The following is a 54,465-nucleotide window of genomic DNA, read 5'->3' as shown; positions in this document are numbered from 1 at the left end:
TGAGATTCATTTCGTAGGCGACCATGCCGAGATTGGCCGATTCGTTGGCTTGCAGTGCCAGACAAGCGTTGTCACCGGCCGAGGTCACGAAGAGCACGGCCCGATCGAGCTCGATCACCGCTTGGCGCACGCCGCCGCCGTCGAACCGGCTGCCCGCGCTGCGGGCGAGACCGTAGAGGGTCGAGGACATGGCGGCGAAGTGTTCGGCGTCTTCACGCTTCATCTGCGAGGAGCGTCCGAGCAGCAGTCCGTCGGTGGACAGCACGACCGCGTAGCGGACCCCTGCCAGCCGGTCGACGAGATCGTCGAGTAGCCAGTTGAGATCACCGGGGGAAGAGTTCACCTCAGCCTTCCTGTTCGTCCTGGTTCGATGTGGTCTGTTGTTTGCGACCCTGGCGGGTGCCGTTCTCGATCGCGGACATGATGTCGCGCGCCTGTTCTGCGGAGCGGGGGCGCTCGGGTGCGCGCGGCGCCTCGGCGGCGGGCTCGGCGAGCTCGGGCGCCAGATTGGTCTGTCTGCTGCGACGCGGCAGCGCGGGTCGTTCGTCGGAGCCGGTGTCGTAGCGCGGGGTCTGCGCGGGGGGCGCCTCGGGGGCCGGTGCCATCGGGCGCGGGGTCGGCGGGTCGGCGACCAGGGTCGCGACCGGCGCGGGCGCGGATTCGAGAGCGGCGATCGGTCCCGAATCCTGCGGTGCGGGCAGCCCACGACGCAGCGGGCCGGTCATCGTGGGCGGCGTGCCCGCGAGGTCGGCCTCACCTGCCAGCAACTGCTGGGGGATCAGCACGATGGCGCGGATGCCGCCGTAATCGGATTCGCTCAGCCGCACCGACACACCGTGCGCGAGGGCCAGCCGGGCGACCACGAACAGGCCCAGGCGCGAGTCCGAGGACAGCGTGCCGACACCGAAATCCGGCGGATCGGCCAGCATGGTGTTGTAGCGGACCAGGTCGTCGGCGCTCATGCCCATGCCCTGATCGGTGATCTCGACGACCACGCCCTTGCCGACGACATTGCCGCTCGCCTCGACCCGCGACTGCGGCGGGGAGAACGCGGTGGCGTTGTCGACGAGCTCGGCGAGCAGGTGCACGAGGTCGGCCACGACGGTGCCGACGACGCTGACCTCGGGCAGCTTGGTGACCCGCACGCGCGCGTAGTCGAGCGTTTCGCCGATGGCGCTGCGCACCACGTCCATCACCGGCACGGGCTGACGCCACTGCCGTCCCGGGCGGCCGCCGCCGAGAATGATCAGGTTCTCGGCGTTGCGACGTTCACGGGTGGCCAGGTGATCGAGCCGGAACAGCGTCTCGAGCAGTGCCGGATCCTCTTGGCGGCGTTCGGCTTCGTCGAGGATCTCGAGCTGGCGGTGCACCACGATCTGGCTGCGGTGGGCGATGTTGAGGAACACCGCGCGCACGCCCTCGCGAGTACGGGCCTCGTCGACCGCGGCACCGATCGCCGCGGCGGCGGCGTGTTCGAAGGCCTTGGCGACCTGACCGATCTCGTCGTGCCCGAAGTCCAGGGTGGGCGCGGTGTCGGCCGGGTCGACCTCGCCACCGTCGCGCAGGGTACGCATGGTGGCGGGCAGCTGCTCGTCGGCGAGTTGCAGTGTCGCGGTACGCAGCCGGCGCAGCCGGCGAATGATCCGGTTCGCCAGGACGATCGCGATGAGGAAGACGAGCGCACTGAGCGCGAGCACGCCGCCGCCCGCCAGCGCGGCATTGGTCTCGGCCTTGCGCGAGGAATCCTCGGCAAGCTTCTGCACATGGTCGTTGTAGCTGGTGTAGGAGTCGAGCAGGCTCCGGTTGACCTCGGCCGCGGCGTTCTGCCATTCGGGAATCGGCATCGGCAGTGCGACGGGGGTGGGAGCCTTGCTGGTCGAGGTACTCGCCTGGGCGGCCGCCGACACCGCGAAACGCTGCACGAGAGCGGATTCCATCGCGCTCAGCCGCTGCCAGTGCCCGGTGGCCGTCAACGCGACGACGGCGCCGCGCTCGGGTTCGTCGAGTCCGGCGGCCAGGTTGGCGATTTCGCCGTGGTAGAGGCCGCTCTGGTTGGTGAACTCGTCGAGCGGGATGGTCGAGGCACCGTCCGAGGCCACCATCGCGGCGGCGACCGCGTTGCTGCGCGACATCGCCTCGGCGGCACCGAGCAAGCGAAGCCCCTCGGACACACCGGTCGCGACGACCGCGTCGGGTGCCGCGCGCTCGGCGACCTTGGTGCCCTGGATGATCACGTTGAGCAGCGAGTTGTAGAACAGGTAGGCGTCCGCGATCGGCAGCATCCGGGCGTCGGCGCCCTTGCGCACGCCGTCCAGATGCGTGCCTAGAGTGGCGAAGCCGGCCTTGTCGTTGCCGATGTTGGAGTCATCGATCGCGCGCAGGTTCTCACCGGCGGCGATCAGGCCGCGAAAGGCGCCGTCCATGCGCGTGCGCGCGGCGGCCAGGCCGAGTGCGGCGGTCTCGTCGCCCGCGATGTGGGCCAGGGTCAGGTGGCGCTCGGATTGGACCGCCTCGATCAGCTCACGGGCCGGTACGGCGGCATCCTGCAACTGCACGGCCCACGACTTGGCCTTGTTGCTCTGCTCGACCAGGTAGCCCGCCGTACCGACGCCGACCACCACCAGAGTCAAACTCGGGATGAGAGCAATCGCCAGAATCCGGGTGCGCACACCGAGTCTCGCTAAGAACATCGCCATAACGTAACGGAATCGTTGCACTGTTGTCGCCTGTGTCTCGCTGAGCGAGACGCGATTTGGTTTGCGCGGGAACACATTTGCTATATGGGGGTGAAAATGAAAAAACGGCGAGCTCACCCCGCCGGCTGAGCCGCGATGGCCCAGTCGGCGGGGGCTCGCCGCGACCTGGCAGCGCCGGGAAAGATGCTGCCAGGTCAGGTTTTCGGCGGGCGCCGCTACAGTGTGCGGTCGGCGCCCGTGCGTGGTGGCGGCCCGGCCGCCAGTGCCGCGTGCTCCGCCTCGGTCAGCAGCCTGGCGCGCAACACGAATCGCATGCCCTGGCCTGCCTCGAGCGAATCCTCGGCAGCCTCACCGCGCGTCACATCGACGGTGAGGTGGGTATCTTTCCAGCATTCGAATTGTGCCGCGCTGATCCAGAATTCGGTGTGCCAGCTGAGCCGGCCGAGCAGGATGTCGGCCTTCTCGATCGGGAACTGCTTGGCCGACAGGCACACCGGTGCGGCGTCGTCGTCGCAGCCCTCGCCGGCCTGGCGGAACAGCACCGGGCCGTTGTCCTCGATGAGGCGGCGGAGCAGGGTCTGAGCGCGCTCGGTGATCTCCACACGGTGGATTCGATTCTGCATCAGAACATCCCGAGTTTCGTCGTCGAATAACTGACCAGCAGGTTCTTGGTCTGCTGGTAGTGCCCGAGCATCATCGCGTGGTTCTCCCTGCCGAACCCCGACTTCTTGTAGCCGCCGAACGCGGCATGGGCGGGGTAGGCGTGGTAGCAGTTGGTCCAGACCCGGCCTGCCTTGATGCCGCGGCCGAGTCGGTGGGCGGTGTTCATGTCGCGGGTCCACACGCCCGCACCGAGACCGTAGAGGGTGTCGTTGGCGATGCGGATCGCTTCGTCGACGGTATCGAAGCGGGTGACCGCGACGACCGGGCCGAAGATCTCCTCCTGGAAGATCCGCATCGTATTGTCACCGGAGAAGACCGTGGGTTCGATGTAGTACCCACCCGGTAGACCGTCGACCTTGCGTGCTTCCCCTCCAGTGAGCACACGGGCGCCTTCGGCTCTGCCGATGTCGAAATAGGACAGAATCTTCTCGTACTGGTCGTTGCCGGCCTGTGCGCCGATCATCGTCTCGGTGTCGAGCGGATGACCGGACACGATGGCCTCGGTGCGGGCGATGGCGCGGGCGAGGAACTCGTCGTAGATCGACGAGTGGATCAGCGCCCGCGACGGGCACGTGCACACCTCGCCCTGGTTCAGGGCGAACATGACGAACCCCTCGACGGCCTTGTCGAGGTAATCGTCGTCGTCGGCCAGCACATCGGGCAGGAAGATGTTGGGGCTCTTGCCGCCGAGTTCGAGAGTGACCGGAATGATGTTCTCGCTGGCGTACTGCATGATCAACCGCCCGGTGGTGGTCTCGCCGGTGAAGGCGAGCTTGGCCACCCGTGGGCTCTGTGCCAGCGGTTTGCCCGCCTCGACACCGAAACCGTTGACCACGTTGAGAACTCCGTCGGGTAACAGATCCGCGATGAGTTCGACGACGAGCAGCAGCGACGCCGGTGTCTGTTCGGCCGGTTTGATGACCACGCAGTTGCCCGCCGCCAGCGCGGGTGCGAGTTTCCAGGCGGCCATCAGGATCGGGAAGTTCCACGGAATGATCTGGCCGACCACGCCGAGCGGTTCGTGGAAGTGATAGGCGACCGTGTCGGCGTCGATCTGGGACAGCGAGCCCTCTTGGGCGCGAAGCACACCCGCGAAGTACCGGAAGTGATCGATGGCCAGCGGGAGGTCCGCCGCCAGGGTTTCGCGCACCGGTTTGCCGTTGTCCCAGGTCTCGGCCACGGCCAGCGGTTCGAGACTGTTCTCGATCCGGTCGGCGATCTTGAGCAGGATGTCGGCCCGCTCGGTGACCGAGGTCGCGGCCCATCGCTCGGTGGCGCGGTGTGCCGCCTCGAGCGCCATGTCGATGTCGGCGGCGCTGGAACGGGCCACCGCGCAGAAGATCTCACCGTCGACCGGTGAGGTGTTGTCGAAATAACGGCCTTCGACAGGGGGCGACCAGTCACCTCCGATGAAGTTGTCGTATCGGGCGGCATAGCTGACTATGCCGGTATCCGATCCGGGTTTGCCGTAGATCATTCGCCTCGCTCCTCGCGACCTCTGCGTGGTGCCCCACACTATGGTCGGCGAAGGTTGGTACGAGGTTGGTGACGGCGTCTGCGCAGGTCAGCCCTGGCGTGCGGTGAAAAGCCGGGCCGTCACGACGGCGCGGCGGACATCATCGCGAGGCAGTAGCCGCAGGGCGTGCTCGTGCACGGCGACATCGCCGGGGCAGCGCTGCCCGAACGCGACCGCGTGCTCGGGCCGGTCGCTGCCCAGCACGGCGTTGCGAATGCCGACATCGAGGTGGGCGCGCCACTGTTCGACGCCGGGCAGATCCGATCCGGGCAGCAGTGGTCCGCGATACAGCCACAGCGCCGAGGTGAGGTCGCCGCCCTCGATGGCGGCCAGTAGGTCCACCGCGTCGCAGGACACCTGGCCGGTGAGCATGTAGCGCCGGTTGGTGATCTCGCCGCGGGTGGCGCGGCGCAGGTGCGACACATCGGCTTTGAGCGTGTTCAGCGACACCGGCCGCTCACCGTAGACCGCGGCGTGCAATTGCTCGGGGGTGTAGCCGTCGGGCTCGAGCGCCAGCAGCGCGAGGATCTCGAGTTGGCGCGGCGGCAGCGGCACCGGCCTGCCGTCGCGCAAAAGCCGTGCGGCGCCGAGGCATTCGAGCCGAACACCCGGTGCCGGGGTGGGCGCCTCGGCGCGCAGCATGGTCTCCACGGCGGTGACCAATGCGCGGACCGAGGTCATCACCATCGGATGCGAACGTTCCCACGTCGAGGACAGATCGAGCACGCCCACCGTGCGGCCGTCGGGGCCGTGGATCGGCGCGGAGTAGCAGACCCAGCCGTGCAGCGCGGCGACGAGATGCTCGGCGGAGAACACGGTGACGGCCCTGTCGTCGTGCAGGGCCAGAGATAACCCGTTGGTGCCCATGTGGCTTTCGTCCCAGACCCCGCCCGGCGCGAAGTTCACCGCTTCCCCTTGGCGGCGCAGCGTGCGATCGCCCGCGGTCCACAAGATGGTGCCCGATTCGTCACTGACGACGGCGAGATAGCCCGACTCCTCGGCCATTCCGCGCAGCTGGCCCGCGAGTTCGGTGACCGGTCTGCGCAGCGGGGATTCCGACCAGCGGTCACTGATGTCGTTGAATCCGGGAGCGACTTCGGTGGCGGGGTCGACGGTGTGCAGGGAGCGCTGCCAGGATTTGGCGACATCGTTGCGCACGGCCCCGGTGTCGCGGGGCAGGGTCAGCGGGCGCGAGGGTGCGGCCAGGCGGTTCCACTGCTTCTCGAGTTCGACCCGGTAGTCCGAGAGTCGTTCGGGCCGGTGCGGTCCGGCGATCGGGTCGTCGTGGGCGCCTGGTGCCCTGCCCAGTTCCTCGCCCACGTTCACTCCCTGCTCGTCGGTGACGCACCGTTCCAGCGACGAGAACGGGTGTGGCGCTTACTGTCTATCAGCTGTGCCACCGCCGTGGGAACGTTTGTGCCCAGGACGACCGGTCACCGGTCGCCGGGCTGTCGCGTTGCCTTGACGCCGGTGACTATTTGTTCAGGAAGATCCCGGCGATATCGGCGTTCTTGATCGGGGTGTCGACATTGCGCTGAGTCGCGCACAGCAGATCGACCTGCACGATCATCGAGTCGACCACGGTGCCCGCCGGTTCGTTGTCGTTGCCGGTCTGCTGCTTGATCGCCTTGGTGATGGTGATCCGCTTGGTGTTCGCGTCCTGGTTGACGTAGTCGCGACAGCTCGTGTCACCGCCCTGGTTGAGCACTCGCTCGACCTCGGTGCATCCGGTGGCCAGTGCCGCCAGCACCGCGACGCCCACCGCGACGGCGCCGGTTCGGGTGTTGGCGTGCATGATTCCTCCTGGAATGGTTCGCTGCGCGCGGTCGCGCGTCGACGCCAGCTTATGCGGTGGTGCTCAGGCGCGGTGGATTCGCAGGGGAACCCGCAGCTCGGCGGCGGTGAGCGAGCCGTGGTGGCCGATCATCATCGATTGCAGCGGTTCGGCGCCCGACCGTACGACACCGCCGTCGCCGCTCGCGATCACGACGAGATCGCCGATGCGCGCGGCGGCGTCGCGGGTGACGACCGGGCCGAACCAGCCTGCCTCGATCGCCTCGTCTCGGGTGCGCACCAGGAATCCGCTCCCGAGAACGCCGCGCCAGGTGTCGGCGACCGCGGCGGGGTTGTCGGTGTAGACGTGGCGGGCGCGTGGTTCACCGCCGAGTGCCGCGACATCGTCCGACAGGTGCGGGTGGGTGTCGAAGTCGACGCGCTCGCGCAGTTCGATCATGCCGTGATCGGCGGTGACGATCAGCGCCGAGCGAGCGGGCAGGCGCGCGGCGATCTCGGCGGCGATCCGGTCGACATTGGCGAGTTCGAACCGCCATGCGCGGCTGGCGGGCCCGCGAGCGTGGCCGGTGGTGTCGAGTTCCGAATGATAGGTGTAGACCAGGGTTTTCGGTGCCGAGGTGAGGGCGTTGAGTACTCCGTCGACGAGATCGCCGACCGAGTAGGCGGTGCGGAATTCGCCGCCGCGCCAGCCGGCCGAGGTCAGGCCGGAACCGTCCTGGTAGCTCGGTGCGACCTGTACCGCCGCGATGCCCGCCTCGGTGGCGCGCTCGAAGACGGTGCGATGCGGCTGGATCCGGTCTGGTGGGAGCGTGGCGCGTGCGTCGGCCTTCGGTCCGTCGCCCATGAGTTGCCACCTGAGCGAGTTGAACAGGCGTTCCTCGCCGGGCAGGCGCATGCAGTAGCCGACGATGCCGTGCTCGCCGGCGGGCAGGCCGGTGCCGAGGGTGGTCAGACTCGTCGCCGTGGTGCTCGGGAACCCGGCGTCGATGCTCGCCTCGGGCAGGCTCGTCAGGAACGGCGCCGCAGCGGATTCGGCCGCCAGGGCTTGTGCGCCGAGTCCGTCCACGAGTAATACGCAGACCCGGTCGACATCGAGATCGAGGCCGAGTCGGTCGGTGTCGCCGGGGACACCGAGGCAGCTCAGTACCGACGGGAGGAGATCGGCGAGTGTGGCTGTGCCGTAACGTGGGGTGAGAAGAAGATCGTCGGTCACGCCTGTCCTGTTTCGAATCGGCTGATCAGCCCGTCGCGCAGGACGAACTGCCAGGTGGTGCGCATCGAACCCCACCGGCTGTTGGTGTAGTCGGCGGTGAGGGCGAGGCCGTCGTCGGAGTCGACCGTGTCCACGACCAGATGTCCGTTGCTGCTGAAGATCTCGGCCTCGGTCCACTGGGCGAGATTGCGTTCGACACCGTCATCGGACATCGTCGCGTCCTCGGTGAGCACACCGTAGAACTGGTCGGTGTCCTGCGCGTTGAGCGCGTCGACGAACGCTTCGACCACGGGATCGAGTTTCGCGGTGCCGGACATCGGGCCTCCTGCTCGAAGCGGGTACGCACGGACAAAGACGGTGTTACTCACTCTAGGTGAGTGCACGTGCCGGGTCGGAGGAATTTGGGCGGCGCGTCAGGCGGTCGCCGATCCCGGCGCGATCAGCGCGGTGAAGGTGCGCATGATCGTGTCGACGAGTTCGGGGGCGTGCGTGCCCATCTGTTCACTGCGCTTCTCGAGATGTCCGTCGAGCCACAGCGATGCCAGCCCGTGTGCCAGTCCCCACCAGGCCACGGCCAGGGTCTCGGCGCGATCGGCGGGCAGCGCCCCGACGGCGACACAGTCGGCGACCGTCCGGACCAGGACGTCGAAGGCGGCGTCGCCGGCGGCGTGGGCGTCGGGGTGCTTTTCCGGCTGGGACAGTTCGGGCCGGAACATGAGCCGGAACTGGGCCGGGTGTTCGCGGGAGAACCGCACGTAGGCATCGCCGAGTTCGGTGAGGGCAGCCAGCGGGTCGGTGGTCGTGGCCCTGGCGGCGGTCAGATAGGCCGCCAACTGCTGGAAGCCGTCGATCGACAGGGCGGAGAGCAGCGCGGCGCGGTCGGCGAAATGGTGATAGGGCGCGCCGCTGCTGACCCCGGCCTCCCTGGCGACCCGGCGCAGGCTCACCGCGGCCAGGCCCTCGCTCTCGATCAGGCGCAGGCAGGCGTCCATCAGCGTGGCGCGCAGGTCGCCGTGGTGGTAACTGGTGCGCTTCACCCTCCGAGCGTATGCGAGACCCCTGTCGGAATTGGCACTGGACAGGAAATCTATGCAGTGTTTAGATTAATTGAGCATCGCTTAGATGCGCGCTCCACCGAATCGACGGAATGGATGACCACCATGACCACCCGGGTACTCGTCACCGGCGCGACAGGTTTCGTCGCCGGCCACTGCATCGCCGAACTCCTCGACCACGGCTATGCCGTCCGCGCCACCGTGCGCGACCTCGCCGCGCACGCCACCCGCGCCCACCTGACCGAACTCGCCCGCCGCACCGGGGGCGAGCTGGAATTCGTCGCCGCCTCCCTCGACGACGACGCGGGCTGGGCCGCGGCGGTCACCGGCTGCGACACCGTGCTGCACGTCGCCTCGCCGTTCCCCGCGGCACCGCCGGAGGACGAGCAGGACCTCATCGAGCCCGCGGTGCAGGGCACCCTGCGCGTGTTGCGCGCCGCAGCGGCCGCCGGTGTCCGCCGCGTCGTGCTGACCTCCTCGGTCGCCGCCGTCGCCTACGGCCACGACACCGACGAGGTACGAACCGAGGACGACTGGTCGGTGGTCGAGCGCATCCCCGCGTATCAGAAGAGCAAGACCCTCGCCGAGCGCGCGGCCTGGGACTTCGTCGAATCCCTGCCCGCCGCCTCGGATCTGGAACTGGTGGTGGTCAATCCCGGCATTATCCTGGGCCCGCTGCTCGAAGCCAGGACCAGTACCTCCCACGAGCCGGTCCGCCGACTGCTGGCCCGCGCCGTCCCCGGTTCGGTGAAAACCGGCTGGACCCCCGTCGACGTGCGCGACCTCGCCGTGGCGCACCGGCTGGCGATGGAAGTTCCCGAGGCCGCGGGCAATCGGTACATCTGCGCGGCCGATCCGCTCTGGATGGGGGAGCTGGCCGGCCTGCTGGCCCGCGACTACGCCGCCGAGGGCTTCCGTGTCCCCACCCGGGTCCTGCCGAACTGGGTGATCCGCGTGGTCGCCGTCTTCGACAAAGGTGTGCGCCTGACCGTGCCGGTGCTGGGCCGCACCGAACACGTCAGCGCCGACAAGGCCCGCCGCGAACTGGGCTGGACCATGCGCCCGATCGAGGACACCGTGCGCGACACCGCCGACAGCCTGATCGCGTTCGGCATCGTCACCGCTCCCGGACGGCCCGCGAAGTCATCGCGTGCTGTTGTCGGAACCCGTTGAGCGGGAAGGAAAGACGATGTTGATCACCGCGCTCGTCCTCACTCTGCTCGGCGTCGTCCGCCGCAAGTTCCGCGGGCGCGCGGACGGCGAGCCCACCGGGCGTCCGGCCCTCGGGAGCCGGCTGGAGCGGGCAGGTGTCGCTGTGCGGCGCGGCGCGTCCCGGTTGGTGCGAGAACCGGCCCCGGCGTTGTCGGCGGTGGTCGCCGTCCTCGGGCTCGTTGTCGTCGGTACGCACCTGGCCTGTTCGGGTCAGGTCTGACGTCAACGCCATTCTTGGCGTTGCAGATCCAGGATCACCGGACGCATCAATGTCGAGACCTCGGGGTCGACCGCTCGGCGGTCCGGTGGGAAGACGGTGGCCGCGGTGAGGGTGGTCTCGTCCAGGGAACGCAGGGGCCCGGGGCTGCGCAGGGACGGCGTCGGCGCCGCGCCCGCCGACGCCAGCACGAAGCCCCAGTCGCCGAAGCTCGGGACGTCCACGTGATACGGGGTGGTGTGCAGACCCGCCGAGCGCACGGTGGCGTCGATGGTCCAGAAGGAGCGCGGGGCGAAGAAGGGCGAGCCCGATTGGACGACCATGCGGGCGCCGGGGGCCAGCACGTTGGCGGTCATCGCGTAGAACTCCTGCGAGTACAGCTTGGCCACCGAGGTCTGGTCGGGGTCCGGCAGATCGACGATCACCGCGTCGAAAAGCCCTGGGGCACTGCGTAACCAGGTGAACGCGTCGGCCTCGACCACGGTGACGCGTCGATCGTCGAACGCGCGGCGGTTGAGATCGGTGAGCCGGTCGTCGGTGCGGGCCAGCTCGATCATCGCCGGATCGAGTTCGACCAGGGTCACCTCGGCGATGTCGCGATAGCGCAGGATCTCGCGCAGCGCGAGGCCGTCGCCGCCGCCCAGCACCAGCACCGAACGGTGCGGGCCCGCCAGCACCGGGTGCACCAGCGCCTCGTGATAGCGGTATTCGTCGACCGAGGAGAACTGGAGTCCGCCGTTGAGATAGAGCCGGGTATCGGTGGTGGCGAACGGGGAGAACGATTCGGTGAGCACGATCTGCTGATAGGGCGTGCGTGTCTGCCACACGATCGGGTGGGCGAACAGCGCCTGCTGCGCGGTCGCCTCGAAACGGTCGGCGTAGAGGTAACTACCGGTCAGCCCGCAGGCCACCACGACGGTCGCGGCGATCAGGGTGTGGCGGGCGCCGCGCGTCATCTTGTCGCGAAAGAAGAAGAACGCCAACGCGAGTCCGGCGATCGCGTTCACTACCCCGACCACCAGGCTGCCGCGGATCTGCCCGAACACCGGCAGCAGCAGGAACGGAAACGCCAGGCCACCCAGCAGCGCACCCACGTAGTCGGCCGCGAACAGGTCGGCGACCGCGCTGCTGGCCTCCTGCTCGCGGATGTCCTGGAGCAACTCCATCAGCAACGGAATCTCCGCACCGACGAGCATCCCGATCACCGCCGCCGCCAGCACCAGCGTGCCGGTGTAGATATTGAGCCACGCGTAACTGGCGTACAGGGCAGCCACGGAGAGCCCGCCGACGACGGCCAATGCCAGTTCCACGGCCACGAAAGCCGCGGCGGCACGCGACCGGAGCGGTTTCGCCAGCAGCGCGCCGACACCCATCGAGCAGACCATCACGCTCAACGTGATCGACGCCTGCGCGGCGGTGTCACCGATCAGATAGCTGCCCAGGGTGACCAGCGACAGCTCGTACACCAAACCACATGCCGCGCAGACGAACACGGTCGCCAGCAGTGCCGCCCTGGCCAGGCGGTGCCGGGGCATCAGGTCAGGCCCGCGGCCACCACCAGCGCCACCGCGACATGCGCCGACGCCGTGACCCACACCGCCGGATGCGGTTCGGCGTCGGCGACGACGGCCCGGAAGTCGCCGGGGGTGAGCGCGTCGAGCAGCACGAACGCCACCGCCATCGCGGCCAGCCCGATCACTCCGTAGATCGCGCTGGACAGCAGCGCCTCGGCGATCTTGCCTTCCGAGGTCCAGATGGCCACGGCCACGATGATCCCGACCCCGAACAGGTTCGAGGCGAGCAGGATCGCGGCATTGCGGTTGCGTTCGATCCAGATCTGGGCGCGCAGGTCGCCCGGGGTGAGCAGGTCGACGACGCCGAAACCGACGGCCATCAACACGATTCCCACCGCGGAATAGGCGAGCGCGGCGCCCGCGTCCGCCGCCAGGTCGGCGAGCATGAGTGTCCTCCTGTGCTGTGCGGGCGAGATGCCCGAATGAACTACTTGCCGCCGTTGTCGCTGCCGCCGCCGCGGTAGTCGCCCGCCGCGGAGCCGCTGGTCCAGCCGTAACCGCTGGTGTGGGCGTGATGGCGGCGCGTGCCGTTGGCGTAGCTGTCGACGAGGATCAGGGAGCCACCGGCATGCGGTGACACCGCGAGGAGGTCGTGGTCAAAGCGTAGGTAGTGGTTGTCGCCGGTATTGCGCCGGCCGCGCGGGTCGGTGGCTTTCGCGATCGTGGCGGCCACCACGGCCGGTGCGGCGGTGGCGAGGAACGCGAGGCCGTTGTTCGCCTGATCGAGTTGCTGCGCTCGCCGATACTTCTCCGCGACGAATTCACGCGGATCCTCGTCGCGGGTGACCACCACGACGACGACCACCGCCACGACGACCGCGACCACCGCCACCAGGCTCGCGATGATCCACCTGGTGCGATTCATCGAGCCGACCCCCCGAACCCGGTGCGCCACCCAACTGTCCGTGCTGCGTTGATGACTGACCCTCCCCATCGAAAAATCCTGCCGGACTGTATCACCGGGTGAGCGGACCTCCCGCATCGATTCGGACAATACGGACCGACAGAGTCGCTGTGCCCGTGATCAGGCGAGGGTGGGTTCCTGCGTCGGTAACCAGTCGCGGGCCGGGTCGTACTCCAGCCACCGATTCTCGCCTGCCGTCCGGACCAGGGCGGTCACCAGCGCTTCGAGCAGTGGCGGTTCGGCGCCGGTACGCCAGATCAACGACCAGGCGTAGAGGGGAGTCGGGTCCACCAGCGGTATCGCGGTGACCCCTGGCACCTCGGGGAACTCGACGTCGGCGGGCAGGAGGGCGAAGCCACGCGGATCGGCGGCCAGCGTCGAAAGCATCGGTGCGAGACCGAGATTCGGCGTGGTGAGGTGCTCGCTGATACCGAAACGTTCGGCGAAACGGGCAAGAAAGTCCAGGCGGCCGAGATCGGCCGGTGCGTGCAGGACGCTGTCGCGCAGCTGGTCGGGGCGCAGTGAGGTGGCCCCGGCGAGCCGATGATCGGTGCTCACGACCACATCGACCGGCTCGAGGCGGACGAGACGATGGGTCAACCCGTCCGGTAAGGGCGGGTGGACCCGGCCGAATCCGGCATCGATCTCACCGTGGACGACGGCCGCGGCGACGGTGGGCAGGTCGCGTCCGTGGCCCGGTCGTAGTGGCGGTGCTCCCGGTGCGGTCGCGACCTGGGCGACCGTGCGCAGCGGAGCGAACAGGTGCCCCCACACGTCGATGTGCAGGGGACCGTGCGCGCCGACGAGGGCGGCCACCGCCCGATCACCCGCGCGCAGGGTCTCCTCGGCGCCCGGCAGAAACCGCGCGCCGGCCTCGGTGAGTCGTACCCCGAGCTGGTCGCGGTCGAGTAGGCGGACACCGAGGCTGGATTCCAGTCGGGCCACTCGCTTGGACAGCGCCTGCTGAGTGATCCCGAGGTTCGCGGCGGCACGGCCGAAATGCCGTTCGTGCGCCGTGCGCACGAACGCGCGTACGGTTGCCAGGTCCAGGTCCACGTTCGCACCATAGCGCTCCTCTCGGCCGCCCTGACACGGAGTTCCACCGACTGCGGCGAAACCGTCGGCGGTCGGCGTCGAGGTATGACACGCAGCGGCGACAACCGTGCGTTGTCACCATCGCGGCCCAGTTGTTGGCCCGGGCCGACGGCACGGCGGTTACATCACGGCATGCGACGTTTGATTCCGACCGGCGACCCGAAGCGGCCGGTCACCATGACCGAAGCGGCCGAACCCGTGCCCCGCGCCGACGAGGCACTCGTCCGCGTCGAGGCTTTCGCGCCCAACCGTGGCGAGACCTTCCTGTTGGCGGATCCGCGCCCGGATCTGTTGCCGGGCAAAGACATCGCCGGACTGGTCGTGCAGGCCGCGGCCGACGGATCCGGCCCATCGGTCGGGACCCGGGTCGTCGGTCATCCGCCGCTGGGTGGCTGGGCGGAATACGCGGCGGTGCCGACAAACGCACTGGTTCCCCTGCCCGACGGGGTGGACGCGGTCCGTGCGGCCGCCCTTCCGCTGGCCGGCATCACCGCCCTGCGATTGATGCGGGTGGCGGGGCCGGTAGCGGGGACTCGGATCCTGCTCACCGGGGCATCGGGCGGCGTCGGGCACTACGTGACCGAACTCGCGGCGGCAGCCGGCGCCTCGGTCACCGCCGTCACGGCGTCGCCCGAACGCGGACAGCGGCTCTCGGCCCTGGGCGCCACCCAGGTGGTGCACGACCTCGACGCGGCCTCCGGGCCCTTCGACCTCGTCCTCGAGTCGACCGGCGGCCCCGCACTGGCACTGTGCCTGGCAAAGCTCGTTCCCGGTGGCACGGCGGTCTGGTTCGGGCAGGCGAGCCGAACACCGGCGACGCTCGATTTCTTCGACTTCTTCACCGGCCCGGAGAACGCGACGCTCCGGCACTTCCACTACGCGGGCGCGCCCTACGATCGCGACCTCGCCACGCTCGTGCGGCTCGTCGCCGAGAACAGGCTGCATCCGGAGATCGGCCGGGTCGCCGACTGGTCCGAGACCGCTGAAGTGCTGGTAGATCTGCGGGATCGGCGCATTCGAGGCAAGGCCGTCCTGACCACGGGTGCGGCGCGATGAACGCCGAACTGGTCGAGTCGATGTTCAGTCGCGCCACGGGCGCGGGAATCGACCCACACGCCTATCGCCGGGCCTGTGCCGCTGTCGCGACTCCCGCCGACTGGGCGCCCGCGTGCGCGGCCGCGGCCCTGCGGTTCCGGGTCGCGGCCGAGCAGCACCGGGGGGTTACGCAACCGCACCCCGGGCCTGACCGGGCGGACCGTGGGTCGGCGGCCGCGCGATATCCAACAGCGCCGCCGTCGTCGGTCACCCGAGGCGAGAATCTCCTGATGGCGGCGCGATGGGCGCACTTGGCCACGCTCATCCCCGACAGCGATCACCACGTGCACGCGGCGGCGGCCGACTCCGCCGCCGAAGCGGGCTTCTCGCTCCTGGAACCGGATTCGCGGCGGATCACCGGTCGCGATTTCACCGGCATCCGGCGCGGCCCCGCTGACGCGGCACGCACTGTGATCGTGGTGCCGGGACTGGACTCGAGCAAGGACGAGTTCCATGTGCTCGCCGACGCACTCGTCCGTCGAGGCGCGGCCGTGTTCGCCATGGACGGACCCGGGCAGGGCGCGCTCGCCGCGACCTCGACCGTGACCACCGCCTATCCCGTCGTGATCGGCGGGGTGATCGACGCGCTCGGTGTCGCGGAGGTGGGCATCGTCGGGCTCAGCCTCGGCGGGTACTACGCGGCAGCCGCCGCGGCACTCGACCCGCGAATCACCGTGGCCGCCACGGTGAGTGGACCGTTCCGACTCGACTGGCCGGCACTGCCCGACCCCGTCGGTGACCTCATCACCCGCCGAGCAGGGTCCCGCGAAGCCGCCGAAGCCTTCGCCTCCACAGTCGATCTGACACCCCTCGCCCCGGCCCTGCACTGCCCACTGCTGGTGGTCGACGGCGCGGACGACGCCATCCCCGGGGTCACCGACGGTGCACTGCTGGCGCGCACCGCACCGCGTGCCCACTACCTGCGCATCCCCGGCGGCGACCACCTCGTCGGGAACAACCGGCCGGCCTGGCTGCCCACCGTCGCCGACCACCTCACCGAAGGAATCTCATGAACCGTTACACCGACAAGATCGCGCTCGTCACCGGCGGCACCAGCGGAATGGGCCTGGCCACCGCACAGCGGTTGATCGACGAAGGCGCCCACGTCGTCATCACCGGGCGCACCGGCGAACGCGTCCGGGCCGCCGCCGCGCAGCTCGGCCCGCGCGCCACCGGTCTCGCCGCCGACACCGCCGACCTGAACGCCATCGACACGATGGTCGCCGCCGTCACCGCGCGATTCGGCCGCCTCGATCTGGTCTTCGCCAACGCGGGCACCGGCGCCTTCGCCGCGTTCTCCGACATCACCGAGGCCGACTTCGACCACACCGTCGACGTCAACCTCAAGGGCGTGTTCTTCACCGTCCAGAAGACGTTGCCGCTGCTCACCCCCGGCGCGGCCGTGGTCCTCAACGCGTCGTGGACCCTGCACCGCGCCGACAGCGCCCTGACCCTCTACGCCGCCACCAAGGCCGCGGTCCACAATCTCGCCCGCACCCTCGCCACCGAACTCGGCCCCCGCGGCATCCGGGTCAACTCCATCAGCCCCGGCTATATCGATACCCCCATGTCCGCCGGGGCGATGACCGAGGAGTTCGCCACCATGGCCGCGTCCCGCGTCGTGAGCGGACGATTCGGCAACACCGACGAGATCGCCGCCCTCGTCGCCTTTCTCGGCTCCGCCGAGGCGTCCTACATCAACGGTCAGGACATCATCGTCGACGGCGGACTGGTCGCCGCGTACCCGCGGTGACAACTCAGCGTGGGCGCTGCCAGCGCAGCGTGTAGCGCCACATCAGGCGGCGGTGGATCTCGGCACCGGGCAGGTGTTCGGCGGCGGCGGAACGGATTTCGGCGAGGGTTTCGCGTGGGTCGGCCAGCGTGACATCGGGGCCGCCGTGCGACCGGCGCCGCCACCGATCCAGGCCCCAGATCGCGGGGAGGAGGGGGAGGTAGTGGAAGTCGCTGACCGGGTGCATCTTCCAGAGGCCGACCACCGCGAGGGTGCCGCCGGGGGCGACGAGATGGCGCAGGGCGGTGACGCCCTCACGTACCGGGACATGGTGCAAGGTGGCGACGGCGGTGACCACGTCGAAGGTTTGGTCGAGGTCGCGGAAGTCGGCGTGTTCGAGGTGGACGTTGGGGGCGGCGGGCGCGTTGGCGATGACCCGGTCATCGATGTCCACGCCGAGCACCGCGTCACAGCGGGTCGCTAATTTGCGGGCGAGTAACCCGTCACCGCAGCCGATGTCCAATGCCGTGCGGGCAGTGTCGGGCACCTGATCGAGTACCCAGGGGTGGTAGTGCGTGTTGTGGTTCCAGTAGGGGTCGGTCGGCATGACCGGTGAACGCGCCGGGCCGCGGATGGGTTCCGGAACTGGTGTGCGTCACAAGCTGTTTCGAGGACTATCGCCCGGATGTGTGCTCGGACAGCCATTCGCCGAACCGGGTGAGATCGTCCAGGACCACATCGGCGCCCGCGGTCCACAATCCGTCGGCGTCGTAGGGTCCGGTCGTGACGCCGACGGCCACCACGCCCGCCGCCTTGGCGCCGCGCATGTCGCCCGCGTGGTCGCCGACGAAGACGTGGGCCGACTCCTCGCGCAACACGTCGGCCTTTCCGGTCGCCCACAGGTCACCGGCGAGGCGATCGACCCGCCAGCCGAGATGGTCGACGTGCAGGCGCGCGTGCGGCTCGAATTTGCCGGTGACGACCAACGTCCGCCCACCGCCGGCCCGCACGGCGGCCAGCGCGTCGTCGGCGCCGGGGAGGGCGCCGATGTGGCCGATGACGTCCGGGTACAGCTCGCGGTAGCGGGTGACCAGATGGGGGATCAGATCGTCGGGCGCGCCCGCGTCGCCGAGCAGCGTGGCCAGTGGCGGGCCGAGGTGCTCGGCGAAGTGTGAGCCGTCCATCGGGAGATCGAACTCGCGCGCGAGGGTGTCGATCGCCAGGGCGACGCCCGGACGTGAATCGATGAGCGTCATGTCCAGGTCGAAGCCGACGGTGAGAGTCACGTTGTCGAGCCTATCGCCGAGGGGCCACCGGCCCTGTGGGTCGCTGCCCGGACCTGTCTCGAACTGCACTGATTCACGTGGAACCCCCGCTGCACTCGATGCCGAAATCGGTTGGGGGAGTGCGGTGCAGCCAAGCACGCTGTGCGTCATGGCATTTGAGTCCTACCGCTGGGTAACCGGATAACCCGCAGGTCACACGCCCATCGAAAGATGTTGGGACAGCGTGCCACCCGGCAAACGGCAGTAAGGGCAATGGTGCAGTGACTGCCGTTCCAGGGTTTCGAACCCCGGGGCGCGACCCTGAACCGGGGGCGCGCCCGGAGTCGTCAGCTACTGGCGGCCGCGGTGAACGGTGCGACGGTGGGCACCGACACCGGCCGTGAGGGATGGGTCCACACGCCTTTGCGCTCCAGGATCGGCAGCACGCCCTCGCCGAACCAGTACGCCTCCTCCAGATGCGGATACCCGGACAGGATGAAGTGGTCGATCCCGATGGCGGCGTATTCGAGCAGTCGATCGGCCACCTCGGCGTGCGACCCGACCAGCGCCGTGCCCGCGCCACCGCGCACCAGGCCGACGCCCGCCCACAGATTCGGGGCGATCTCGAGCCCGTCGGTGCGCCCGTTGTGCAGACGCGCCATCCGGCGCTGCCCCTCGGAGTCGCTCTTGGCCAGGTTCGCCTGCACCCGTTCGATCTCACCGGGTGAGATGCCGTCGAGGAGCCGTTCGGCCTCGGTCCACGCCTCGGCGGCGGTGTCGCGGCTGATCACGTGGATGCGCAGGCCGAAGTCGACGGTGCGGCCCTCGATCGCGGCCAGTCCGCGGATCCAGTCCAGTTTCTTCGCGACCGCGTCCACCGGTTCGCCCCAGGTGAGGTAGGTGTCGGCGTAGCGGGCGGCGATCGGCCCGGCAGGCCCTGACGAACCGCCGAAGAACACCGGCGGAACCGGATCGGGACGGGCGCTGAGGATCGCGTCCTTCACCCGCAGGTGCTCGCCGGTGAAGCTGAACGGCTCGGTCGACGACCACAGCTCGCGCACGATGTGCAAGAACTCGCCGGTGCGCGCGTAGCGCTCGGCCTTGTCCAGGAAGTCGCCGTAGGCCTCCTGCTCGCGCTGCTCGCCACCGGTGACGACATTGAGCAGCAGACGCCCGGCGGAATGGCGCTGGAAGGTCGCCGCCATCTGGGCGGCCAAGGTGGGGCTGGTCAGACCGGGACGCAGCGCGACCAGGAACTTCAGCGTCTCGCTGGTCTGCACGAGCATGGCGGTGGTCAGCCACGCGTCCTCGCACCAGGCGCCGGTCGGGGTCAGGACACCCTCGAAGCCGTTGTCCTCGGCCGCGGCGGTGAGCTGGTTGAGATAGCGCAGCGTCGCGGGGCGATCACCGGACATGAAGCTCCCGTGTCCGCCCGCCATCAGGCCGCGTGAGTCGCCGTAGGTGGGCAGGAACCAGTGAAACGACAGTCGGTGATCGGTCATCCCTCGATGCTGACCGGTGCGCTCGCCCCCGTCACGGATTCCGATCACCGTGCGCGCAACCCCCGACACGCCGCAGCGCGGGCATGCCGAACTAGACGTAACTAAGCGAAACACGTAACCTCGTGAAAAGCTCGGGCGACGGTGCTCGGGCCGGCGACCCTACGAAACGAGTTTCCTCAATGACGCGGCATGTCGACGTACTGATCATCGGCGCTGGCCTCTCCGGAATCGGTACGGCCTGTCACCTGACTCGCGAGCAGACCGGACGCACCTACGCGATCCTCGAGCGCCGCGAGAACATCGGTGGTACCTGGGACCTGTTCAAGTACCCCGGCATCCGCTCGGACTCGGACATGCTCACCTTCGGTTTCGGCTTCCGCCCCTGGATCGGCACCAAGGTGCTCGCCGACGGCGCCAGCATCCGGCAGTACGTCGAGGACACCGCCAAGGAATACGGCGTCACCGACCACATCACGTTCGGCCGCAAGGTCGTCACCGCCGATTTCGATCGTGGCACCGCGCTGTGGACCGTGCAGGCCGTGATCGAGGCGACCGGCGAGACCGAGACCTGGACCGCGAACTTCGTCGTCGGCGCCAGCGGCTACTACAACTACGACAAGGGCTACCAGCCCGAATTCCCCGGTCAGGACGACTTCAAGGGTCAGATCGTGCACCCGCAGCACTGGCCGGAGGATCTGGATTACGCAGGCAAGAAGGTCGTCGTCATCGGTTCCGGCGCCACCGCGATCACGCTGATCCCGTCGATGGCCGACACCGCCGCGCACGTCACCATGCTGCAGCGCTCGCCCACCTGGATCCAGGCGCTGCCGTCGGACGACCCGGTCGCGATCGGTTTCAAGAAGTCGCGCGTGCCCGACGCCGTCGCCTACAAGATCGGTCGCGCCCGCAACATCGCCCTGCAGCGCGCCAGCTTCCAGCTCTCGCGCACCAACCCCGAGCTGGCCAAGAAGCTCATGCTGGCGCAGGTGCGCCTGCAGCTCGGCAAGAAGGTCGACCTGCGCCACTTCACCCCCAGCTACAACCCGTGGGATCAGCGCCTGTGCGTGGTGCCCAACGGTGACCTGTTCAAGGTGCTCAAGAGCGGTAAGGCCGACATCGTCACCGACCGCATCGCGAAGTTCACCGAGAAGGGCATCTTGACCGAGTCGGGCCAGGAGCTCGAGGCCGACATCATCGTCACCGCCACCGGCCTGAACGTGCAGATGCTCGGCGGCATCACGCTCACCATCGACGGCGCTCCGGTGAAGTTCAACGAGACGGTCGCCTACAAGAGCGTCCTGTACTCCGACATCCCGAACTTCCTGATGATCATCGGCTACACCAACGCCTCCTGGACCCTGAAGGCCGACCTCGCCGCCGCGTACCTGTGCCGCGTGCTCAACATCATGCGCGACCGCGGCTACACCACCTTCGAGGTGCACGCCAACCCCGACGACATCGCCGACGAGTCGCTCATGGGTGGCGCCCTCACCTCGGGCTACATCCAGCGGGGCAACGACGCCATGCCCCGCCAGGGCGCGCGCGGTGCCTGGAAACTGGTCAACAACTACTACCGGGACCGCACCCTGATGCACAAGGCGCCGATCGAGGACGGCGTGCTCCAGTTCAGCAAGACCGGCACCAGCGTGGAGCCGGGCGCGGAGAGCATCGGCGCCTAGGCGCGCTACTGACGATCGCCGGTGGCAGCGCTAGCTCTCCTCGGAGCTAGCGCCCGTCCTTCGCGGCTTGGCGCCGTGCCCCCGCGGCGATGCTGGAGGCCTCGAACTTCTTTCGACCGGAGGACTCGCGGGTGGCGTCGGTGCGCGCTTTCCCCGCGGAGCGCACCTTCCCGTCACTGTCGCCGATATCGCTGAACGACGGCGCGTCCTTGCGGGCGCGGGCGAGCCTCTCGGCCTTCAACTTGCGGGCATTGCGTTTCGAGGCCGTGGCCAGCTGGCGGCTCACCCGGCTGAGCGCACTTTCGAAGACTTCCGCTTTGCCGGCGTTGTGGGTGTTCGCCGATTTTCCGGCGGCGCGCGCTCCCTTGGCTTCTACCTTGGCCGCGCCGGATCGGCGATACACCTTGACGAATTTGTTGCGCGCCCGCCGCACGCGGGTATGCAGCCGGATCAGCGCCTCTTCGTCGAGGTCGGCCATCTGCGCTTTCTTTGTGCCGCGGATCAGGACGTACTCGTCTTCGGACAAGGAGTTCATCAACTTCGACATGTCGACTCCGATCTACCCGAGGGTCACCGTAGGAAAAGAGTGTAGTCCTACCCGTTGAGGGTCACTGTCGACGATCTTGTGCCACGAATTCGGGGGCTGTCGCGGTCAGGAATCGGCCGCAGTGGATTCTTGCGTGTCCGCACCGGGTCGCTGGGCCGTGTGGCGGGCCTGCTCGCTGTCGCGTTTCGGCCGATTTCCTTCACCCGGGCGAACTTTCAGCGGCTCCCGTACTATCGCGATCGAAGACACCGCCCGGGGAGATGAAGGAGGACGGTGTGGGATCTCGCCTACCGGCGACCATCCGTGACGCGGGGACGTGGCTGCGGCGATTCGCCGCGACGACACCAGGTGCGATCGGGGTGGTCCTCGTCGTGACCACGGTGGCCTGCCTGGTTGCCGGATCGACCGCGGGACGACAGCTCGACGCCAAGATCGTGCGCACCGAACAGGTGCTGGATCGGACCGAGCCGCTGGCCTTCGCCGCGCAGAGTCTGTATGTATCGCTCTCGGCCGCCGACGCGGGCGCCGCGACGGCCTTCCTGTCCGGCGGCATCGAATCGCCACAGGTGCGAGACACCTACGAGCAGGCGCTCGCCGAGGCCGCCGCCGCCCTGGCGGAGGCGACCGCCGGTGCCACCGACGCGCAGACCAGGGCGATCGTCGCCCGCATCGCCGCCGACCTGCCGACCTACACGGGCTTGGTGGAGACCGCGCGCGCCAACAATCGTCAGGGCTTCCCGGTGGGTTCGGCGTATCTGCGCCAGGCCTCGGATCTGATGCAGACATCGCTGCTGCCCAATGCCGAACAACTCAGTAAGGCCCGCTTCGCCGCGGTGCGGGAGGACCAGCAGCGCATCGGCGCGCTGCCGTGGACGAGCATCGTGCTCCTGCTGCTGGTCCTCGCGGTGTGCCTGGTCGGGTCGATCGTGTTGCTGCGCCGGACGAACCGCCTGGTGAACACCGGCCTGGCGCTGGCCGCGCTGGCCGCGCTGGTGGCGCTGCTGTGGACCGCGGGTGCCACCTCGACCGCCGCGCAATTGCTCGAGGACGGAAGTTCCGGCGCCGGAGCGCGCGTGGAGAACCTGGCAGGGGCCCGCATCCTGGCCCAGCAGGCCCGCACCGACGAAACCCTGGCCCTGATCACCCGCGGCGACATCACCGCCACGGAGAAGGCCTTCCAAACCCACAGCGGCGACCTGCGCGGGCGCCTCACCGCGGCCGGTGGCGGCGACTCCGATGCCGAACGCGCGCTGACGAATTGGAACGCGGGGCACAATGCCCAGCGCACCGCCTACGAGAAGGCCGACTATCCCGGCGCGGTCACCCAGGCGATCGGCACCGGCCCCGACAGCTCGGCCACCAGCTTCGCCCGCCTCGACCAGGAACTGCGCGACGACCTCGCCCAGGCCCGCGACGACCTGCGCGACGGTGTCGCCGCCGCCGCAACATCGTTGACCCTCAGCCCCTTCGGCACCCTGCTCCTGCTGCTGGCCGCGGCCGGCGCGGTGATCTCCGGACTCTGGCCACGACTCAAGGAGTTCTTGTGAGGCGTCCACTGCTGGTCGCGCTCGCCGCGGCCGTCGCGCTGGTCGCGGGCTGTGCCGACGCCCCCGAACCGTCGACCATCGCCGCCACCGCCGTCGCCCCACCGCTGCCCGGCGCCGAGGCGATCACCTCGGCGCCGACCGCCGAGGGCACCGGAACCTGCGATACCGAAGCGACATTGGCGCCGACGACCCAACCGCGACCGGGTGCGATGCCCGCGGGGTCGGCGATGGCCGCCATCATCGCCAACGGCAGGCTGCGGGTCGGCGTCGATCAGAACACCTACATGTTCGGCTTCCGCAACCCGTCGACCGGCAAGCTCGAGGGTTTCGACATCGACCTGGCCAGGGAGATCGCGCGCGATCTGTTCGGTGACCCGGACAAGATCGAACTGCGTTCCGTCACCGCGGCCGACCGGATCCCGCTGTTGCAGGAGAAGAAGGTCGACATGATCGTGCGCACCTTCTCGGCGACCTGCGAACGCCGCCGTGAGGTCGATTTCTCGAGCGTGTACTACCGTGCGGCGCAGCGCATCGCGGCCCCGCACGGCGCGGGCATCACCAACGGCGCCGGGCTCGCGGGCAAGCGGGTCTGCGTCGCGAAGGGCACCACCGCCGCCGCGCCGCTGTTCACGCTGCCGACCCCACCCACCGTGCTCGGCGTGACCAACTGGACCGACTGCCTGGTGGCCCTGCAGCAGGGCACCGTCGACGCGATCAGCGGGGACGAGCCGATCCTGGCGGGGCTGGTCGCCCAGGACCACAATCTCGAGGTCGTCGGCGACCCGATCGGCGCGGGCGCTTACGCCGTCGGGGTGCCGCGCGGCAGCGACGAGCTGGTGCGTTTCGTCAACGGCGTACTCGACCGCGCCCGTACCGACGGCACCTGGCAGCGGATCTACGCCCAGCACCTGTCGACTCTGGGCCCCTCGCAGGGGCCGCCGGTACCCCGGTACGTCGGATGAGCTGGCCGATGCTCGGCGTGCTCGAGATCGATCGTGAACTGGCGGGGCGCACAGCGGAATTGGCGACGGTGACCACGACCCTGCTGGAACTGGACCGCCACCCCGGCCTGGCCCTGGTCCGCCGCTATCCGCCGACGGGGGAGACCGCGCGTCGGTGGGCGCCGGTGGAGAAGGCACTGGGCGAACTCTGGGAGGACCTGGGGCGGGTGCGCGCCATCCTCGGCGAGGCGCAGGCGGTGCGGGCCGGTCGCGGCAGGGTCGACGACCGATCGCGGGGGCGGCTCACCGAGCTGCTGCGCGGTCGCCCACACGAGGTGGCGCGGATCCCGATCCCCTTGGCACAGCGCGGCCTGACCGGTCCCAGTGAGACCGTCGTGACAGTCGGCATCGCCGATTGCCTGGACCGGATGCGCGCCGCGTTCGCCTTCGTCGCCCCGTTCGCCGACGAGGTCGCGGCGGTCGATGAACAGGTGCTCGGCGCACTCGCCCCGCTGCAACAGCGCGTCGAGCAAGCGCGTGGCGCACTGGACGCGGCCACCGAACCACTGTCCACGCTCTTGGGTCGCGCGGGCACCGATCCGCTCGGTTTCGGGCCGGGTGAGATCGCCACCGCCCTCGCCTCGCTCACGGCGCTGATCGATACCGAATCCGCCCGCCACAGCGACCATCTCGCCGTTGCCGCCGATCTGCCCGGCGCTGTCGCCGCCCTGCGCGCACAGTTGGCCGATCTCGGCGAACGGCAAGATCGCGCCGACGGCACCGTCACCCAGGCTCAGCACAAGGTCGCGACCGGCGAGCTACCCGACGGCGGCGAACCGGCCACGAGATTGCGCGCCGAACTCGACACTCTCGGCGGTACACCCGATCGGCCGACAGTGGAACATCTGCTCGCGCTGCGCGTGCGGGCCGGCGACGCTGCCGAAAAGGCCACACGGCGTGAGGAATTGGCGCGTGGTCTGCTCGATCGGCGCGCCGAACTGCGCGGCAGACTCACCGCCTACCGTGCGAAGGCCTCGCGGCTCGGAGTGAGCGAGGACCGGGATGTGCTCGCCGCCGACCGGATCGCGGCCGGTCTGCTCACCCGCACACCGTGCGATCTGGCCGCGGTCACCCGGGCCGTCGCGGACTATCGTTCGATCATCGGGGAGAAAGCGGGGCGGACAGCATGAGGTGTAGTGAACCGGGGTGCGGCGGCACGATCGAGGACGGCTACTGCGCACTGTGCGGTACCGCGCCCGTCGCGAGCGCGCCACCGGTACCGCAGGCCGGCCTCGTGGGCAACGGCCGATCGGGGCGCACGACAGCGCAGCCGCGCAGGGCGAACCCGCAGCCGCCACCGATACCCGTGCCGGTTCCCGGCGCCTGTGGCGAACCCGAGTGCGACGGCACGATCGTCGACGGGTACTGCGACACCTGCGGTACCGCACCGGCTACGGTGACGGGTCCGATGCACAGCCCGTCCGCGTCGACGGTCAGCGCGAGCGGGCGCACCTCGAGTCGCTCGGTGCGAACCCGGTCGGGCTCGGCGCGTTCGGCCGCGCGCGGCAGGCTCGGCGCCGGGCTCGTCGAAGTGCCGCCGGTCCCGCGCGTCGACCCGGCCACGGCGGTGCTCACCGACCCCCAGGTGCCCGAATCCGACCGCTTCTGCGGCAAGTGTGACAAGCCTGTCGGGCGCGGCCAGGCCGGTGTTCCCGGCCGCACCGCCGGGTTCTGCCCGCACTGTGGCACCCGCTACTCCTTCGTGCCCCGGCTGCGGGCAGGCGATCTCGTCGGCGGCCAGTACGAAGTGGCGGGGGCGCTGGCCCACGGTGGTCTCGGCTGGATCTATCTGGCCACCGACCGCGCCGTCAACAAACGCTGGGTGGTCCTCAAAGGGCTCATCGACACCGGCGACGCCGACGCCCTGGCCGCGGCCCTGGCCGAACGGCGTTTCCTCGCCGAGGTCGACCACCCCAACATCGTCAAGATCCACAACTTCACCGAACACGCCGACGCCGACGGCGAACCCGTCGGCTACATCGTCATGGCCTATGTCGGCGGCACCTCGCTCAAGCAGATCCTGCGCGCCCACCGCGCCGAAACCCAGCGCTATCTGCCGCCCGCGCAGGCGATCGCCTATGTGCTGGAAATGCTGCCCGCCCTCGGCTATCTGCACGCTCGCGGCTGGGCCTACTGCGATTTCAAGCCCGACAATGTGATGCAGACCGAGGAACGCCTCGAGCTGATCGACCTCGGTGCGGTCATCGCGATGGACGACCGCACCAGCCCCATCTACGGCACCCTCGGCTACCAGGCACCCGAGATCGCCGAAACCGGGCCGACGGTGGCCACCGAGATCTACACCGCGGGCCGCACACTGGCCGTGCTGATGATGCGAGTGCCCTCCGTCGACGGCAAGCTCGGCCCGATCCCCGGTCCCGAGACCGAACCGGTACTGGCCGAACATGATTCGCTGTACCGATTCCTGCGGCGGGCCACCGACCCCGACCCACTGGCGCGTTTCGCCTCGACGAGCGAAATGGCCGACCAGCTCACCGGTGTGCTGCGCGAGGTGCTGGCGACCGGCGACGGGATCCCACGGCCCGGCATGTCGAGCCAGTTCGGTCCCGCCCGTGCCGTCTTCGGCATCGACAGCGTCACACCCGAACCGGGCGCCCTCATCGCCGGCCTGCCCGCCCCGCTGGTCGACCCCGGCGACAGTGGCGCCGCCCTGCTGGCGACCACCGATGCCGCGACCCCGGCCGAACTCGAGCGGGCACTCACCGCCGGACTGCGCGCGGTGGTGACCGGATCGGGCGAGTCGGTCGAGATCCCGCTGCGACTGGTGCGCGCCGAGCTCGAAGCGGGTGACGCGGCAGCGGCGCTGACCCGGCTGGCCGCCTTGGACGCCGAGCTCGAATTCGACTGGCGCCCCGTCTGGTATCGAGCCAAGGCTGCCCTGCTCACCGGCGACTATGCCGATGCGGCCGCCGATTTCGAGTCCGTCTACGCGGCACTGCCCGGTGAATCCGCTCCCAAACTCGCGCTGGCGGCCGCCCTGGAGCTCGGTGCAGGCGCCCGCGGCGAGCAGCCCGACACCGGAGCCTTCGAGCTCGGCCGCGCGCTGGCGCTCTACGAAACGGTCTGGCGCACCGACCACACCTATCTGTCGGCCGCCTTCGGCGCCGCGCGACTGCGCCGCGCCGACGGTGACCGCACGGGCGCGGTGGCGGTCCTCGATCAGGTCGACCGCACCTCCTCGATGTTCACCGAGGCCCGGCTCTCCGCCGTCGAAACGCTACTGACGCACCGGGATCCGGCCGACCTCGACGAGGACCTGCTCCGCCGGACCGGCGAGCGCGTCGACCACTTGCGCCTCGACTCGCGCAAACGCACCGCGCAGGTGCGGATGGTCGTCCTCGAGGCGGCCCTGAACTGGATCCGGTCGGGACAGCAACCGAGGACACCAGGCAAGCTGTTGGACGTGGAATTCACCGAGCAGGGCGTGCGGACGGGATTGGAACGATGCTTGCGGACACTGGCGCGCGAGGCCGACGACATGTGGACCCGATTCGTCCTGGTGGACCAGGCGAACTCGGTGCGCCCCAGGACCACCCTGTGACGGCGCCGGGCTGTGCCGACTGCGCGGGCTCGGCGCGGGCGGGACACCGCTTCTGTGAAGGCTGCGGTCGCGAACTCGGCGTGCGCAAAGTCGCACTGCCCGTGCATGATCCGGTCGCGGTGCCGCAGTGCTCGACCTGCGGTGAACGCCGCTACGAGGGCGGCTACTGCGTCAAATGCGGCAGCCCCAAGCCTGTCCCTGATCGTTTCGAGGAAGACCTCGGCGCGGTGTATGTCCTCACCGACCGCGGAATCAGCCACTCCCGCAACGAAGACGCGGTCGCGGCCGCGGTGCGCGAGGGCGACGGCATCCGGGTGATCGTGGTCAGCGACGGCGTCTCCACTTCCCAGGATCCGCAGGCGGCCTCCGGCAATGCCGCCCGCACCGGTGTCGACGCCGCGCTGGCCGCCCTGGCCGAGGGCAGGGCCGACTCCGATGCCGCGATGGCGGGCCTGGCGGCGGCGACCGCCGCGGTGCGCGGCATGTCACGCACCCCCGAGTACGCGCCGTCGTGCACCTATGTCTCCGCGATCGTGCGCGAGACGAGCGTGGGTACCGACATCACCGTCGCCAATGTCGGTGACAGCAGGGCATTCTGGCTGGCGGCGGGCGATCCGACCGCGTCACGCCGGCTCAGCGTCGACGATTCCTGGGCCCAGGCTCTCGTCGACGCGGGCGCCCTCGACGAGACCGCGGCGATGAACGACCCGCGCGCCCACACCCTGCTGCGCTGGCTCGGCGCCGACGGTGGCGAAGCACCGTGGTCGGCGAACTGCCTGCAACGCATGCTCGCCACCGAGCCGGGCACGCTGCTGCTGTGCAGCGACGGCCTGTGGAACTACCTGCCCGAGGCGGTCGCGCTCGCCGGCTTCACCGTCGAGACGTCGCCGCAGGCCGCCGCTCGCGCGCTCGCCGACTTCGCCCTCAACAGCGGGGGCAGTGACAACATCACCGTCGCCCTGGCTCCGGTGCCCGTTGCCGTATCGCCCGAACCAGGAGTGTCATGAGTTCCCCTGAGACAGCCGGTATCTCGATCGCCGTCGACCAGAACGAATTCCTCGCCGAAGGCGCGAGCGTGGTGGACGCGGTGCTGACGGTGACCACCGGTCCCGAACTCGCCGCCGTCGCGACACCGCCGCCGCGGCTCGAGATCCTGATCATCGACTGCTCCGGATCGATGGGTAACAAGCGCAAATTCGAGAACGCGCGCAACGCCACCCGCACCGCGCTCGACGAGATCCCCGACGGCACCGCGTTCGCCATCATCGAGGGCACCGAGTCGGCCCGGATGATCTACCCGAGCGACAACACCCTGTCCGCCCCCGCCGACCGCACACATCGCGCCTCGGCCCGGCGAGCCCTGGATCGGTTGCGGCCCGACGGCGGCACCGCGATGGGTTCATGGCTGGCGCTGGCCCGCGAGGTCGCCGCCGCGCACCCCGGCGCGCAGGCGCACGCGATTCTGCTCACCGACGGCAAGAACGAGCACGAGACCCCGCAGGAGCTCGCGACCGAACTCGACCGTGCCGAAGGGCTTTTCGTCTGCGACTGCCGCGGTGTCGGCGACGACTGGGTCGCCGAGGAAGTGCGCAAGATCGCCTCGAAACTGTCCGGGGACGCGAACATCGTCGCCGATCCGAAGGACCTGGCCCGAGATTTCGCCGCGATGATGCGTTCCTCGGCCGCGCGCGTGATCCCGGAACTGACGCTGAAGGTGTGGACTCCGGCCGGTGCGCGGGTGCGGATGGTCAAACAGGTCTCGCCGGTGCTCGAGGATCTGACCGGGCGCCGGATCGACGTGGGTGCGCAGGTGGGGGACTACCCGCTGTCGTCGTGGGCCGCCGAGGAGCGCGAATACCACGTGCAGATCGAACTGGAACCGGCCGCGCCGGGCCGGGAGAAGCTGGCCGCGCGGCTGAGTGTGCTGGCCGGCGACGAGGTACTGGGCCAGGGCCTGGTGCGCGCGGTCTGGACCACCGATTCGACGCTGTCGACCCGCATCAGTACCCGCGTCGCCCACTACACCGGCCAGGTCGAACTGGCCCAGGCCGTGCAGGAAGGTCTGGCGGCGCGCCGCACCGGCGATGTCACCACCGCGACCGCGAAGCTGCGTCGCGCGGTGGAACTCGCCGCCGCCTCCGGCCACGAGTCCACCGCCAAACTGCTGCGCGGTGTGGTCGAGGTCGAGCACGACGGCACCGTGAAGCTGCGCGGCCAGGTCGCCGCGGCCGACGAACTCGCCCTCGACATCCGCTCCACCAAGACCGCCCGGGTGCGGCCGGAGGGCGGCTGACATGCCGATGTGCGCGGACGGACACCAGTCGCGGTCGACGGACTACTGCGATGTGTGCGGATCGGCTCTGGGCACGGCGCCCGCGCCGGACCCGGCGGCTCTGCGCCTGTGCCCGAACTGCCACGCGCCGACCAGCGGACGCTTCTGCGAAGGATGCGGCCACGATTCCGCCCTGCCACCGGCGACAGCGACGTCCTCGCGTCCCGGTGATCGCGCGGAATCGGCCGACCCCGGATTCGACCCCACCATGATCGCTGCCGGCGCGCCCCCCGACAGTGGCCGATCCGGGGAGTGGGTCGCGCGGATCTTCGCCGACCGCGAGTTCTACGCGCGCGTCCGAGCCCGCAAGGGACCCGATGCCGAGCGTGTCGAATTCCCGGACTTCTACCCCGAACGTCGAATCATCTTGCGTGGCAACCAGTTCCTGATCGGAAAACGATCGGCCTCGCAAGGGATCGTGCCCGAGATCGACCTCGGCATCGCCCCGGCGGATATCGGCGTCTCCCGCGCACATGCGATGATCCAGGTCGATCAGAGGGGCGCGCTCACCATCACCGACCTCGGTTCCACCAACGGAACCAGCCTGGACGGCGCCGAATCACCGATCACACCGCAGCAGGCGGTCGCACTGCGCGAAGGCAGCCGGATCCATGTCGGCGGCTGGACCACCATCGCGATCACCGCGGAACCGTAGACGCATCTGTTCACCAAACGTAGGGTCGGGACCATGACGAAGTTCGACGGGAAGACCTGCCTGATCACCGGTGCCGCCAGCGGCCTCGGCCGCGCCACGGCGTTCGCGGCCGCCGCGAAGGGGGCCTCGCTCGTCCTCACCGACATCACGGCCGACACGCTCGCCACCACCGCCGAGGAACTGCGCGCGGCCGGGGCGACGGTGCATCTCGCGCACGCGGCCGACGTCAGCGACCATTCCGCGGTCGTCGGTCTCGCCGCCCATACTTTCGAGGCCGTGAGCCATGTCGACATCGTCATGAACGTGGCGGGCATCGCCACCTGGGGCACCGTCGACAAGCTCACGCCCCAGCAGTGGCGCCGCACCGTCGACATCAACCTGATGGGCCCCATCCACATCATCGAGGAGTTCGTGCGCCCGATGATCACCGCCGGTCGCGGCGGTCACCTGGTGAACGTGTCCTCGGCGGCGGGCATCTTCGGTCTACCGTGGCACGCGCCCTACAGCGCCACCAAGTTCGGCCTGCGCGGTGTCTCGGAGGTGCTGCGGTTCGACCTGCGCCGCCACAAGATCGGCGTCAGCCTGGTCTGCCCCGGCGCGATGGCCACCCCGATGGTCGACAGCGTCGACATCGCGGGCGTCGACCGCGACAACGCGGCGCTGAACAAGGCGATCAGGCTGTTCATGCGCCACGCCGTCACCCCGGAGCAGGCGGCCACGTCGGTGATCAAGGGTGTCGAGCGCAACCGCTACTGGGTCTACACCTCCCGCGACATCCAGTTGGCCCACTGGGGTCAGCGGTACTTCCCTTACGGCTACACCTTGGCCATGCGCGGTTTGAACTCCGCGATGACCAACTATGTCGACAAGAACGCCCTGGTCCGCTAGACGAGGTCGCTGGGGTCGGTATTGGCCCCACACAGGATCACGCACACCCGTTCGCCGGGCTCGGGCCGATAGGCCGGGCCCGAACCGGTGTCGAGCAGTGCCGCCATCGCGGTGGCCGCGCCGTTCTCCACGGCGATGCGATGCGAGGTCCACAGCTGCTGCCTGGCCGCGCGGATCGCCTCGTCGGGCACCAGCAACGACCGCACACTCGGATGCTGGGCGGCGGCCAAGGCCATCGCCGACACATTCGGGGCGCCGAGGGAATCCGCGGCGATCGAGTCGACGGTGACGTCCACCGGGTGACCGGCTTCGAGCGCGGCGTTCAGCGATCGACAGCCCTCGGGTTCGACGGCCACCGTGCGAATCCCGAAATGCTGTGCGGCGACCGCCGTTCCGGTGAACAACCCACCGCCGCCGACGGCGACGAGCACCGTGTCCAGGTCGGGGATGCGCGCCTGGATCTCGCGCATCAGCGTGCCGGCGCCCGCGGCCACGAGCGTATCGTCATAGGCATGGGCGGCCAGCGCACCACTGGTCTCGGCGAATTCCCGGCAAGCGGCCAACGCCTGCTTGTATTCCGGACCGATCAGTCGCACCCGCGCGCCGTAGTCACGAAGTCGACCGATTTTGACCGCAGGCGCGGTCTCGGGCAGAAACACCGTCGCGGGCACCCCCGCCTCCCGTGCCGCCCATGCGCACGCCAACCCGGCATTGCCGCCCGAGGCGATCGTCACACCCGCGTCCGGCAACGTTTCCGCTGCCGCGTGCGCGCGCACGAAATTCTGCGCACCACGCGCCTTGAACGTGCCGGTGAACTGCAAGAACTCCAGTGCGAACCAGAGCGGGTCCGGCCCTGGTCCGGCCGGTGCGACAGTGATCGGGCGAACCAGTCCGTCGATGCGCGCTGCGGCGGCTTCGATATCAGCGAAAGTCGGGGTCACCCCTCCGACTATGCCACCGGCCACGTCCCCTCGAACCGCCCGTTGAGCGGGCGAATTGTTACGACGGGTTTACGTCCGCACCAGTCTGGGTACATAACAGATCGGTAACAAGCTCGAAGGCGGGTAGTCGTGTCGGTCTGGGGACGCGAAACCCCCCAGTGCACCGGCGCACGCCCGGCGTGTCAGCAAAGGATGTGCACACACATGAGCGCGAACCTGATGATCGTGGACGACGATGTCCAGATGCGCGGCGACCTGCGTCGCGCGATGGAAGACGAAGGCTATGCCGTAGCCGAGGCAGGCGTGCCTTCCGACGCCCTCGATCGGCTGCGCAGCGACGGGCCACCCGATCTGATGATCGTCGACCTGATGCGCGGCGAAGCCGACGGCTTCGACTGCATCCGGGAGATCCGTCGTGACCACGATGTGCCGATCATCGTGATCAGCACCCGTTACGACACCCACGACGTGGTCGCGGCCCTGGAGGCGGGGGCCGACGACTTCGTGAGCAAGCCGTTCGAAATCAAGGAGATCACCGCCAGGATGCGCGCGCTCCGCCGTCGCGCCCGCATCACCGCCGATCGCGACACGACCCCCGAGGCCGTGCTCGACGCCGATCCGCACGCGCCGCTGGTGCTGGCGGCCGACGCGGGCGCGGTGCGTCGCGGCGCCGAGGAGATCCACCTCACGGTCACCGAATTCCGGTTGCTGTGTGAACTGGCGGAGACCCCCGGCCGCGTGCTGAGTCGATCCGTGCTGCTCGAAAGAGTGTGGGATCAGGGCTTTTTCGGTGACGAACGCATCGTCGACGTCCACGTGCGACGCCTGCGTACCAAGATCGAACGCGACCCGTCCGACCCGCGCATCGTGGTTACCGTGCGCGGTCTCGGGTATCGCCTCGATGTGCAGTCGTAGTAAACGATTCGTCATACAACCGCAAAGAGCTCGACACAAAGACCGCAAAGTCGGCTGGGCACGTTAGATATATGACAACGTCCACCATGTCCATCGAGCCGGCCGCCAGCGCGGCGGCCCCTGGTTCGGAACCGAGATTGCGTCATCCGCGGCTGGGCGACGGTGCCCAGCTGTGGCGGATCGCCCGCGATTCGCAGGTACTCGACGTCAATTCCAGCTACGCGTACCTGCTGTGGTGTCGCGATTTCGCCGCAACCTCGTTGGTTGCCGAAAGTGACGGTCAGCCCGTCGGATTCGTCATCGGATATGTGCGCCCGGAAGCTCCGGACACGCTGTTCGTCTGGCAGATCGCCGTCGACGCGCAAGCTCGCGGCCGCGGCCTGGCCGCCGCCATCCTGCACGCGCTGCTGGATTCGGTAGCCGGCGCGGGCATCACCACCTTGGAAACCACGATCTCACCCGGAAACACCGCCTCGCATGCGCTGTTCTCCGCGGTGGCCCGGGAACGCGGTGCCGATTTGCGCACCGAGGACCTGTTCGAAGAAAACGATTTCCCCGATTCACACGAGGCAGAGCTGCTGTATGTGATTTCACCGGCTCAGCGCCAGGAGGAACGACGATGATCACGACCACCGACACCAGCATTTTCGAGGCCATGGAATCGAATGTGCGCGGATACTGCCGTGACTGGCCGGCCATCTTCAGCACCGCCGAAGGCGCCTGGTTGCGCGACGAGCAGGGCCGCGAATACCTCGACTTCTTCGCAGGCGCCGGCGCGTTGAACTACGGACACAACAACCCGATTCTGAAAAAGGCGCTGCTGGAATACATCGGCAGCAACGGCATCACCCACGGTCTGGACATGTCGACCGTGGCCAAGCGTGAACTGCTCGAGACCATCCGCGACAATCTGCTCTCGCCGCGTGGCCTCGACTACAAGGTCCAGTTCCCTGGCCCGACCGGCGCGAACGCCGTCGAAGCCGCGCTCAAGCTGGCCCGCAAGGTCACCGGCCGCAAGACCATCCTGAGCTTCACCAACGCCTTCCACGGCATGACCCTCGGTGCGCTGTCGGTGACCGGCAACGCCGCCAAGCGGGCCGGTGCCGGGGTGCCGCTCGAGCACTCCACCCCGATGCCCTACGACGGCTACTTCGACAACACCATCGAGGACTTCGGCTGGATGCAGCGCGTCCTCGACGACAGCTCCTCGGGCTTCGATCGCCCCGCCGCGGTGATCGTGGAGACCGTGCAGGGTGAGGGCGGCGTCAACCTGGCCCGCGCCGAATGGCTGCGTCACCTGGCCGGACTGTGCGCCGCGCGCGACATCCTGCTCATCGTCGACGACGTGCAGATGGGTTGCGGGCGCACCGGCCCGTTCTTCTCCTTCGAGATCGCCGGCATCACCCCCGACATCGTGACGCTGTCCAAGTCGATCGGTGGCTACGGGCTGCCGATGGCGCTGGTGCTGCTCAAGCCCGAGCACGACCAGTGGGCGCCCGGTGAGCACAACGGCACCTTCCGTGGCAACAACCCCGCCTTCGTCACCGCGACGGCCGCTCTGCGCGAGTACTGGTCCGATGACAAACTCGCCCAGCGCACCGCCGAGAACGGCGCCTACGTGGGTCGCACGCTCGACGCGGTCGCGCAGCGGCACGCCGGAGTGTCCACTCGTGGACGCGGCATGGTGCACGGCATCGTCTTCGACGACCCGTCGCAGGCGGGCAAGGTGTGCCGCACCGCGTTCGAACAGGGTCTGCTGGTGGAGACCTCGGGGTCGATGGACGAGGTCGTGAAACTGCTGCCGCCGTTGACGCTGGGCAGCGACGAACTCGATCAGGGCCTGTCGGTGCTGGTCTCCTCGATCGACACCGTCTGTGGTGGTGCCGCATGATCGTGCGCACCACCGAAGAGATCACCGGCACCGAACGCGATGTGGCAGGGCCGGGTTGGCGCAGCAAGCGCATCGTGCTCGGCGGCGACAAGGTCGGTTTCTCCTTCCACGAGACCACGATCGAGGCGGGCACCGTCCACCGGTTCCACTACCAGAATCACGTCGAGGCGGTGTGGCTGGTCGAGGGTGAGGGCAGCCTGCTCGATCTCGACAACCAGACAACGTACGAGCTGGGCCCGGGCTCGATGTACCTGCTCGACGGACACGAACGTCACCAGGTCACCGCCCGCACCCAGCTGCGGATGTTGTGCGTCTTCAATCCGCCGGTCACCGGTCGCGAAGTACACGATGAGAACGGGGTGTATCCGCTGATTATCGAGGAGGATGGCGCCAGTGTCTGATCAGCTCGACCGCTACCCGACCCGGTTGTCGGAGCCTGCCCCGCATATCGAACGCACCGATCCCACGGTGTGGGGCCAGGTCACCTCGCCGGAGCTGATCGGATTCGACGCGAACGGTTTCGCGACGATCCCCGACCTGCTCACCCCCGACGAGGTGGCCGCCTTCGGCGCCGAGGTCGGCCATCTCGCGGCCGACCCCGTGCTCTACGGCGATGAACGGGTGATCGTGGAACCCGTTGCGGGGCAGGTCCGTTCGGTGTTCCAGGTGCATCAGCTCAGCAAACCGATCGCGGAGCTGGTCGCCGAATCGCGGATCGCGGGCCTGGCCGAGCAGATCCTCGGTTCGCCGGTGTACCTGCATCAGACCCGGGTGAACTACATGCCCGGTTTCGGTGGTAGTGGTTTCGGCTGGCATTCCGATTTCGAGACCTGGCACGCCGAGGACGGCATGCCGGCCCCGCGGGCGGTGAGTCTGTCGATCGCGTTGACCGACAACTATCCGTTCAACGGCAGCTTGATGCTGATGCCCGGTTCACACCGCACCTTCGTGCCGTGCCTGGGCGAAACGCCGAGCGGTCACTATCGGGAGTCGTTGCGCGAGCAGCGAATCGGGGTTCCGACGACGGACGATGTCACGTTCCTGGCCGCCCGTTACGGGATCACCCAGTTCACCGGGCGGGCCGGTTCGGCGCTGTTGTTCGACTCCAACATGATGCACGGTTCGTCGAACAACATCACCCCGTTCCCGCGCTCGAACATCTTCCTGGTGTTCAACAGCGTGGAAAACGCCCTGGCGGAGCCTTTCGCGGCCCCCCAGCGCCGCCCGCAACACATCGCCGCCCGCGATTTCACGCCCTTGCGTGAGAATTCGGCCGAAGCCGGTGCGGTGCTGGCGGACCAGGCGCCCTAGACAGGTCGGCCACGAAGCCGCCACCCGCGGATCACCGCGGGTGGCGGCTTTCTCGTCCTAAGGCTGTTCGGACAGGGCGGAGAGGGAGGCCGCGGCGCGTGGGTCGTCGTGGGCGGCGGCCTTCCACCATTGTTCGGCGGCGGCGCGTTCGCCTTGCTGGAGGAGCAGGGTGCCCAGGTCGTAGGCGGCGCCGCTGTGGCCTGCCTGCGCGGCTTGGGTCCAGAGGGCGCGGGCCGAGTCGTGTTCGCCGCGTTCGTGCATGGCGGTTCCCAGGTCGTGCAGGGCGCCGCCGACGCCCTGGCTGGTTCGTGGGGGCTCGGGCGGATCGGTCGGGCCGAGCGAGATTTTCGGTGCGGGATCCGATGATGCCGGTTCGGTGGAGGCGGCGGGGGGACTTGGTTCGACGGGGGGAGCCGAGGGGGCCGGGCCGAGCGGTGTCGTAGCCGGGTCGGCCGGATCGAGGGGTGGTTCGGGGCGTGCCGGTTCGGCCGGGCCGGTGCTGAGTTCGACGACCAGTTCGTTGAAATCGGGTGTGCCGGGACCGGTGCTGCACCACAGGGTCGAGGCCCCGTCGGGGAGCAGGTCGACGACCATGCCGTAGTTGCCGGTCCAGGATTGGTGTGTGCCCGATTCGGCCACCCAGACGGGTGTGAGGGTGAACAGCGCGTCGGGTGCGTCCGCGGTCACCGAGATGTCGATGCCGTCGGCGAGGGCTTCGTACCAGATGTCGACGCCCGCCAGCGATTTCCCGTTCAGATTCACGTGCCCGTCGTGGACGGAGAGACCGAGACCGAGGCCCGACACGTCCTCGGGTGCCATCACCGACAGTGCGCGCAGATGCACCGCCGTCGTTCCGGCGGGCAGCGCCTCGGTGTACATCGGATAGACCGCCGCACCGCACCATTCGATCGGATCGGCGCCGTCGTAGCGCTGATCGAGGGGGAGTGGGTCGCCAGGGCGTTGCGCGTCGGGATCATTCATCGGTGGCACCCGCCCTTTCCGCTGTTACACCCCCTCGCGGCGCCAGACTGTCCGCGGTTGCGCGCTACACCGTACTCGTGTCTACGTGGAGTCGTGGTCGATTCACGACAAGACGGCCGCTGAAAACGACAGTGCCCCGGCGACCCCGGTCGACCTGGTCCGCGACAGTGTGTCCGGATGTCGGGCAACGGGATTCGCCGGGGCCTGACCTGACTGATCAGGCGTGGAATCGACGCCTCAGACGGCCACCGATTCGCCGATCTCTTCCTCGACCGAGGCAGGTGCGACCGGCCGGGGTGCGTGGCGCGCCTCGTACCGACCGGCCACCACGACCAGCGCCACACCCACGACCAGCCACGCGAACAACCCGAACAGGCGGGAGCCGAACCCGGCGCCACCGTCGAAGTAGAGCAGACTGCGCAGGCCTTCGACGAAGTCGGCGCCGTTCCAGAACGAGTGCAGCGCACCGAAGAACTCGTTCTGGAGTTCGGGCCCGTAGACGCCGCCGGAGGTGGTGAAGTTCAGCATCACGAACAGGGTGATCAGAGCGAGGGTGGTCCAGCGCTTCAAGAACGTGTGCAGGCCGATGCCGATCAGGATGATGCCCGAGGTGTAGACCCAGGCGATGGCGAACACGCTCGCGAGATCGGTGTCGATCACGCCGAACACCGGACCCGCCACCACGACGCCGATGAGGCTGACGATCAGCGCGGTCACCACACCGATCGCGGCGCGCACCCGCATCCGCAGCAGCGCGCCCGCCGCGCCGATCACCGCGACGCTGCCGTACGCGCCCACGCTCAACGCGACCAGCAGGAAGAAGATGCCCTGCCCGGTCGGGTCACCGCCCGCCTTGGTCGTGACATCGGTGATCACCAGCGGCACGCCCTGGTGATCCGATACCGACCGGAAGGCCACTTCCGCGGCCATCGCGCTGGTGTCGGAGCTCGCGGTGGCGACCAGCAGTTCCGGCTTGGCGGCGTCGGGCACATAGGCGCCGACGAGCTCGCGATTGCGCAGTGCGTCGATGGCCGCGTCGCGATCGGGCACGGTGACCATGTCGAGCCCGGCGCCGCCCTTGTCCTTCATCGTCTGTGCCAGCACCATCGTCTGCGGGGAATCGCCCACCACGGCGAGCGCGAGATTGTTCGGCTCGGGCTGATGGAACGCGCCGAGGTAGGCCAGAGCCATGCCGAGGCACATCAGCAGCGGCGTCAGCAGGTGTCCGGCGACGTGCCGGAACTGGGTGCGAGTCATCGGGGCAGATCTCCAAACAGTTGGTAAATGCAACTATGTATGGTTGTATGATACAACTATGAACGCGCGGAGCACAAGAACCCAGGCTGTCGACACCATCCAGCGGGAACTCACCGCTTTCGCTCGCCGTGCCCGCGGCCGCGCCGCCGAACTACACCCCGAGCTGAGCCTGGTCGCCTACAGCATTCTCGACCTGATCCTCGAACGCGACGGTTGCCTGGCCACCGACCTGGCCGAGCAGTTCCTGCTCGACAAATCGACCGTCAGCAGGCAGGTCGGCGCACTCGAGAAGCTCGGCTACCTCGAACGCGCGGTCGATCCCGGCAATCGGCGCAACCACGTCCTGCGCGCCACCCCAGAGGGCCGAGCAGTCGCCGGCGAGGCCGAACGCCGGCGCCGGGAAGCCTTCCAGGCGCGTTTCGCCGACTGGACAGACGACGATGTCGCGGCGATGGCCGGTTACCTGACCCGCTACAACCGCGGCGACTGACCAGGCCCGTCTTCAGCGCGTTCGGTTCGTGGGCGGGCATCCGCCTGGCTATTGCACACGTCACCCCCGCCGATGGGCGGTGCCCCGGCAGCGCGTGCGAGTCGGTATAGTCGCCGCGGATGAGTAGTGACACCACCCACCCCGAGCAAGAGCGTTCCCCACGCCCGATCAATCGAGCATGGTGGCTGGTGCCGGTGTTGCTCACCATTGTGTCGGTGGTCTGTGTCAGGACGCCGATCTGGCCCTTCGAACGCTATTCCGGCGGGTTCATCGATCTCCAGGTCTACCGCCTCGGCATCGAGGCGATGCGCGACGGCGCCGATATGTACGGTCAGCTGCCCAAGACCTCGATCGGCATCGGTCTGCCCTTCATCTACCCGCCGTTCGCGGCCATCGCGCTCGCACCGTTCGCGCTGCTGCCGTGGGGCACGGCGAAGATCCTCTACGTCGTGGTGTCGATCGCCGCCGTCGCCTGGACGCTGTATCTGGTGGCCCGCCGCTACCACCCCGACCGCAAGCAGGTCGCCCTGCTCGTCACCGCCTGCGCGGTCCCCCTGGCGATGCTGCTGGAACCGGTTCGCTCGACCATCGACTTCGGTCAGGTCAATCTCCTGCTGATGGTGCTGGTCGCCACCGATTGCCTGCTCCCGAAGACCCGCTACCCGCGCGGCATGCTGATCGGTCTGGCCGCCGCCATCAAACTCACGCCCGCCGCCTTCGTTCTCTACTTCCTGGTCCGCAAGGACTACAAGGCCGCCGCGACCGCCGCGGGCACCGGGGCGATCGCCACCATCGCGTCCTTCGCGTTCCTGCCCACCGAATCCACCCGCTACTGGTTCGGCGGCCTCGGCAACGTCTCGGGCCTGAGCGGCTCGGCCTTCCATACCAATCAGTCGATCCAGGCCGTCATGGCCCGCCTGCACATCACCGGTCTGCCGTTCGACGCGCTGTGGCTCGTGCTGGGCACCCTGCTGCTGGTCCTGGTCGTCGCTGCGATGCGCAAGGCCGCCGACGCCCCCGCGATCGCGCTGTCGCTCAACGCGGTCTTCACGCTGCTGCTGTCGCCGATCTCGTGGTCGCACCACTGGGTCTGGATCGCGCCCGCGTTGCTGGCGATGGTCTGCCACGCCCGTACCCTGCCGGTCAGCAGCGCTCGCGGCTGGTACGCCACGACTGTCGTCGTCGCCGCGGTCTTCGTGATCGCGCCGCACAGTTTCCTGCCCGACGGCGAACACCGTGAGACCTCATGGACGTGGGATCAGCACATCATCGGCGACACGTATGTGTGGCTGGCGGTCGGGCTGGTTGTCTTGTTCCTCGTCACCGGACGTCGGCCGGCGCAGCCTGCGCAGGAGCCCGCGGCGGTCGAGGAACACGCGCGCGTCGCCTGAACATCCGGTGACCCCGGCGGTCTCAGCCCAGGTGGTTGACGACGGCTACCGGGGGCCGGGCAGTGATTCCGTCCGGGTCTGCGATGTCGGCCAGTTGCCGAAGGCTCGAGTCCAACCCGCGCTGAAGGGCGTGACCGAGTACGACCGCGTCGGCGTCTCGTAACACCTGGCCGTGCAGGCCGGTGCGAAGAGTGGCGCGCGAGAGGTCGCGCAGGTGCTCGAGTTCGACGGCGAAGGTGACCGCGATACCGGTCACCGCGCCGCACGTCATCGTCCAGCTGCGGTTCGGGCAGTATTCGGTGATGACCAGATGCACGTCGTGGAGCATGTCGAACATCTGGACCTGAGCGGCGAGTTCGAGATCGGCACCGACTCGATCCGGCGCCGGGCCGGTCCAGGAGTGGAGTTCGGACATCCACGCGGCGATAGTGTGCGGTTCGGACAGTAGGTCCCACAGCGCATCCGGGGCGACGGGCAGGGCGATGGCACCGCTGACGTGCACCTGGTCCACGCCGTCGCCGGGCGCGCCGTCAGGCGTGATCAGCTGACCGGTCTGCCTGCGATGACTCCGCTGGGCCATGATCCCCCACTTCATCGGGACCCGGCGTGCGGTGGTCGCACGTCGACCGGTCCCGAACGGCGTGCGACAGACGATAGCCGACCCACTCGAAATGTCCATTCGGACAGTGGATTTCGCCGGCGAGACTATATCCGCACCGTGTTCTTCGTGGAAAGTCACCATCGCCCCGCGTGCGATCCACGCGGGGCGATGATGACTGAATCGGGTACTTCAGACCGTGACGGAGGCTTCGCGCTGGAGTTCCAAAGCGATGTCGATGAGTTGGTCTTCCTGGCCGCCGACGAGTTTGCGTTTGCCGGCGCGGACGAGCATTTCGGCGGCGGAGACGCCGTAGCGTTCGGCTTGGCGTTCGGCGTGCTTGAGGAAGCTGGAGTAGACGCCCGCGTAGCCCATCATCAGTGATTGCCGGTCGAGCAGGCATTCCTGGGGCATGGCGGGGCGGACGACGTCTTCGGCGGCGTCGGCGATGGCGAAGAAGTCGACGCCGGTCTTGATGGCCAGCTTGTCGGCGACGCCGACGAAGGCTTCGACGGGGGTGTTGCCCGCACCGGCGCCGAAGCGGCGGGTGGAGCCGTCGATCTGGGTGGCGCCGGCGCGGACGGCGTAGACGGAGTTGGCCACGGCGAGGCCGAGGTTTTCGTGCCCGTGGAACCCGACCTGGGCGTCGGTGCCGAGTTCGGCGACGACGGCGGCGACGCGGTCGGAGACTTGTTCGAGGACGAGTGCGCCCGCGGAGTCGACGATGTAGACGCATTGGCAGCCTGCGTCGGCCATGATCCGGGCCTGTTTCGCGAGGGTTTCGGGTGGCTGGGTGTGCGACATCATGAGGAAGCCGACGGTTTCGAGGCCGAGGTCGCGGGCGTAGCCGAAGTGCTGGACGGAGACGTCGGCTTCGGTGCAGTGGGTGGCGATGCGGCAGATGGCGGCGCCGTTGTCCTGCGAGATCTTGATGTCTTCTTTGACGCCGACGCCGGGCAGCATGAGGAACGCGATCTTGGCGTTCTTGGCTGTTCGGGCGGCGATGGTGATGAGTTCTTGTTCGGGGGTTTTGGAGAATCCGTAGTTGAACGAGGAACCACCCAAACCGTCGCCGTGGGTGACTTCGATGACGGGGACGCCGGCGTTGTCGAGGGCGGTGACGATGTCGCGGACTTCGGTGGTGGTGAATTGATGGCGTTTGTGGTGGGAGCCGTCACGCAGGGAGGTGTCGGTGATCCGGATGTCGAGTTCAGCAGAGAATGGCATGGTCGAGTCTCCTTACGCCCGGCTCGGCTGCGGCGGACGCAGGGCCTCGGGGGTGATGGTGTCCAGGGCTGACGAATCGGTCATGATCACACCCGCGTCGACAGGATCTGATCGGCCATGACCTCACCGACACGGGTTGCCGCGGCGGTCATGATGTCGAGGTTGCCCGCGTACGGGGGCAGGAAATCGCCCGCGCCTTCGACCTCGACGAACACCGAAACCTTCGCCAGTCCGCCCGAAACGACGGAGGGTTCGTCGAACTGGGGTTCGTTGAGCAGGCGGTAGCCGGGCACGTATTGCTGGATGTCGGCGACCATCTGGTGGATGGAGGCGGTGATCGCGTCGTGGTCGGCGTCGTCGGGGATCGCGCAGAAGATGGTGTCGCGCATGATCATCGGCGGTTCGGCGGGGTTCAGGATGATGATCGCCTTGCCGCGCTGGGCGCCGCCGATGGTTTCCACGCCACGGCTGGTGGTCTTGGTGAACTCGTCGATGTTGGCGCGGGTGCCAGGACCTGCCGAATTGGACGAGACCGACGCGACGATCTCGGCATAGGGGACAGGCACGACGCGCGAAACCGCGGCGACGATCGGGATGGTGGCCTGCCCGCCGCAGGTGATCATGTTGACGTTCGGCGCTTCCAGCAGCGAGGCCAGGTTCACCGGCGGTACCACGGCCGGACCCACCGCGGCGGGGGTGAGGTCGACGGCGCGGATGCCGAGTTCGGCATAGCGGGGTGCGGCCGCGCGGTGGACGTAGGCCGAAGTCGCCTCGAACACGATGTCGGGCTTCTCGTCCTGGGCGAGTAGCCAGTCCACACCTTCGGCGGAGGTTTCCAGGCCGAGTCCGCGCGCGCGTTCGAGCCCTTCGCTCTCGGGGTCGATGCCGATCATCCAGCGCGGCTCGATGGACTCCGAGCGCAGCAGTTTGTAGAGCAGATCGGTGCTGATGTTGCCGGATCCGACGATCGCGGCGGTGACGGAACCGTGGGACACGGTTGGCCTCCTCGAGGAATGGCGGCCCGGACGGGCCGCGGGTGGGATCGGCTCAGGTGAACGACAAGCGGACGGAGCCGAGTCCGGTGAAGTCGGCGCGGAAATCGTCGCCGGGTCGGGCGTCGATGGCGCGGGTACAGGAACCGGGGAGCACGATGTCGCCCGCTTTCAGCCGGACCCCGAAGGTCGCGACCTTGCGGGCCAGCCAGGCGACCGCGATCGACGGATCGCCGAGGACCGCGTCGCTGCGGCCTTCGGCGACGATCTCACCGTTGCGGGTGAGCACGGCATCGATCGCGGTGATATCGATATCGCCCGGGGCGACGCGTTCGCGGCCCAGGACGAACCCGGCCGACGAAGCGTTGTCGGAGATGGTGTCGGCGAGCCCGATCTGCCAGTCGGTGATCCGTGAGTCGATCAGCTCGATCGATGGCGCGTAGGCGACGGTCGCGGCCAAGACGTCGGCTTCGGTGCAGTCCTCGCCGGGCAGGTCGGCGCCGAGGACGAACCCGACCTCGACCTCCACGCGCGGCAGCAGGAACTTGGTGGTATCGACGGGGACGTCCTCGTAGACCTCCATGTCGGCGAGCAGGTGACCGTAGTCGGGCTCGTCGACGCCCATCATCTGCTGCATCGCCTTCGACGACAGCCCCACCTTGTGCCCGACGACCTTTCCGCCGTCGTCGAGCCTGCGCCGGATATTGAGCAGCTGGACCTCGTACGCGTCCACCACATCGATGCCCGGATACCGGTCGACGATGGGGGACACGGCCACCCGATCCAGCTCCGCCCGCGCCAGTTCGGCGGCGAGCTCGGTGCGCATGCCGGTTGTCAGCATCCTGGCTCCCTCTTCTCGTCTGGTGATGCCACCCCATGCTCGTGGTCGAGGCGGCTCACCGGGCCGGGCTCTCCCGCTGGATGGACAGGAAATTCCCCGGCCCGGCGCGGGATCGCCGCGCACGCGACGACCAGGACAACGGTCATGACCGCGATGGACACGAACACGAGATGTATTGCGGCGGATAGCGATTGCGGTGTCGGCGCACCGTCGCCGGCCAGGCGCGCGTTGACGATCGCGCCGAAGACCGCGACTCCCACCGCGCTGCCCAGCGACCGCGCGAACATGGTGGCGGAGGTGACGACCCCGCGTTCGGCCCACCGCGCGCTCGTCTGCGCCGCGATGAGCGTGGGTGTGGCCACCAAGCCCATGCCCGCGCCGACCACGAAACACGACGCGGCGACCTGCCACAGGGCCGAGTCCTCGTCGAGCAGCAGGGTGGTCGCCACGCCGAGCGCCGCGACGGTACTGCCCAGCACCGCGCACGTGCGAAACCCGAAGCGCAGATACACCTTTCCCGCTCTGGCCGCGGCCAACGGCCAGCCCAGGGTGAGCGCTCCGGTGACGAGCCCCGCGACCAGGGCGCTCGACCCGAGCACGCCCTGATTGAACATCGGCACATACGTCGTGAACCCGAACAGCAGCGCCCCGCCCAGCATGGCCGCGACACTGCTCGCGATCACCACCCGCCGGGTGAACACCCACAGCGGCAGAATCGGTTGCGTGGCCCGCGCTTCGACGGCGACGAACAGCGTGAGCGACAGTCCGGCGCACCCGAAGACGGCGATACCGACCGGCGATCCCCACGCCCACGCGTGACCGCCCTCGAGCAGTCCGAGCACCAGTGCCCCCGCACCGAGCGTCAACAGGACCGCCCCGGCGTAGTCGACGCTGCGCCGGCGCCGCGGTACGGACTCGTGGAAGTTGCGGATCAGCATCCAGGCGGCGAGTGCGGCCAGCGGCAGGTTGACCAGGAAGATCCACCGCCACCCGAGGTAGTCGGCGCAGATACCGCCGAGCAGCGGGCCCGTCACCGAGGCCACCGCCCACACCCCGGCCAGATAGCCCTGGACCGTGGCACGTTCGGCCAACGTGTACAGATCACCCGCGATGACCATGGTGGTGGGCTGGATGGCGCCGGCGCCGATGCCCTGGACGGCGCGGAACACGATCAGGGCGAGCATGCTGCTCGCCAGCCCGCACAGCAGCGAGCCCAGCGCGAACACCGCGATGCCGAACAACATCACCGGTTTGCGCCCGAACGTGTCGGCGAGCGCGCCGTAGATCGGCACGGTGACGGCCTGGGCGAGCAGATAGCTCGTGAACAGCCACGGAAACAGCGTGAAATCGCCCAGACTGTCGGTGATCGACAGCACCGCGGTCGCCAGGATCGTCGAATCGAGCGCGACGAGTCCGGTGGCGAGCATCAGCGAGGCCAGCACCGGCCCACGGTCCGAGCCGAAGCCGACATCGGGCCGCGCGGTATCGGTTGCCACAGAACACCTCTCGCTCAGAAGCGGATACGGACCCGGTCGGTGCGCGGGCGGGCTTGGCAGGCCAGGGTGTACCCGGCGTCGATGTCGTCCTGATCGAGGACGGCCGAGTTGGTCGTGGTGACCTCGCCGTCGACGACGGTGCACGCGCACGTTCCGCACTCGCCCTCGCGGCAGGAGTACGGGACATCGAGCCCGCCGGCGAGCATGACGTCGACGAGGGTGCGCGAGCGCGGCCAGCTCAACGCGTGCACGGTCCCGTCGAGCTCTACCTCCACGCGCGCGGCATCCGCGTCGTCGACGGGGTCGAGCGGCTCGGGTTCGGCGAACGGATCACCGGACAGCGAGACGAACACCTCGGTGGTGACGCGTTCGCGCGGCCATCCGGCGCCCGAGAGTGCCTCGGTCACCGCCGACATGAACGGGCCGGGCCCGCACACGAACGCCGCGAAGGACGAATACGGCGCGGCGAAGTCGGCCAGCTGGGCCACGGTGGGCAGGCCCTGCAGCGATTCGAGCCAGTGCGCCACAGTGATCCGGCCCGGGTACCGTGCGACGAGATCGCGCAGGGCGTCGGCGAAGATCACCGATGCCTGCTCGCGATTGGCGTAGAACAGCACCACCCGGCCGGTGCCGCAGGCCAGGGCCGAACGCAGGATCGACATCACCGGTGTGATGCCGCTGCCCGCCGCCCACAACAGCAGATCGGTATCGAGCGAGGCCGGGGTGAAGGCGCCCTGCGGCGGCAGCACATCGAGGGTGTCGCCGGCAGCGATGTTGTCGCACAACCAGTTCGAGCCGTAGCCGCCGGGTGTGCGCTTGACCGTGACCTGCGGCGGATCGCCCGTGAACGGCGAACTCGCCAGCGAATAGCAGCGCGCCACCGGTTCGGGCCGCTCGCTCGGGATCCGCAGCGTGAGGAACTGGCCCGGCCGGAAGGCGAAGCGGTCGGCGACCGCTTCGGGTACCTCGAACACCAGCGTCCGCGCGTCCGCGGTCTCTTCGATCACCGCGGATACGCGCAGCGTCACCACCCGCGAGCTCCGCGGAACGTCGACAGTCGCCCTCGTCACTGGTGTTCTCCTCGATCTCGGAACCGGTCTTGCGGAGCACCGTCGCAGGCTCGCCGGCGTTGCGGAGCCCGTGGCTCCCGGTGGCCGGGAGATCGCGGTGCACTGCCCGCTGACCGGGAAGACCAGGGCGGATGCGGTGGACGGCGACCCTAGCGTCGGGCTCGTGGACACCAGATTCTCCGGGGGCACCCGATGAACCGCATGCAGCACACCGTCGCGCTGGTGACCGGCGCGGCCGGGGGAATGGGCCGCGCCCATTGCCGTCGGCTGGCCGAGGAAGGCGCCGACATCATCGCACTCGACATCGAGGCCGCCGCGCCGGAGCTGGCCGAGACGGCACGCGAAGTCGAGGCAACGGGTCGCCAGTGCGTCACCGGCGTCGCCGACGTGCGCGATCAGGCAGCCCTGGACGTGGCAGTCGCCGACGGCGTCGCCGCGCTGGGTCGCCTGGACGTGATCGTGGCCAACGCCGGCATCTACACCGACCTCGGCCTGTCCTGGGAGCTGTCGGATCAGGCCTGGCAGCGCACCATCGACATCAACCTCACCGGCATGTGGCACACCGTGCGCGCGGCCGTCCCCGCCCTGTCCGACGGCGGCTCGGTGGTGATCGTGAGCTCCACCAACGGCATCGTCGGCGCGGCCGCCGCCGCGCACTACTCGGCGAGCAAGCACGCCGTGGTCGGGCTCGCCCGCACCTTGGCCAACGAGCTCGGCCCGCGCGGGATCCGGGTGAACACGGTGCATCCCGGCTCGGTCGCCACGCCGATGATCCTCAACGACGCGGTGTACGCCAAACTGCGCCCCGACCTGCCGAATCCGACGCAGCAGGACGCGGCGGAGGCATTGGCCCGGCGCACGATTCTGCCCGTTCCGTGGGTGGATCCGGTCGACATCAGCAATGCCGTGCTCTTCCTCGCATCCGACGAGTCCCGTTACGTGACGGGAACCCAACTCGTGGTGGATGCCGGACTTACTCAGAAGGTGTGACATGGGACGGGTTTCGGGCAAGATCGCGCTGATCACCGGCGCCGCGCGCGGTATCGGCCGCGCACAGGCGATCCGGCTGGCCGAGGAAGGCGCCGACATCGTCGCTGTCGACATCTGCGGGCCGGTCGAGACCGTGGTGTCGCCGGGAGCGACCCCCGACGACCTCGCCGAGACCGTGCGCGCGGTCGAGGCGACCGGTGCGCGGATCGTCGCCGCGACCGTCGACGTCCGCGACGGCGCGGCGTTGCGGGCCGCGGTAGACGCCGCGGTCGAGCAGCTGGGTGGTCTCGACATCGTCTGCGCCACTGCCGGAATCAGTTCCAGCGGCGGCGCACTGGAACTGACCGAACAGCAGTGGCACACAATGATCGACGTCAATCTGACCGGGGTGTGGCAGACGTGCAAGGCCGCCACCCCGCACCTGATCGCGCGCGGCGGCGGCGCGATGATCCTGACCAGCTCGATCGCCGGACTACGCGGCCTGGTGGGTGTCGCGCACTACACCGCCGCCAAACACGGGGTGGTGGGGCTGATGCGCTCGCTCGCGAAAGAGCTGGCCCCGCACCATGTCCGGGTGAACTCGGTGCATCCGACCAATGTCGACACCCCGATGATCCAGAACGACATGGTGCGCAAGGTGTTCCGGCCCGACCGGGAGAACCCCACCCGCGAGGAATTCGCGGAGGCGGCCGTGACGATGAACATGCTGCCCATCCCGTGGGTCGACCCGGTCGACATCGCCAACGCCGCCCTGTTCCTCGCCTCGGACGAGGGCCGCTACATCACCGCGGTGACGTTGCCCATCGACGCGGGCAGCACCCAGCGCTAGTGCGCTAGCACCGTTCGTACTGACGCGCGAAGGGCTCCGACTCCGGTGCGACCTCGCGCTCGGATGCCGGGCAGCCGCCGACAAGGACGGCGACCCCGGGGCCGTCGCGCGTCACGATCGTGTAGTCGACCACAGCACCGGGCCGGGACAGGTAACGAAGGTGCCGGTCGGCGAGTTGTGTCGCCTGCGCGGCACTGAATTTCTGTCCGCTGGGCGGGAATACCGTGACGCCCAGTGTGCGGCCCGCTGTGTCGGGCGGGTCGAATACCGACACCTCGGCGAGGAACGGGGTGGGTTGATCGGTCAGGAACCACTCCCACAGTTCGAGTTCGCCGGTGGAGGGGAAACGGGGGCGGCGGTCCGTGTGGGTCGAACTGGGCGCCAGTTTCGAGTAGTGCTCGGACATGCTCTCCCCATGAACGGGGGACACTGTCCAGTAGTTGGATGCCAGTTCGGGGAAGTCCTGGATGATGCGGCGCATCGCCGCGGTGGCCCGGCGGGGTTCGGCCTCGGAGCCCGCTCGCACACTGATGAATTCGGTCGGTCCGTCCATGTCCGCGGTGGCGGTGAAGCTGCTGGTGGACCAGTGGATCTGCGCACCGGTATCGGCCGCTGACACTCGGGTCCAGGTGTATGCCGCGTTCGCTTCCACGTCCACGTTCCGCCACGGACTGCCGGTCCCCGAAAAGGAGTCGGTCTTCCGGTGGATCTTGACCATGGTCGAGTCGCCTCGATAGTGCGGCGGCAGTTGCTGAGCGCCCATGACACGCACGACAGACGCGGTCTCGGCTGGTGTGACGCCGTCCTCGAGCTGCACCTCGAGTCGGGATGTGTAGTAGGAGTTGGGGCCGTACGGGTGGTACTGGAACGTATGCGACGCGTCGGCCACTCCCGGAAGGGCCTCGATGGCTGTCTCGATCACCCGGGACCAGCGGTCACGCTCGGCCTGATCGGGCCCTTGCGGAAAGAGCGAACATCCAGTGAGCAGGACTGCCGCCATCATCACCACGATGGTGGGCACGGTGAAGCGCATAGCAGTTCATCCTGCCAGCAGCCGGCAGAGAATCCGCCGCGAAAACCGCAATGCGCGGGCCGCCCGATGGCGGCCCGCGCATTGTGCCGGTTCAGTGTGCGGTGTCCTCGCGGGTGAGGAAAGCCAGTACGGCCGACTCGAATTCGCCCTTGCGCTCGATCATCGCCCAGTGCCCACAGTGGGGGAACACGTGCAGTTCGGCGCGCGGGATGGTACGCATCGGGATCAGCGCCATATCGAGGGGGCTCACCCGGTCGTCGCGGCCCCAGGTGATCAGCGTGGGGGCAGCCACCTTGTGCAGCATCGCCCACGGCGGCGGTGCGTCGGAGGCCTCCATCGCCTTGATCATCATCGCGAACGCGGCCTTGCTGTACATCCGGCGAGCGCTGTCCAGCGTCGCGGGATCGGTGGCCTGGGTCCAGCGCTCCTCGATCAATTCCTCGGTCACCATCGCGGGGTCGTAGACCATCGAATGCAGCCACTGGATCAATCGCTCGCGGGTCGGTTCCTCGGTGAACTCCTGGAGCAGCTTGATGCCCTCGCCGGGGCCGGGGCTGAAGAGATTGCGGCCGATGCCGCCGATCGTCACCAGCTTGCCGACCCGCTCGGGATGGGCGATGGCGTAGTTGAGCGCTACGCCGCCACCCATCGAGTTGCCGATGATGTCGACGCTGTCGAGGCCGAGCGCGTCGACGAAACGAACCACCGCATCCAGCGCGGTGATCATCGGATGTCCGCCGAAGTCGTCGCTCACCCCGAAACCGGGGAATTCCAGGACGAGACAACGGAATCGTTGCGCGAAGACGGCGAGGTTACCGCGGAAGTTGCGCCATCCGGTGACACCGGGCCCTGATCCGTGCAGGAGCAACAGCGGCGGTCCTTCGCCCGCCTCGTGGTACCGCAAGACGCCCGCGTCGGTGGTGACCTCGCGCAGCGTGCCCTCGTAGCTCAGGTCGGTCATGCGTGGGTACCGCCGTCGATGCGGATCTCGGTACCGGTGATGAAGGCGCCGTCCTCGGAGACGAGCATCGCGATCACGCCGGCGACCGCGGCAGGGTCACCCATGCCCGCGCCGCCGGATTCGAGGTCGGTCGGCAGGACGGGCGACAGCTTTCCGAACAGGGCCCAGTTGGCGTCGGAGGGCACGTATCCGCCAGTGGCTTCGGTGATTCCGGACTTGATGCTGCCGGGCGCGACACAGACCGCGCGCAAGCCTTTGCCGCCGTACTCGAGGGCGATGGCGTGGGTGAAGGACTGGATGCCGCCCTTGCTCGCCGCGTAGGCCGCCATGTACGGGTGCGCGAAGGCCGCCGACGTCGAGCTGAAGTTCACCACGGTCGCGCGCGGGTTGACCAGCAGGGCCGGCAGTGCCTCGCGGACGACGAGGAAGGTGCCGGTGAGGTTCACCCGGATGATCAGGTCCCACAGGTCGAGCGGGGTCTGATCGGTGTGCGAGGCACGCAGGATGCCCGCCGCGTTCACCAGCGAATCCAGGCCGCCGAGGGTCTCGATCGAGGAGCGGACGCCCTCGATCACCGACTGCTCGTCGCCGATATCGATGGTGAGGGTGGTGAGCCGGTCGGCGGTGCCGCGCTCGGCGGCCTGCGCGCTCGTCGCGGCGAGGCCCTCGGCTGATACGTCGGCGGCGACCACCCTGGCGCCCTCGTCGAGCAGTCGCAGGGCGGTGGCCGCGCCGATGCCCGAGGCGGCGCCGGTGACCAGCGTCCGGTGGTTGTCGAGTCTGTTCATGGGGTTCTCTCCTGGTCTTGGGTGTCAGCCGAGTCGGCCGGGAACCGGTTCGTGGCGGAGCTGATCGGTCGCCAGCGCGCCGACGCGGACGGCGTCCTCGATGGAGTCGCGCAGGGCGGGGCAGGTGGGGATCCAGCTGCTGTGCTCACCGAGGGCCGCGCGCCGAGCGAATTCGGGGCACGCGGACTCGGCGTCGTCGAGCCACTGGATGCTGGTGTGACTGGGACTGAATTTCTCTGCCAGCACCTTGTTTCCGCAGGAAGCGCATTCGACGGGTTGCATGGCCGCCACTCTCATCGCTCGCCGGCGGCATGGCGGGCGCCGATGTAGCCGAACACCATGGCCGGGCCGATCGTCGCGCCCGCACCGGCGTAGTCGTTGCCCATCACCGCGGCGGAGGTGTTGCCCACGGCGTAGAGGCCGGGGATGGGAGACCCGTCGGCGCGCAGCACCTGGGCGTCGGCGTTGTAGACCAGGCCGCCCTTGGTGCCGAGGTCGCCGATCCGCACCCGCAGCGCGTAGTACGGGCCCTTGTCCAGCACATCGAGTGCGGGCGTGGCCAGGGTCGGATCACCGTAGTAGTTGTCGTAGGCGCTGACACCGCGGTCGAAGTCCGCGTCGTGCCCGTCGCGAGCGAAACCGTTGAAGCGTCCCACGGTGTCGCGCAACGTGTCGGCGGGCACGCCGATGGCGGCGGCGAGTCCCTCGAGATCGGGCGCGGACCGGATCAGGCCGGCCCCCGACCACGAGGCCGGGAACTTCTGGCCGGGCACGATGCCACCGATCGGGTAGCGGCTCTTGGCTTTCGCGTCGAAGACCAGCCAGGCCGGATCGTGGCCGCCCTTCAGCTGGGCGTGCACGAACGTCACATACGGCGATGCCTCGTTGGTGAACCGCTTGCCCGTACCGTCGACGATGATCGAGCGTGGGATCGAGCGTTCCGACACCAGCACCTGGTTGATGCCCTCCGGTCGCTGGAACGACGGCATCCACCACGCGTCGTCCATGAGATCGACTGCCGCGCCGATCTTTTCGCCCGCGATGATGCCGTCGCCGGTGTTGTCCGCCGACGCCGCGCTGAAGTTGTCGCGTCCGCCCTCGGGCAGGTGGTCCTTGCGCATGGCCTGGTTGTACTCGAACCCGCCGGTGGCCAGCAGCACACCGGCACGCGCCCTGATCCGGATCTCGCGGCCGTCGCGCTCGGCGAGCACGCCGAGCACCGCGCCCGTGTCGTCGGTGATCAGCGAGCGCAACGGTGTGTCGAGCCACAGCGGCACTCCCGCATCACGCACGGCCAGGCGCAGCCGGGCGATCAGGGCCCGGCCGAGCGTGTCCATGTGTCTGCGCAACACGATCGCCTTGACCGCCCGCAGGCCGGTCAGCAGCGCGGTCCAGCGGGCCTTCCAGGTGCGGGTCACCATATTGAGCTGGACGAAGTCCTTGGAGGTGATGAACAGCCCCGGCGGTGTCGCGAGCGCGGCCGGACGCAGCAGATCCTTATCGGCGCCGAGCTGTTTGAGATCGACCGGCAGCGGCTCGATGGAGCGGCCCGCGGGCCGTCCTCCCGGTGCTTCGGGGTGATAGTCGGAATAGCCGGCGCACCACTGGAAACGCAGGTGCGGGCTGGTCTCGAGGAAGGCCAGCATGCGCGGGCCCTCGTCGATGAACGCGTCGAGGTTGGCCGACGGCACCCGATCGCCGACCACGGCGTCGAGGTAGGCGCGCACGTCGGCGCGGGAATCGCCGAGGCCCTCGCGCAACAGCGCCGGGTTGTTGGGCACCCAGATGCCGCCGCCCGAGAGCGCGGTGCTGCCGCCGTACACGGAGGCTTTCTCGATGACCAGAGTGTCCAGGCCGCGATCGGCGGCGGCGAGCGCGGCGGTGAGCCCGCCCGCGCCGCTGCCGACGACGAGGAAGCCGACTTCGTGATCCCAGTGTTGTTCGGTCGCAGTCATCTCCGCCTCGCTCAGCCGACGACCATGTCGTCCTGGGACCAGAACGCGCGCATGCTCACGATGCGGGCGTCCTCGTCGAAGGTCATGACATCGATCGGATCGAGGGTGAAGGTCTGCTCACCGAACTTGGTGACCACCCGGAAGCTGAACGCGGCGCTGTTGCCGGCCACGCGGACCGAGAACAGTTCGGTCGAACGCTCCAGCGGCTCGATGTTCTCGTAGAACTTCGTGATCGCCGCGTGCCCGACATGCGGTTCGGTGCCGACCGGGTCCTCGACCGTCGCGTCCTCGCGGTAGAGGGCGACGACGTCGGCGGCCGTACCGCTGCCGACGGCCTCCACATATTTGCGCACCGTTGCGCGAATGTCGTCCGCTGAAGCCATCGTGTCGCTCCTGAAATGTCGAAAGGGATGTGTCTGTGAACCGAACCACATCCGGTGGCTCGGATGCCCCGGTCTCTCCCGTCCAGCGGGAAAGACCGGGGGTGGATCATTCGCCGAGGATGTGGCGGACGGCGAGGTGGCTGAACAGCATGGACGCGCCGATCGGATTGCCGCCGCCGGGGTAGACCTCGCCGCTCACGGCAGCCATGGTGTTGCCCGCGGCGTAGAGGCCGGGGATCGGCTCGCCGTCGCGGCCCAGAACCCGGGCCGCGCTGTCGGTGCGCAGCCCGCCCTTGGTGCCCAGATCGGAGATGCCGAACGCCGCCGCGTGGTAGGGCCCCTTGTCGATGGTCACCAGTGGCGGTTCGCCGTTGGAGAAGG

The 54,465-nt window shown here is 68.8% G+C and carries 57 protein-coding genes (2 of these 57 only partly in view); 23 read left to right on the top strand and 34 right to left on the bottom strand.

All coding sequences use genetic code 11. From position 1 onward, the window contains the following. The 9 genes from ACFQ9R_RS01685 to ACFQ9R_RS01645 all read right to left on the bottom strand — a co-directional run. Nucleotides 1-343 carry the 5' portion of a roadblock/LC7 domain-containing protein gene (locus ACFQ9R_RS01685; RefSeq protein ID WP_067453425.1) on the bottom strand. It extends 62 nt beyond the left edge of the window, so the window shows 343 of its 405 coding nt (coding positions 1-343); its start codon is at nt 341-343; its stop codon lies off the left edge, out of view. A 1-nt stretch (nt 344) separates the two neighbouring features. Further along, nucleotides 345-2,690: a nitrate- and nitrite sensing domain-containing protein gene (locus ACFQ9R_RS01680; RefSeq protein WP_378987840.1), complete on the bottom strand. Its 2,346-nt coding sequence runs from the start codon at nt 2,688-2,690 to the stop codon at nt 345-347. Between the two features lie 221 nt (nt 2,691-2,911). Further along, on the bottom strand, nt 2,912-3,319 hold the full coding sequence (locus tag ACFQ9R_RS01675) for a DUF779 domain-containing protein (RefSeq protein ID WP_378987837.1): 408 nt from the start codon (nt 3,317-3,319) through the stop codon (nt 2,912-2,914). Then, a complete protein-coding gene (locus ACFQ9R_RS01670; protein WP_378987835.1) occupies nt 3,319-4,836 on the bottom strand; it encodes an aldehyde dehydrogenase family protein in 1,518 nt (505 codons plus the stop codon). The genes ACFQ9R_RS01675 and ACFQ9R_RS01670 overlap by 1 nt, the downstream gene beginning before the upstream one ends. Nucleotides 4,837-4,923: 87 nt before the next feature. Beyond that, nucleotides 4,924-6,195: a transcriptional regulator gene (locus ACFQ9R_RS01665; RefSeq protein ID WP_378987832.1), complete on the bottom strand. Its 1,272-nt coding sequence runs from the start codon at nt 6,193-6,195 to the stop codon at nt 4,924-4,926. A gap of 154 nt (nt 6,196-6,349) precedes the next feature. Continuing rightward, a complete protein-coding gene (locus ACFQ9R_RS01660) occupies nt 6,350-6,670 on the bottom strand; it encodes a hypothetical protein (RefSeq protein ID WP_378987829.1) in 321 nt (106 codons plus the stop codon). A gap of 63 nt (nt 6,671-6,733) precedes the next feature. Beyond that, entirely contained in the window at nt 6,734-7,882 is a 1,149-nt protein-coding gene (locus tag ACFQ9R_RS01655; RefSeq protein ID WP_378987826.1) for an alkaline phosphatase family protein, read from the bottom strand. Beyond that, complete coding sequence (locus ACFQ9R_RS01650) at nt 7,879-8,199, bottom strand: nuclear transport factor 2 family protein (RefSeq protein WP_301900910.1); 321 nt, start codon at nt 8,197-8,199, stop codon at nt 7,879-7,881. The genes ACFQ9R_RS01655 and ACFQ9R_RS01650 overlap by 4 nt, the downstream gene beginning before the upstream one ends. 96 nt (nt 8,200-8,295) lie before the next feature. Continuing rightward, the gene (locus ACFQ9R_RS01645; RefSeq protein ID WP_378987823.1) at nt 8,296-8,919 is read right to left on the bottom strand and encodes a TetR/AcrR family transcriptional regulator; all 624 of its coding nucleotides are present in this window, start codon (nt 8,917-8,919) and stop codon (nt 8,296-8,298) included. Nucleotides 8,920-9,033: 114 nt separating this feature from the next. On the opposite strand from ACFQ9R_RS01645, the gene ACFQ9R_RS01640 reads away from it, so the two are divergent. Both ACFQ9R_RS01640 and ACFQ9R_RS01635 read left to right on the top strand, forming a co-directional pair. Then, nucleotides 9,034-10,110, top strand: coding sequence for an NAD-dependent epimerase/dehydratase family protein (locus tag ACFQ9R_RS01640; RefSeq protein WP_378987821.1), 1,077 nt, complete (start codon nt 9,034-9,036; stop codon nt 10,108-10,110). Between the two features lie 16 nt (nt 10,111-10,126). Further along, on the top strand, nt 10,127-10,369 hold the full coding sequence (locus ACFQ9R_RS01635; RefSeq protein WP_378987818.1) for a hypothetical protein: 243 nt from the start codon (nt 10,127-10,129) through the stop codon (nt 10,367-10,369). 2 nt (nt 10,370-10,371) lie between these two features. On the opposite strand, the gene ACFQ9R_RS01630 is transcribed toward ACFQ9R_RS01635, so the two are convergent. The 4 genes from ACFQ9R_RS01630 to ACFQ9R_RS01615 form a co-directional block, all read right to left on the bottom strand. Beyond that, nucleotides 10,372-11,901, bottom strand: a complete 1,530-nt coding sequence (locus tag ACFQ9R_RS01630; protein WP_378987814.1) for a polyamine aminopropyltransferase — start codon at nt 11,899-11,901, stop codon at nt 10,372-10,374. Continuing rightward, nucleotides 11,901-12,326 (bottom strand): DUF350 domain-containing protein, encoded by a 426-nt coding sequence (locus ACFQ9R_RS01625; protein ID WP_378914280.1) that lies wholly within the window; start codon nt 12,324-12,326, stop codon nt 11,901-11,903. Before ACFQ9R_RS01625 ends, ACFQ9R_RS01630 begins: the two co-directional genes overlap by 1 nt. Nucleotides 12,327-12,367: 41 nt before the next feature. After that, nucleotides 12,368-12,805 carry a DUF4247 domain-containing protein gene (locus ACFQ9R_RS01620; protein WP_378987811.1) on the bottom strand — a complete coding sequence of 146 codons (438 nt, stop codon included), beginning with the start codon at nt 12,803-12,805 and terminating at the stop codon, nt 12,368-12,370. A 159-nt stretch (nt 12,806-12,964) separates the two neighbouring features. Then, complete coding sequence (locus tag ACFQ9R_RS01615) at nt 12,965-13,900, bottom strand: LysR family transcriptional regulator (RefSeq protein ID WP_378987809.1); 936 nt, start codon at nt 13,898-13,900, stop codon at nt 12,965-12,967. Nucleotides 13,901-14,071: 171 nt separating this feature from the next. Here ACFQ9R_RS01615 and ACFQ9R_RS01610 point away from each other — a divergent pair, with 171 nt between their 5' ends. Genes ACFQ9R_RS01610 through ACFQ9R_RS01600 form a run of 3 tightly spaced genes read left to right on the top strand, consistent with a single transcriptional unit; the run spans nt 14,072 to nt 16,787 of the window. Further along, the gene (locus ACFQ9R_RS01610; RefSeq protein WP_378987806.1) at nt 14,072-14,995 is read left to right on the top strand and encodes a zinc-binding dehydrogenase; all 924 of its coding nucleotides are present in this window, start codon (nt 14,072-14,074) and stop codon (nt 14,993-14,995) included. Then, on the top strand, nt 14,992-16,047 hold the full coding sequence (locus ACFQ9R_RS01605) for an alpha/beta hydrolase family protein (RefSeq protein ID WP_378987803.1): 1,056 nt from the start codon (nt 14,992-14,994) through the stop codon (nt 16,045-16,047). Before ACFQ9R_RS01610 ends, ACFQ9R_RS01605 begins: the two co-directional genes overlap by 4 nt. After that, complete coding sequence (locus ACFQ9R_RS01600; RefSeq protein WP_378987800.1) at nt 16,044-16,787, top strand: SDR family NAD(P)-dependent oxidoreductase; 744 nt, start codon at nt 16,044-16,046, stop codon at nt 16,785-16,787. Before ACFQ9R_RS01605 ends, ACFQ9R_RS01600 begins: the two co-directional genes overlap by 4 nt. 4 nt (nt 16,788-16,791) lie before the next feature. On the opposite strand, the gene ACFQ9R_RS01595 is transcribed toward ACFQ9R_RS01600, so the two are convergent. The 3 genes from ACFQ9R_RS01595 to ACFQ9R_RS01585 all read right to left on the bottom strand — a co-directional run bounded on the left by ACFQ9R_RS01595 (nt 16,792) and on the right by ACFQ9R_RS01585 (nt 19,533). After that, complete coding sequence (locus ACFQ9R_RS01595) at nt 16,792-17,373, bottom strand: class I SAM-dependent methyltransferase (protein WP_378987797.1); 582 nt, start codon at nt 17,371-17,373, stop codon at nt 16,792-16,794. Nucleotides 17,374-17,440: 67 nt separating this feature from the next. Beyond that, a complete protein-coding gene (locus tag ACFQ9R_RS01590) occupies nt 17,441-18,052 on the bottom strand; it encodes an HAD family hydrolase (RefSeq protein ID WP_378987794.1) in 612 nt (203 codons plus the stop codon). A 326-nt stretch (nt 18,053-18,378) separates the two neighbouring features. Then, the gene (locus ACFQ9R_RS01585) at nt 18,379-19,533 is read right to left on the bottom strand and encodes an LLM class flavin-dependent oxidoreductase (protein WP_378987791.1); all 1,155 of its coding nucleotides are present in this window, start codon (nt 19,531-19,533) and stop codon (nt 18,379-18,381) included. Nucleotides 19,534-19,712: 179 nt separating this feature from the next. Between ACFQ9R_RS01585 and ACFQ9R_RS01580 the strand changes: the two genes are divergently transcribed. Further along, nucleotides 19,713-21,212 carry a flavin-containing monooxygenase gene (locus ACFQ9R_RS01580; protein WP_378987788.1) on the top strand — a complete coding sequence of 500 codons (1,500 nt, stop codon included), beginning with the start codon at nt 19,713-19,715 and terminating at the stop codon, nt 21,210-21,212. Nucleotides 21,213-21,258: 46 nt separating this feature from the next. Here ACFQ9R_RS01580 and ACFQ9R_RS01575 read toward each other — a convergent pair whose 3' ends face one another. Next, nucleotides 21,259-21,759 carry a hypothetical protein gene (locus ACFQ9R_RS01575; protein ID WP_378987785.1) on the bottom strand — a complete coding sequence of 167 codons (501 nt, stop codon included), beginning with the start codon at nt 21,757-21,759 and terminating at the stop codon, nt 21,259-21,261. Between the two features lie 275 nt (nt 21,760-22,034). On the opposite strand from ACFQ9R_RS01575, the gene ACFQ9R_RS01570 reads away from it, so the two are divergent. Genes ACFQ9R_RS01570 through ACFQ9R_RS01560 form a run of 3 tightly spaced genes read left to right on the top strand, consistent with a single transcriptional unit; the run spans nt 22,035 to nt 25,437 of the window. Then, on the top strand, nt 22,035-23,306 hold the full coding sequence (locus ACFQ9R_RS01570) for a hypothetical protein (RefSeq protein WP_378987782.1): 1,272 nt from the start codon (nt 22,035-22,037) through the stop codon (nt 23,304-23,306). Beyond that, nucleotides 23,303-24,268, top strand: a complete 966-nt coding sequence (locus ACFQ9R_RS01565; protein ID WP_378987779.1) for a glutamate ABC transporter substrate-binding protein — start codon at nt 23,303-23,305, stop codon at nt 24,266-24,268. Before ACFQ9R_RS01570 ends, ACFQ9R_RS01565 begins: the two co-directional genes overlap by 4 nt. Beyond that, entirely contained in the window at nt 24,265-25,437 is a 1,173-nt protein-coding gene (locus ACFQ9R_RS01560) for a hypothetical protein (protein ID WP_378987776.1), read from the top strand. Before ACFQ9R_RS01565 ends, ACFQ9R_RS01560 begins: the two co-directional genes overlap by 4 nt. A gap of 40 nt (nt 25,438-25,477) precedes the next feature. Here ACFQ9R_RS01560 and ACFQ9R_RS01555 read toward each other — a convergent pair whose 3' ends face one another. After that, nucleotides 25,478-25,759, bottom strand: coding sequence for a hypothetical protein (locus tag ACFQ9R_RS01555; RefSeq protein ID WP_378987773.1), 282 nt, complete (start codon nt 25,757-25,759; stop codon nt 25,478-25,480). 13 nt (nt 25,760-25,772) lie between these two features. On the opposite strand from ACFQ9R_RS01555, the gene ACFQ9R_RS01550 reads away from it, so the two are divergent. From ACFQ9R_RS01550 to ACFQ9R_RS01530, 5 genes are read left to right on the top strand one after another with little or no spacing between them, the layout of a single operon-like run. After that, complete coding sequence (locus ACFQ9R_RS01550) at nt 25,773-27,869, top strand: tetratricopeptide repeat protein (RefSeq protein ID WP_378987770.1); 2,097 nt, start codon at nt 25,773-25,775, stop codon at nt 27,867-27,869. Further along, on the top strand, nt 27,866-28,876 hold the full coding sequence (locus tag ACFQ9R_RS01545) for a PP2C family protein-serine/threonine phosphatase (protein ID WP_378987767.1): 1,011 nt from the start codon (nt 27,866-27,868) through the stop codon (nt 28,874-28,876). Before ACFQ9R_RS01550 ends, ACFQ9R_RS01545 begins: the two co-directional genes overlap by 4 nt. Then, nucleotides 28,873-30,162: a VWA domain-containing protein gene (locus ACFQ9R_RS01540; RefSeq protein WP_378987764.1), complete on the top strand. Its 1,290-nt coding sequence runs from the start codon at nt 28,873-28,875 to the stop codon at nt 30,160-30,162. Before ACFQ9R_RS01545 ends, ACFQ9R_RS01540 begins: the two co-directional genes overlap by 4 nt. Nucleotide 30,163: 1 nt before the next feature. Beyond that, nucleotides 30,164-30,856 (top strand): FHA domain-containing protein, encoded by a 693-nt coding sequence (locus ACFQ9R_RS01535; RefSeq protein ID WP_378987761.1) that lies wholly within the window; start codon nt 30,164-30,166, stop codon nt 30,854-30,856. 33 nt (nt 30,857-30,889) lie between these two features. Beyond that, on the top strand, nt 30,890-31,744 hold the full coding sequence (locus tag ACFQ9R_RS01530; protein ID WP_378987759.1) for an SDR family oxidoreductase: 855 nt from the start codon (nt 30,890-30,892) through the stop codon (nt 31,742-31,744). Here ACFQ9R_RS01530 and ACFQ9R_RS01525 read toward each other — a convergent pair. Continuing rightward, on the bottom strand, nt 31,741-32,685 hold the full coding sequence (locus ACFQ9R_RS01525) for a threonine/serine dehydratase (protein ID WP_378987757.1): 945 nt from the start codon (nt 32,683-32,685) through the stop codon (nt 31,741-31,743). The two genes, ACFQ9R_RS01530 and ACFQ9R_RS01525, sit on opposite strands and share 4 nt — an antisense overlap. A gap of 204 nt (nt 32,686-32,889) precedes the next feature. Between ACFQ9R_RS01525 and ACFQ9R_RS01520 the strand changes: the two genes are divergently transcribed. The 5 genes from ACFQ9R_RS01520 (at nt 32,890) to thpD (ending at nt 36,802) form a co-directional block, all read left to right on the top strand. Then, the gene (locus ACFQ9R_RS01520) at nt 32,890-33,600 is read left to right on the top strand and encodes a response regulator transcription factor (RefSeq protein WP_378987756.1); all 711 of its coding nucleotides are present in this window, start codon (nt 32,890-32,892) and stop codon (nt 33,598-33,600) included. Between the two features lie 71 nt (nt 33,601-33,671). Next, the gene (gene ectA, locus ACFQ9R_RS01515) at nt 33,672-34,223 is read left to right on the top strand and encodes a diaminobutyrate acetyltransferase (RefSeq protein WP_378987753.1); all 552 of its coding nucleotides are present in this window, start codon (nt 33,672-33,674) and stop codon (nt 34,221-34,223) included. Then, nucleotides 34,220-35,491 carry a diaminobutyrate--2-oxoglutarate transaminase gene (gene ectB / locus ACFQ9R_RS01510; protein ID WP_378627672.1) on the top strand — a complete coding sequence of 424 codons (1,272 nt, stop codon included), beginning with the start codon at nt 34,220-34,222 and terminating at the stop codon, nt 35,489-35,491. The genes ectA and ectB overlap by 4 nt, the downstream gene beginning before the upstream one ends. Next, nucleotides 35,488-35,892 (top strand): ectoine synthase, encoded by a 405-nt coding sequence (locus tag ACFQ9R_RS01505; protein WP_378627675.1) that lies wholly within the window; start codon nt 35,488-35,490, stop codon nt 35,890-35,892. The genes ectB and ACFQ9R_RS01505 overlap by 4 nt, the downstream gene beginning before the upstream one ends. After that, entirely contained in the window at nt 35,876-36,802 is a 927-nt protein-coding gene (gene thpD / locus ACFQ9R_RS01500) for an ectoine hydroxylase (protein ID WP_378987749.1), read from the top strand. Before ACFQ9R_RS01505 ends, thpD begins: the two co-directional genes overlap by 17 nt. 57 nt (nt 36,803-36,859) lie before the next feature. Here the strand turns inward: thpD and ACFQ9R_RS01495 are convergent, their stop codons facing one another. Together ACFQ9R_RS01495 and ACFQ9R_RS01490 are read right to left on the bottom strand one after the other, a co-directional pair. Continuing rightward, nucleotides 36,860-37,783, bottom strand: a complete 924-nt coding sequence (locus tag ACFQ9R_RS01495; protein WP_378987746.1) for a hypothetical protein — start codon at nt 37,781-37,783, stop codon at nt 36,860-36,862. Between the two features lie 237 nt (nt 37,784-38,020). Then, on the bottom strand, nt 38,021-39,040 hold the full coding sequence (locus ACFQ9R_RS01490; protein WP_378987743.1) for a hypothetical protein: 1,020 nt from the start codon (nt 39,038-39,040) through the stop codon (nt 38,021-38,023). Between the two features lie 58 nt (nt 39,041-39,098). On the opposite strand from ACFQ9R_RS01490, the gene ACFQ9R_RS01485 reads away from it, so the two are divergent. Then, a complete protein-coding gene (locus ACFQ9R_RS01485; protein ID WP_378987740.1) occupies nt 39,099-39,530 on the top strand; it encodes a MarR family winged helix-turn-helix transcriptional regulator in 432 nt (143 codons plus the stop codon). Between the two features lie 119 nt (nt 39,531-39,649). Next, nucleotides 39,650-40,921 (top strand): glycosyltransferase 87 family protein, encoded by a 1,272-nt coding sequence (locus ACFQ9R_RS01480; protein ID WP_378987737.1) that lies wholly within the window; start codon nt 39,650-39,652, stop codon nt 40,919-40,921. Between the two features lie 22 nt (nt 40,922-40,943). On the opposite strand, the gene ACFQ9R_RS01475 is transcribed toward ACFQ9R_RS01480, so the two are convergent. The 6 genes from ACFQ9R_RS01475 to ACFQ9R_RS01450 form a co-directional block, all read right to left on the bottom strand. Next, nucleotides 40,944-41,501, bottom strand: a complete 558-nt coding sequence (locus ACFQ9R_RS01475; protein WP_378987734.1) for an SRPBCC family protein — start codon at nt 41,499-41,501, stop codon at nt 40,944-40,946. Between the two features lie 210 nt (nt 41,502-41,711). Continuing rightward, nucleotides 41,712-42,746: a 4-hydroxy-2-oxovalerate aldolase gene (gene dmpG, locus ACFQ9R_RS01470; protein ID WP_378987731.1), complete on the bottom strand. Its 1,035-nt coding sequence runs from the start codon at nt 42,744-42,746 to the stop codon at nt 41,712-41,714. An 86-nt stretch (nt 42,747-42,832) separates the two neighbouring features. After that, nucleotides 42,833-43,741, bottom strand: a complete 909-nt coding sequence (locus ACFQ9R_RS01465) for an acetaldehyde dehydrogenase (acetylating) (RefSeq protein WP_378987728.1) — start codon at nt 43,739-43,741, stop codon at nt 42,833-42,835. 52 nt (nt 43,742-43,793) lie between these two features. Next, the gene (locus ACFQ9R_RS01460; RefSeq protein WP_378987725.1) at nt 43,794-44,579 is read right to left on the bottom strand and encodes a 2-keto-4-pentenoate hydratase; all 786 of its coding nucleotides are present in this window, start codon (nt 44,577-44,579) and stop codon (nt 43,794-43,796) included. After that, on the bottom strand, nt 44,573-46,075 hold the full coding sequence (locus ACFQ9R_RS01455; RefSeq protein WP_378987722.1) for an MDR family MFS transporter: 1,503 nt from the start codon (nt 46,073-46,075) through the stop codon (nt 44,573-44,575). The genes ACFQ9R_RS01460 and ACFQ9R_RS01455 overlap by 7 nt, the downstream gene beginning before the upstream one ends. Nucleotides 46,076-46,089: 14 nt before the next feature. Further along, complete coding sequence (locus ACFQ9R_RS01450) at nt 46,090-47,145, bottom strand: 2Fe-2S iron-sulfur cluster-binding protein (RefSeq protein WP_378987719.1); 1,056 nt, start codon at nt 47,143-47,145, stop codon at nt 46,090-46,092. 192 nt (nt 47,146-47,337) lie between these two features. Here ACFQ9R_RS01450 and ACFQ9R_RS01445 point away from each other — a divergent pair, with 192 nt between their 5' ends. Both ACFQ9R_RS01445 and ACFQ9R_RS01440 read left to right on the top strand, forming a co-directional pair. Then, on the top strand, nt 47,338-48,135 hold the full coding sequence (locus tag ACFQ9R_RS01445; protein ID WP_378987716.1) for a mycofactocin-coupled SDR family oxidoreductase: 798 nt from the start codon (nt 47,338-47,340) through the stop codon (nt 48,133-48,135). A gap of 1 nt (nt 48,136) precedes the next feature. Beyond that, nucleotides 48,137-48,964, top strand: coding sequence for a mycofactocin-coupled SDR family oxidoreductase (locus ACFQ9R_RS01440; protein ID WP_378987713.1), 828 nt, complete (start codon nt 48,137-48,139; stop codon nt 48,962-48,964). Between the two features lie 4 nt (nt 48,965-48,968). On the opposite strand, the gene ACFQ9R_RS01435 is transcribed toward ACFQ9R_RS01440, so the two are convergent. The 7 genes from ACFQ9R_RS01435 to ACFQ9R_RS01405 form a co-directional block, all read right to left on the bottom strand. Then, nucleotides 48,969-49,997 (bottom strand): hypothetical protein, encoded by a 1,029-nt coding sequence (locus ACFQ9R_RS01435; RefSeq protein ID WP_378987711.1) that lies wholly within the window; start codon nt 49,995-49,997, stop codon nt 48,969-48,971. A 91-nt stretch (nt 49,998-50,088) separates the two neighbouring features. Continuing rightward, nucleotides 50,089-50,958 carry an alpha/beta fold hydrolase gene (locus tag ACFQ9R_RS01430; protein WP_378987708.1) on the bottom strand — a complete coding sequence of 290 codons (870 nt, stop codon included), beginning with the start codon at nt 50,956-50,958 and terminating at the stop codon, nt 50,089-50,091. Then, entirely contained in the window at nt 50,955-51,746 is a 792-nt protein-coding gene (locus tag ACFQ9R_RS01425) for an SDR family NAD(P)-dependent oxidoreductase (RefSeq protein WP_378987705.1), read from the bottom strand. Before ACFQ9R_RS01425 ends, ACFQ9R_RS01430 begins: the two co-directional genes overlap by 4 nt. 24 nt (nt 51,747-51,770) lie before the next feature. Beyond that, on the bottom strand, nt 51,771-52,028 hold the full coding sequence (locus ACFQ9R_RS01420; RefSeq protein WP_378627708.1) for a hypothetical protein: 258 nt from the start codon (nt 52,026-52,028) through the stop codon (nt 51,771-51,773). Nucleotides 52,029-52,039: 11 nt separating this feature from the next. Next, on the bottom strand, nt 52,040-53,701 hold the full coding sequence (locus tag ACFQ9R_RS01415; protein ID WP_378987702.1) for an FAD-binding protein: 1,662 nt from the start codon (nt 53,699-53,701) through the stop codon (nt 52,040-52,042). An 11-nt stretch (nt 53,702-53,712) separates the two neighbouring features. Continuing rightward, nucleotides 53,713-54,084 carry a nuclear transport factor 2 family protein gene (locus ACFQ9R_RS01410; RefSeq protein ID WP_378987699.1) on the bottom strand — a complete coding sequence of 124 codons (372 nt, stop codon included), beginning with the start codon at nt 54,082-54,084 and terminating at the stop codon, nt 53,713-53,715. A 106-nt stretch (nt 54,085-54,190) separates the two neighbouring features. Further along, a protein-coding gene (locus tag ACFQ9R_RS01405; RefSeq protein ID WP_378987696.1) for an FAD-binding protein crosses the window boundary here: on the bottom strand, nt 54,191-54,465 show its 3' end. 1,261 nt of this gene lie beyond the right edge of the window; the window shows 275 of its 1,536 coding nt (coding positions 1,262-1,536); the start codon falls outside the window, past its right edge — the gene reads right to left on this strand; its stop codon occupies nt 54,191-54,193.

It is taken from the genome of Nocardia sp. NPDC056541 (assembly GCF_042794235.1).
Classification (GTDB): domain Bacteria; phylum Actinomycetota; class Actinomycetes; order Mycobacteriales; family Mycobacteriaceae; genus Nocardia.
The sequence above is the reverse complement of the archived record's forward strand: the minus strand, read 5'-3'. Positions and strand labels throughout refer to the sequence as shown.

Excerpts from the sequence above, each read along its gene's own strand:
- ACFQ9R_RS01680 (WP_378987840.1), bottom strand. The coding sequence starts at position 2,690 with ATGTTCTTAGCGAGACTCGGTGTGCGCACCCGGATTCTGGCGATTGCT.
- ACFQ9R_RS01675 (WP_378987837.1), bottom strand. The coding sequence starts at position 3,319 with ATGCAGAATCGAATCCACCGTGTGGAGATCACCGAGCGCGCTCAGACC.
- ACFQ9R_RS01670 (WP_378987835.1), bottom strand. The coding sequence starts at position 4,836 with ATGATCTACGGCAAACCCGGATCGGATACCGGCATAGTCAGCTATGCC.
- ACFQ9R_RS01660 (WP_378987829.1), bottom strand. The coding sequence starts at position 6,670 with ATGCACGCCAACACCCGAACCGGCGCCGTCGCGGTGGGCGTCGCGGTG.
- ACFQ9R_RS01650 (WP_301900910.1), bottom strand. The coding sequence starts at position 8,199 with ATGTCCGGCACCGCGAAACTCGATCCCGTGGTCGAAGCGTTCGTCGAC.
- ACFQ9R_RS01640 (WP_378987821.1), top strand. The coding sequence starts at position 9,034 with ATGACCACCATGACCACCCGGGTACTCGTCACCGGCGCGACAGGTTTC.
- ACFQ9R_RS01635 (WP_378987818.1), top strand. The coding sequence starts at position 10,127 with ATGTTGATCACCGCGCTCGTCCTCACTCTGCTCGGCGTCGTCCGCCGC.
- ACFQ9R_RS01630 (WP_378987814.1), bottom strand. The coding sequence starts at position 11,901 with ATGCCCCGGCACCGCCTGGCCAGGGCGGCACTGCTGGCGACCGTGTTC.
- ACFQ9R_RS01625 (WP_378914280.1), bottom strand. The coding sequence starts at position 12,326 with ATGCTCGCCGACCTGGCGGCGGACGCGGGCGCCGCGCTCGCCTATTCC.
- ACFQ9R_RS01620 (WP_378987811.1), bottom strand. The coding sequence starts at position 12,805 with ATGAATCGCACCAGGTGGATCATCGCGAGCCTGGTGGCGGTGGTCGCG.
- ACFQ9R_RS01610 (WP_378987806.1), top strand. The coding sequence starts at position 14,072 with ATGCGACGTTTGATTCCGACCGGCGACCCGAAGCGGCCGGTCACCATG.
- ACFQ9R_RS01605 (WP_378987803.1), top strand. The coding sequence starts at position 14,992 with ATGAACGCCGAACTGGTCGAGTCGATGTTCAGTCGCGCCACGGGCGCG.
- ACFQ9R_RS01600 (WP_378987800.1), top strand. The coding sequence starts at position 16,044 with ATGAACCGTTACACCGACAAGATCGCGCTCGTCACCGGCGGCACCAGC.
- ACFQ9R_RS01595 (WP_378987797.1), bottom strand. The coding sequence starts at position 17,373 with ATGCCGACCGACCCCTACTGGAACCACAACACGCACTACCACCCCTGG.
- ACFQ9R_RS01585 (WP_378987791.1), bottom strand. The coding sequence starts at position 19,533 with ATGACCGATCACCGACTGTCGTTTCACTGGTTCCTGCCCACCTACGGC.
- ACFQ9R_RS01580 (WP_378987788.1), top strand. The coding sequence starts at position 19,713 with ATGACGCGGCATGTCGACGTACTGATCATCGGCGCTGGCCTCTCCGGA.
- ACFQ9R_RS01575 (WP_378987785.1), bottom strand. The coding sequence starts at position 21,759 with ATGTCGAAGTTGATGAACTCCTTGTCCGAAGACGAGTACGTCCTGATC.
- ACFQ9R_RS01560 (WP_378987776.1), top strand. The coding sequence starts at position 24,265 with ATGAGCTGGCCGATGCTCGGCGTGCTCGAGATCGATCGTGAACTGGCG.
- ACFQ9R_RS01540 (WP_378987764.1), top strand. The coding sequence starts at position 28,873 with ATGAGTTCCCCTGAGACAGCCGGTATCTCGATCGCCGTCGACCAGAAC.
- ACFQ9R_RS01535 (WP_378987761.1), top strand. The coding sequence starts at position 30,164 with ATGCCGATGTGCGCGGACGGACACCAGTCGCGGTCGACGGACTACTGC.
- ACFQ9R_RS01530 (WP_378987759.1), top strand. The coding sequence starts at position 30,890 with ATGACGAAGTTCGACGGGAAGACCTGCCTGATCACCGGTGCCGCCAGC.
- ACFQ9R_RS01520 (WP_378987756.1), top strand. The coding sequence starts at position 32,890 with ATGAGCGCGAACCTGATGATCGTGGACGACGATGTCCAGATGCGCGGC.
- ectA (WP_378987753.1), top strand. The coding sequence starts at position 33,672 with ATGACAACGTCCACCATGTCCATCGAGCCGGCCGCCAGCGCGGCGGCC.
- ectB (WP_378627672.1), top strand. The coding sequence starts at position 34,220 with ATGATCACGACCACCGACACCAGCATTTTCGAGGCCATGGAATCGAAT.
- ACFQ9R_RS01505 (WP_378627675.1), top strand. The coding sequence starts at position 35,488 with ATGATCGTGCGCACCACCGAAGAGATCACCGGCACCGAACGCGATGTG.
- thpD (WP_378987749.1), top strand. The coding sequence starts at position 35,876 with ATGGCGCCAGTGTCTGATCAGCTCGACCGCTACCCGACCCGGTTGTCG.
- ACFQ9R_RS01495 (WP_378987746.1), bottom strand. The coding sequence starts at position 37,783 with ATGAATGATCCCGACGCGCAACGCCCTGGCGACCCACTCCCCCTCGAT.
- ACFQ9R_RS01490 (WP_378987743.1), bottom strand. The coding sequence starts at position 39,040 with ATGACTCGCACCCAGTTCCGGCACGTCGCCGGACACCTGCTGACGCCG.
- ACFQ9R_RS01485 (WP_378987740.1), top strand. The coding sequence starts at position 39,099 with ATGAACGCGCGGAGCACAAGAACCCAGGCTGTCGACACCATCCAGCGG.
- ACFQ9R_RS01480 (WP_378987737.1), top strand. The coding sequence starts at position 39,650 with ATGAGTAGTGACACCACCCACCCCGAGCAAGAGCGTTCCCCACGCCCG.
- ACFQ9R_RS01475 (WP_378987734.1), bottom strand. The coding sequence starts at position 41,501 with ATGGCCCAGCGGAGTCATCGCAGGCAGACCGGTCAGCTGATCACGCCT.
- dmpG (WP_378987731.1), bottom strand. The coding sequence starts at position 42,746 with ATGCCATTCTCTGCTGAACTCGACATCCGGATCACCGACACCTCCCTG.
- ACFQ9R_RS01460 (WP_378987725.1), bottom strand. The coding sequence starts at position 44,579 with ATGCTGACAACCGGCATGCGCACCGAGCTCGCCGCCGAACTGGCGCGG.
- ACFQ9R_RS01445 (WP_378987716.1), top strand. The coding sequence starts at position 47,338 with ATGAACCGCATGCAGCACACCGTCGCGCTGGTGACCGGCGCGGCCGGG.
- ACFQ9R_RS01440 (WP_378987713.1), top strand. The coding sequence starts at position 48,137 with ATGGGACGGGTTTCGGGCAAGATCGCGCTGATCACCGGCGCCGCGCGC.
- ACFQ9R_RS01435 (WP_378987711.1), bottom strand. The coding sequence starts at position 49,997 with ATGCGCTTCACCGTGCCCACCATCGTGGTGATGATGGCGGCAGTCCTG.
- ACFQ9R_RS01430 (WP_378987708.1), bottom strand. The coding sequence starts at position 50,958 with ATGACCGACCTGAGCTACGAGGGCACGCTGCGCGAGGTCACCACCGAC.
- ACFQ9R_RS01425 (WP_378987705.1), bottom strand. The coding sequence starts at position 51,746 with ATGAACAGACTCGACAACCACCGGACGCTGGTCACCGGCGCCGCCTCG.
- ACFQ9R_RS01420 (WP_378627708.1), bottom strand. The coding sequence starts at position 52,028 with ATGCAACCCGTCGAATGCGCTTCCTGCGGAAACAAGGTGCTGGCAGAG.
- ACFQ9R_RS01415 (WP_378987702.1), bottom strand. The coding sequence starts at position 53,701 with ATGACTGCGACCGAACAACACTGGGATCACGAAGTCGGCTTCCTCGTC.
- ACFQ9R_RS01410 (WP_378987699.1), bottom strand. The coding sequence starts at position 54,084 with ATGGCTTCAGCGGACGACATTCGCGCAACGGTGCGCAAATATGTGGAG.